We start from the raw sequence: 57,671 nt of genomic DNA on the forward strand, positions 1-57,671 counted from the left end.
GTTAACGGTGGAGGTGAACATGAACCGTGTGGACGGAGCTGACGACCGCTACGTCGTCGGTGTCGACTACGGCACCCTGTCCGGGCGAGCTCTGGTGGTCCGTGTCGGCGATGGTGCCGAGTTGGGGACCGCGGTGCACGAGTACGGCGATGGCGTGATCAGCACTGCGCTTCCGGGAGGTCGAACGCTGCCCCCGGACTGGGCCCTGCAGAACCCACAGGACTACCGCGACGTTCTGCGGTACGCCGTCCCGGCGGCGGTGTCCGCCGCGGGGGTGGACCCGGCGGCGGTGGTCGGCATCGGCATCGACTTCACCGCCTGCACCGTGCTGCCGACGCTCGCCGACGGCACCCCGCTGTGCGAGACGCCCGAGCTGCGCGACCGACCGCACGCCTGGGTCAAGCTGTGGAAGCACCACGCCGCGCAGCCGCACGCCGACCGGATCAACGCGCTGGCCCATGAGCGGGCCGAGCCGTGGATCGGCCGGTACGGCGGCAAGATCTCCGCCGAGTGGCAGTACGCCAAGGGTCTGCAGATCCTGGAGGAGGACCCGGAGGTCTACGACCGGGCCGAGCGCTTCATCGAGGCGGCCGACTGGATCGTCTGGCAGCTCTGCGGCACCGAGACCCGTAACGTCTGCACGGCCGGCTACAAGGGCATCCTGCAGGACGGTCACTACCCCTCCGAGGGCTTCCTGACCGCGCTCAACCCCAACTTCGGTGACTTCGTGGCCAAGCTGGACGGTCCGTTGCTGCCCCTCGGCGCCCGGGCCGGTTCGCTCACCGCCCAAGCCGCCGCCTGGACCGGCCTGCCGGAGGGGATCGCGGTGGCCGTCGGCAACGTCGACGCGCACGTCACCGCGGCGTCCGCGCAGGCGGTGCAGCCCGGTCGGCTGGTCGCCATCATGGGCACCTCGACCTGCCACGTCGTCAACGGCGCGGAGGTCGCCGAGGTGGCCGGCATGTGCGGTGTGGTGGACGGCGGCATCAGCCCCGGCGCGTGGGGTTACGAGGCTGGGCAGAGCGGTGTCGGCGACATCTTCGGCTGGTTCGTCGAGCACGCCGCTCCGGCCGGCGTCGACTCGCACGAACGCCTCACCGAGCTGGCTGCGAGTCAGCCCGTCGGCGGGCATGGCCTGATCGCGCTGGACTGGTGGAACGGCAACCGTTCCCTGCTGGTCAACCACGACCTCAGCGGGATGATCGTCGGCATGACCCTGGCCACCCGGCCGGCGGACATCTACCGGGCCCTGCTGGAGTCCACCGCGTACGGCACCCGGATGATCATCGAGGCGTTCGTCGACGCCGGAGTCCCGGTGAACGACCTGGTGATCGCCGGTGGTCTGACCAACAACGCGCTGCTGATGCAGATCTACGCCGACGTGACCAGGCGACCACTGAACATCATCGCCTCGGCGCAGGGGCCGGCGCTGGGCTCGGCGATCCACGCCGCCGTCGCCGCCGGCGAGTTCCCCTCGATCCACGAGGCGTCGCAGGCGATGGGTCGGGTGCACGAGGCCGTCTACCGTCCGGACCCCGAGCGGGCCCGCGCCTACGACGCCCTCTACGCCGAGTACCGGGCCCTGCACGACCACTTCGGACGTGGCGGCAACGACGTCATGCTCCGCCTGCGGGCGATCCGCAACGCGGCGGTCGAGACCGCCGCGACCACCCACGAGGCCCCGCTGGAGGTGGTGGCGTGAACGCCGAGGTGACCCGACAGATCGCCGAGCTGCGCGAGACCGTCGCCCGCCTGCACGCCGAGCTGACCCGGTACAACCTGGTCGCCTGGACGTCCGGCAACGTCTCCGCGCGGGTCCCGGGCCAGGACCTGATGGTGATCAAGCCGAGTGGGGTGAGCTACGACGACCTCACCGCAGCCACGATGGTGGTGTGCGACCTCGACGGCGTTCTCGTCGAGGGCGACTTCGCCCCGTCCAGCGACACCGCCGCCCACGCCTACGTCTACCGGGCCATGCCCGAGGTCGGTGGGGTCGTGCACACGCACAGCTCGTACGCGACCGCCTGGGCCGCGTGTGGGGAGTCGATCCCCTGCCACCTGACGGCCCAGGCCGACGAGTTCGGTGGGGAGATCCCGATCGGCCCGTTCGCGCTGATCGGCGGTGACGACATCGGCAAGGGCATCGTCGCCACGCTCGCCGGGCACCGCTCGCCCGCGGTGCTGATGCGCAACCACGGCGTGTTCACCATCGGCCGCGACGCCCGCGCGGCGGTCAAGGCGGCGGTCATGTGCGAGGACGTGGCCCGTACCGCGCACCTCGCCCACACCCTTGGGCAGCCGGTCCCGATGGCCCAGGCAGACATTGATGCTCTTTATGACCGTTACCAGAACGTCTACGGTCAACAACCAGTCGCACCGGCGGGTTCCTGACCCCTGCACCGATCATCCGAGACCCGTCGGTCTGCACCACGACGCACCAGCACGCACCACCCGCGTACGCCGCTCTTTCGCACCTCGGCGGTTGGCGCGGTTACCCACCACATCCAGCCAAGGAGATTCGATGGGAAAGATGCGAACGCAGTCCGCTCCGTGGCGCGCTGCCGCGGTCCTCGCCAGCGTGCTGCTGGTCGGCGGCGTGGCGGCCTGCGGCAATAGCGACACCGGCGGCGGCGGCACCAAGGACGACGGCAAGATCACGATGGGCTTCTCCCAGGTCGGTGCGGAGAGCGGGTGGCGTACCGCGAACACCACCTCGATCAAGGAGGCCGCAGCCGAAGCGGGCATCGAGCTGAAGTTCGACGACGCTCAGCAGAAGCAGGAAAACCAGATCAAGGCGATCCGCAACTACATCCAGCAGAAGGTCGACGTCATCGCCTTCTCGCCGGTGGTGGAGTCCGGGTGGGACACCGTGCTCAAGGAGGCCAAGGACGCCGACATCCCGGTCATCCTGACCGACCGCTCGGTGGACTCGGCCGACAAGTCGCTGTACAAGACCTTCCTCGGCTCGGACTTCGTCAAGGAGGGCAAGCTCGCCGGTGAGTGGCTGGTCGAGCAGAAGAAGACCGCCTCGGGCCCGGTGAACATCGTCGAGCTGCAGGGCAACACCGGTGCGGCGCCGGCGAACGATCGCAAGAAGGGCTTCGGTGAGGCGATCGCCGCCAACCCGAACCTGAAGATCATCGCCTCCCAGCCAGGTGACTTCACTCGCGCCGGCGGCAAGCAGGTCATGGAGCAGTTCCTCAAGGCCAACCCGAAGATCGACGTGTTGTTCGCGCACAACGACGACATGGGTCTGGGCGCGCTCGAGGCGATCACCGCCGCTGGCAAGGTGCCCGGCAAGGACATCACCATCATCACTGTCGACGCCGTCAAGGACGGCATGCAGGCTCTCGCCGACGGGAAGTTCAACTTCATCGCGGAGTGCAGCCCGCTGCTCGGCCCGCAGCTGATGGACCTGGCCAAGAAGGTCCACGCGGGCGAGGAGGTGCCGCCTCGGATCGAGACCGAGGAGACCACCTTCACGACCGAGCAGGCCAAGGAAGCTCTGCCCAACCGTAAGTACTGATCGACGACGGGGTCGCCGCGTTCGCGTGGCGGCCCCGCCGCGTCGCTTCCCTACCCGAAACGGACCGGGCTCGGCCCGCGACGACCTCCGAACCGCGCCCGCCCGAGCGGCCCCTCAGGGGACGACCGGGCGGGCGTGGCGGGAGCGTAGCGGCCCTTCCGTGTCGACAACCCAGAAGAGGTCTGATGGGATGACGGATAGCCGTCCGGTCCTGACGATGACCGGGATCAGCAAGTCCTTCCCCGGGGTGCGCGCACTCCACGACGTCAACTTCCGGCTCTTCCCCGGCGAGGTGCACGCCCTGATGGGCGAGAACGGCGCCGGCAAGTCCACCCTCATCAAGGTGCTCACCGGCGTCTACGACACCGACCAGGGCGCGATCACCCTCGACGGTGAGCCCGTGTCGTTCACCGGGCCGATGCAGGCGACCGCCGCCGGTGTGAGCACCGTTTTCCAGGAAGTCAACCTCTGCACCAACCTCTCGGTCGCGGAGAACATCTTCATCGGCCGTGAGCCTCGGCTCCTCGGCGCCGTCCGCTGGGGTGAGGTCCGCCGCCGCGCCCGGGCCCTGCTGGCCCGCCTCGACCTCGACCTCGACGTCAGCGCGCCACTCGGCTCGTACTCGCTCGCGATCCAGCAGATGGTCGCCATCGCCCGCGCCATCGACATCAAGGCCCGGGTGCTGATCCTGGACGAGCCGACGTCCAGCCTCGACGCTGGCGAGGTGGCGCAGCTGTTCCGCATCATGCGGCAACTGCGCGACGAGGGAATCGCGATCCTGTTCGTGACCCACTTCCTCGACCAGGTCTACGAGATCGCCGACCGGATCACCGTGCTGCGCAACGGCGGGCTCGTCGGTGAGTACCTCACCACCGAGCTGCCCCAGCTCTCCCTGGTCGAGAAGATGATCGGCAAGGAGCTCGACGTCCTGGAGGGCATCGAGGAGCACTCCCGGCGGGACCTGGCCGCGCTGGAGGAGGGCACCCCCCTGGTGGCGGTGTCGAACTTCGGTCGGTCGGGTGCGGTCGAGCCGTTCAGCCTCACCATCCACGCCGGCGAGGTGGTGGGCCTGGCCGGCCTGCTGGGCTCGGGGCGTACCGAGGTCGCGCGGTTGCTGTTCGGGGCGGACCGGACCGACGGCGGTCAGGTGGCGATCGACGGCACGGCGAGCAGCCTGCGCACCCCCGCGCAGGCCATCGACCACGGCGTGGGCTTCTGTTCGGAGAACCGCCGGGCCGAGGGGATCGTCGCGGACCTGTCGGTCCGCGAGAACATGATCCTCGCCATGCAGGCGGCACGCGGCTGGCTGCGGCCCATTCCGCGTCGCCGCCAGGACGAGCTGGTCGACAAGTACGTCAAGGCCCTCAACATCCGGCCCGCCGACCCGGAGGTGCCGGTACGCAACCTCTCCGGCGGCAACCAGCAGAAGGTGCTGCTGGCCCGGTGGCTGATCACCGAGCCACGGCTGCTGATCCTCGACGAGCCGACCCGGGGCATCGACATCGGCGCGAAGACCGAGATCCAGAAGCTCGTGACGCAGCTGTCCGACGGGGGCATGGCGGTGCTGTTCATCTCCGCCGAGCTGGAGGAGGTGCTGCGCCTCAGCCACAAGGTGGCCGTCATGCGGGACCGGCAGATGGTCGCGCAGCTCGCCAACGACGAGAGCCTGGACGCCGACCGCATCATGCAGACCATCGCCAGCGGATCCCACCGGGAGGAGGCAGACCGATGAACGACACCATGAGCCGCTATCGGACGATGATCGGTCACCGGCTGTTCTGGCCCGCCGCCGTGCTGTTCGTCATGCTCGCCGCGAACACGATCTACCGGCCCGGGTTCCTGTCCATCGAGCTCAAGGACGGGCACCTGTACGGCACGCCGATCGACATCCTGCGGCTGAGCGCACCGCTGATCCTCGTCGCGTTGGGCATGACCCTGGTCATCTCCACCGGCGGCATCGACCTGTCGGTGGGCTCGCTCTGTGCGATCAGCGGCGCGATCGCCTGCATGTACATCAGCAAGCAGCCCGACCAGAACAGCCTTGGCGTGGTGATGACCGCCCTCGCGATGGCGCTGGGTGTCTCGCTCGTGCTCGGCGCCTGGAACGGGGTGCTGGTGGCCGTGATCGGTATCCAACCGATCATCGCCACCCTGATCCTGATGGTGGCCGGCCGGGGTCTCGCCCAGCTGATCACCGAGGGCCAGATCATCACCATCAACTCCGAGCCGTACCGGGCGATCGGCCTGGGCCACGCGTTGACCCTGCCGCTGGCCATCTTCATCGCTCTCGCCGCGGCCCTGCTGGTCGCCGCGTTCACCCGTCGCACCGCACTCGGCATGATCATCGAGTCGGTGGGCGGCAACGCCATGGCCAGCCGGCTCGCCGGCATCCGGTCCGGCCGGGTCATCTTCCTGGTGTACGTGATCAGCGCCGCGTGCGCCGCGGTCGCCGGGTTCATGATGACCGCAAACGTCTCCAGCGCCGACGGCAACGCCGCCGGCCTGTGGGTCGAGCTGGACGCGATCCTCGCGGTCGTCATCGGCGGTACGTCGCTCGCGGGTGGCCGGTTCTTCCTCAGCGGCACGATCATCGGCGCGCTGATCATCCAGACCCTGACCACCACGGTGTACGCCATGGACATCTCACCGCAGACCTCGCTGCTGTTCAAGGCGGTCGTCGTCATCGCCGTCTGCCTCATCCAGGCGCCGGCCTTCCGGGCCCGGTTCAGCCGACGTAGGCGCAACGTCCCGCCGCCCGCCACCATCGCCGACAAGCCGAAGGAGCAGGTGCCGGCATGACCACTGGAACGCTTACCGCCGGTCGTACCCGGTTCCGGCTGCCGAGGAAGCAGATACCGGTCCTGGCGACGCTCGCCCTGCTGCTGGTGATGTACGCCATCGGCGTCTCGCAGTACACGGCGTTCTCCAACGTCCAGGTCATCTTCAACGTCTTCATCGACAACGGCTTCCTGCTCGTCGTCGCGGTGGGCATGACCTTCGTGATCCTCACCGGTGGTATCGACCTGTCGGTCGGTTCGGTGGTCGCGATGACGGCGATGGTGTCGGCGGCGCTGCTGCAGGACGGCATGCCGGCGGCGCTGGTGCTGGTCATCGCCCTGCTCATCGGCCCGACGCTCGGCCTGTTGATGGGCTGCGTCATCCACTTCTTCGAGATCCAGCCGTTCATCGTCACGCTCGCCGGGATGTTCTTCGCCCGGGGCATGTGCACCTTCATCTCCGGCGCGTCGATCCCGATCACCGACGGGTTCTGGACCTCGATGTCGCAGGAGCGGATCGGGAACCCGCGGGGCAACTTCGTGTCGATCAGCGTGCTGATCGCCTTCGTGGTGGTCGTCATCGCCGCGTACACGCTGGCCTACACCCGGCTGGGGCGCAACGTGTACGCCATCGGCGGCAACCCGCAGTCGGCGCTGCTGATGGGCCTGCCGGTGGGGCGGACCCGGATCGCCGTCTACACGATCAGTGGTCTGTGCTCGGCCATCGGCGGGATCCTGCTGTCGTTCTACACCCTCTCCGGCGCGCCGCTGATCGGCGTGGGGATGGAGCTGGACGTCATCGCCGCCGTCGTCATCGGTGGCACGGTGCTGACCGGCGGCGCGGGTTACGTCTTCGGCACGGTGCTCGGCGTGCTGGTCCTCGGCGTGATCCAGACGCTCATCACCTTCGATGGGAGCCTCAACTCCTGGTGGACCAAGATCGTGATTGGTGGTCTGCTCTTCGCGTTCATCCTCCTTCAGCGCCTCATCGGAATCCGTTACAAGTGACCGCCCCTCTCGCGGAAGGCAACTCCATGGCACCACACACCGAACCCGAGATCTGGTTCCTCACCGGCAGCCAAGGCATGTACGGCGAGGAGACGCTCCGCCAGGTGGCCGAGCAGTCTCGCCAGATCGCGGCCGCACTCGACGACTCGCCGCAGATTCCCGCCCGCGTGGTCTGGAAGCCCGTCCTGACCAACAGCGGTGAGATCCTGCAGGTCTGCCGGGACGCCGCCGCTCAGGGTGCCGTCGGGGTCATCGCCTGGATGCACACGTTCTCACCGGCCAAGATGTGGATCTCCGGTCTGGACGCGTTGCAGACACCGCTGCTGCACCTGCACACCCAGGCCAACGTTCTGCTGCCGTGGAACGACATCGACATGGACTTCATGAACCTGAACCAGGCCGCCCACGGCGACCGTGAGTTCGGGTACATCCAGACGCGTCTCGGTGTGGCACGTAAGACCGTGGCCGGGCACGTCAGCGACCCGCGGGTGACCACTCGGATCGGGGCGTGGGCCCGCGCCGCGCTGGGCTGGTCGGCGATGCGGTCGCTGCGCCTGGCCCGCTTCGGTGACAACATGCGCGACGTCGCGGTGACCGAGGGCGACAAGGTCGAGGCCGAGCTGCGGTTCGGGGTCTCGGTCAACACCTACGGCGTCAACGACCTGGTCGAGGTGGTCGGCGAGGTCACCGACGCGCAGGTGGACGACCTGGTCAAGGAGTACGAGGACACCTACCGCATCGTCGGCGAGCTGCTGCCCGGCGGCGAGCAGCACGACTCGCTTCGGTACGCCGCGCGCGTGGAGTTGGGCATGCGCGCCTTCCTGGACGCGGGCGGGTTCCGGGCCTTCACGACGAACTTCGAGGACCTCGGTGGGCTGCGTCAGCTGCCGGGCATCGCCGTACAGCGGCTGATGGCGGACGGCTACGGCTTCGGCGGTGAGGGTGACTGGAAGACCTCGGTCCTGGTCCGCACCCTCAAGGCGATGTCGGTGGGCGTGAGCGGCGGCACGTCGTTCATGGAGGACTACACCTACGACCTCACCCCGGGCAACGAGCTGGTGCTCGGCGCCCACATGCTGGAGGTCTGCCCGACGATCGCCTCCGACGTGCCCAACGTGGAGATCCATCCGCTGAGCATCGGTGGCCGGGAGGACCCGGTCCGGCTGGTGTTCGACGCCGCGCCCGGTCCGGCCGTGGTGCTCGGGCTGTCCGACATGGGGGAGCGTTTCCGGCTGGTGGCCAACGAGATCGACGTGGTGGCGCCGCCGCAGCCGCTGCGCCGGTTGCCGGTTGCCCGCGCCGTCTGGCGTCCGCGCCCCGACCTGCCGGTCTCAGCCGAGGCGTGGATCACCGCGGGCGCCCCGCACCACACCGTGCTGTCGCAGGCGGTGGGCGTGGAGGAGCTGCACGACCTGGCGGAGATGAGCCGCACCGAGCTCGTCGTCATCGACGCCGCCACGGAGCCTCGCCGCTTCGCCGACGAGCTGCGCTGGAACCAGGCCTACTACCGGCTGGCCCGCGGCTTCTGATTCGCGCGGTCTGATCGTACGAAATACGGGTGGTCCACCCCTGCCTGCGGGCGGGGGTGGGCCACCCGTTCGCGTGTGCGCCAGCGGAGGCCATGAGGCGGTTGTGTTACGCCTTGACTAACGGCATGTTATCGCTCACAGTCTATAACCAAGATGGTCGATGTCGTTGGCTGGTCCGGCCGCGCGCGCGTCCTACCCCAACGGTTTCGGCACCTCGTCACCGCGACGGTCGGGCGATCGGTGTTAGCGATCACATGGCCGGGCGTGGTCAGCTCGGTGCCCCGCCCGGCGCCGCGGACGCCGACCCAGACCGCACGGTTCGCGTCAGCAGAGGAGGATCATGCTTTCCATCGGTCGGGTTCCCCGGGGTGCGCCACGACGGCGTGGGTGGCTGTCGAGACTCGCCGTCGCCGCGATGGTGCTGGTGGTCGGTGGCGCGGCTGCTGCCGTCGCCTCGTCGCCCGCATCAGCGGCCACCGTCGACACCAGCGCCTGGTACGTGTTGGTGAACCGCAACAGTGGCAAGGCCGTGGACGTGTACAACCTGGCCACGAACGACGGTGCGCGGATCACCCAGTGGACGCGTAACAACGGCAACCAGCAGCAGTGGCAGTTCGTGGACTCCGGAGGCGGCTACTACCGACTCAAGTCGAGGTTGTCGGGCAAGGTGCTGGACGTCTCCGGCCGCTCGACCGCCAACGGCGCCAGCGTCGTGCAGTGGACCGACAACAACGGCACCAACCAGCAGTTCCGGCTGGCAGACTCGGACGGCGGGTACGTCCGGTTGATCAACCGCAACAGCAACAAGGCGATGGAGGTGCAGGGCGCCTCGACCGCCGACGGTGGCAACATCGTGCAGTACGACGACTGGAACGGCACCAACCAGCAGTGGCAGCTCGTCCGCGTCGACGGCGGGACCGACCCCACGACGCCACCCCCGTCGAACGGCACCTACTCGAACCCGGTGGTCTGGCAGGACTTCGCCGACGTCGACATCATCCGGGTGGACAACGCCTACTACATGTCGGCGTCCACCATGCACTACTCGCCTGGCGCGCCGGTCCTGCGCTCGTACGACCTGGTGAACTGGGAGTTCGCCGGTCACTCCGTGCCTCGACTCGACTTCGGCTCGAAGTACGACATGAGCGGTGGCAACGCCTACGTCGACGGCATCTGGGCGTCGACGCTGAACTACCGGCCGAGCAACCGGACGTACTACTGGGCCGGGTGCATCGACTTCGCGCAGACCCACATCTACACGGCGTCCGCCGTCGACGGCACCTGGAGCAGGCACACCACCATCCCCAACTGCTACTACGACGCGGGGATGCTGATCGACGACAACGACACCATGTACGTGGCGTACGGCAACGGCACCATCAGCGTGGCGCAGCTGTCCGCGGACGGGAAGTCCCAGGTCCGCGCCCAGCAGGTGTACCAGACGCCGTCGAGCATCGGGACGCTGGAGGGCGCCCGCTTCTACAAGCGCAACGGCGCCTACTACATCTGGCTCACCCGCCCCGCCAACGGCCAGTACGTGCTGAAGTCGACGAACGGCCCGTTCGGCCCGTACGAGCAGCGTCAGGTGCTGCTCAACCTGCCCGGCCCGATCTCCGGTGGCGGTGTGCCGCACCAGGGTGGGCTGGTGCAGACCCAGAACGGCGACTGGTACTACATGTCCTTCGTCGACGCGTACCCCGGTGGCCGGATGCCGGCCATGGCCCCGATCACCTGGACCGGCGACGGCTGGCCCGTGCTGCAGACGGTCAACGGCACGTGGGGCAGCTCGTACCCGAAGCCGAACCTGCCCGCGCCGCCCCGGGCCGTCAAGCCGCTCACCGGCACCGACACGTTCGCCGGCACCACGCTCGGCCCGCAGTGGGAGTGGAACCACAACCCGGACAACAGCAAGTGGTCGGTCAACAACGGGCTGAACCTGCAGACCGCCACCGTCACCAGCGACCTGTACAAGGCGCGCAACACGTTGACCCACCGCATCCAGGGCCCCACCTCGACCGCGACGATCGAGTTGGACTACTCCACCATGCGCGACGGTGATCGCACCGGCCTGGCGGTGCTCCGCAACTCGTCGGCCTGGATCGGAGTCCGACGGGACAACGGCTCCACCCGACTGGTCATGCAGAACGGTCTGACGATGGACGGCAGCTGGAACACCACCAGCACCGGCAGCGAGGTGGCGAGCACCGCTGTCTCCGGTGGCCGGATCTGGTTGCGCGCCAACGCCGACATCAGACCCGGCTCCGGCCGACAGGCCCGTTTCTCGTACAGCACCGACGGGGTGAACTTCACCTCGTTCGGCAACGCCCTGACACTGGCGAACAACTGGCAGTTCTTCATGGGCTACCGATTCGCCATCTTCAACCACGCGACGCAGTCGCTCGGTGGCGCGGTCACCGTGCGGCGGTTCGACCTGACCACCCCGTGACGCCGGTCACACGACGATCGCTCTGACCGGTGGCGCTGGCGACGCAGCCCTGGCGGCATGTGAAGTCCGCGCCACCGCGTCAGGTCCTCGCCGGCCTGTTCCACGCTCTGTCCAGGAGCGAGGGCAGGCCGGCGTACCACATCAGGACCGTGACCCGTACCGGTTGGTTGGTGACTCCGGACGGGCACGGCGTCGTACGGCATCGGCGCGTGGAGCGGTCCCCGCACAGCCGTGCCGTGTTCGGGGCCGTTGCTGGCGTAGACTGTCGGCGATCCAGCGCTGGTCACCTGGGATTCAGCACCGGCGTGGTGACTGAGCGAGGGGGATCGGGCCGGTCCGCTCCAGTCGACGTCGACGGGCCGCGGGCCGGAGATGTAGCGGGGGGAGTGAAATGGCCGTCCACGGTCCCGCGATGACGGACGTTGCTCGTCTCGCCGGTGTCTCCCATCAGACGGTGTCGCGGGTGCTCAACGGGCACCCCAACGTCCGTGAGCAGACCCGGCTTCGGGTACGCGCGGCGATCGCCGAACTCGGCTACCGCCCCAACGGCGCGGCACGCGCTCTGGTGACCGGTCGATCACAGGTCATCGGTGTGGTCGCGCAGAACACGACGCTCTACGGTCCGGCATCGCTGCTGGCCGCCCTGGAGCAGACCGCCGCGGAAGAGGGCTTCGCGGTCAGCGTCGGCAGCGTGCGAAACCTGGACCACCGCTCCATCTCGGCGGCCGTCGAGCGGCACCTGTCGCACCGGGTCGCCGGCATCGTGGTCATCGCCCCGGTCGAGTCGGCCGGCGAGGCGCTGGAGCGCCTGCCCAAGGATGTCCCGCTGGTCACGGTCGACGGTGACCCGAGCCGGCCGGTGCCGCTGGTGACTGTCGACCAGGTGGCGGGCGCCCGGGCGGCGACGCAACATCTGCTCGACGCTGGGCACCGCACCGTGTGGCACGTCTCCGGGCCGACCGACTGGTTCGACAGCGTGGGTCGGATCGACGGCTGGCGGCAGGCGTTGCTGGCCGCGGGGCTCGATCCGCCGCCGCCGATGCCGGGGGACTGGTCCGCGGCGTCGGGTTACCGGTGCGGGCAGATGTTGGCGCGGATGCCGGAGGTCACCGCCGTCTTCACCGCCAACGACCATCTCGCGCTGGGCGTGCTGCGGGCGCTGCACGAGTTCGGTCGACGGGTGCCGCACGAGATCAGCGTGGTCGGCTTCGACGACGTGCCGGAGGCGGCGTACTTCATTCCGCCGCTGACCACCGTCCGACCGGACTTCGACGCGGTGGCGCGAGCGAGCCTGCAGATGCTGCTGTCCCAGATCGAATCGGGCACCGGCGGGGCGCTGCGGCAGACCATCGCCCCCGCTCTGGTGGCCCGCGAGAGCGTCGCCCCACCTCGTCGCTGACGGTCGGACCAACCACCGGAGGTCGCCCCCGCGTAGTGCGGGGGAGCGGCCCCGCCGCTGCCCCCCGCCCAGCCGTGGGCGCGCGGGTTCGCGCCGGCGTGCGCCAATTTTCGGCTCCTTCGCTCGATAAGACGCGACTCGATGGGTTGCTGAGCGCGACCAATCGATGTCGAGCGATACGGCGCGGTGAAGGTATTGAACCTCGTGAAATGTCGCCGTAACATGATGGGCGTCTCTGTTAACGCTAACAAAAATTGGTGTCCAACTATCGGCGTGCCGACCAGAGATCGTAATCACGGGCGGGCGTCACCGACAAGGAGGCTCGATGAACCGCAATACCCGAGGTCGTCGCTGGGGGAGCGCACTGGCGGCCGGAATTCTGCTCGCCGGTGCCCTGGTCGGCCTTCGCGCCCCGACGGCGCAGGCACTGGACAACGGCGTGGCGCGCACTCCCCCCATGGGTTGGAATTCGTGGAACTCGTTCGGCTGCAACATCAACGAGGCGCTGATCCGGCAGACGGCGGATGCGATCGTCAGCAGCGGCATGCGGGACCTGGGCTACAACTACGTCGTCGTCGACGACTGCTGGTTCAACCCCAACCGGGACAGCTCCGGCAACATCCAGGGCGACCCCGGCCGGTTCCCCAGCGGGATGAAGGCGCTCGGCGACTACCTGCATGCCCGGAACCTGAAGTTCGGCCTCTACCAGGTGCCGGTCGACAAGACCTGCGCCCAGTACTTCGGCGCCTACCCCGGCGCGACCGGCAGCCGTGGCCACGAGGTGCAGGACGCGCGCCAGTTCGCCGCCTGGGGTGTCGACTTCCTCAAGTACGACTGGTGCTCGCCGGAGGGCAGCATCAACGACCAGGTGACCACCTTCGCCAAGATGCGTGACGCACTGGCCGCCACCGGTCGACCGATCGTCTACAGCATCAACTCCAACAGCATCCACGCCAAGACCGGCCCGCAGCGCAACTGGGGCGACGTGGCGAACATGTGGCGAACCACCGAGGACATCACCAACGCGTGGGACACCGGCCAGAGCAACGGCTACCCGATGGGCATCCAGAACATCATCAACGTGACCGTTCCGCTGGCGTCCTACGCGAGGCCGGGTGGGTTCAACGACCCCGACATGATGGAGGTCGGCCGCGGCGGCATGAACGACACGGAGATGCGCAGCCACTTCGCCATGTGGGCGATCATGGCGTCTCCGCTGATCGCCGGCAACGACGTACGGAACATGAACGCCGCGACGCAGACGATCCTCAAGAACGCGAACCTGATCGCGATCAACCAGGACTCGCTCGGGTTGCAGGGGACGCAGGTGTCGTTCGACGGCACGCGTCGGGTGCTGGCCAAGCGGCTCGCCAACGGAGACGTCGCCGTCGCCCTCTTCAACCAGGGCGGCTCGACCACGACGATCTCGACCACGGCTGCGGCCATCGGCAAGTCCGGCTCGTCGTTCACGCTGGTGGACGCGTGGACCGGTGGCACCAGTTCCAGCAGCGGGACCATCAGTGCCAGCGTTCCCGCGCACGGCACGGTGGTGTACCGGGTCAGCGGTGGCGGGACGACTCCTCCGACGACGCCGCCGCCGACCACGTCGAGCGCGTACGCCAGCGCCGCCTCCGGCCGCTGCCTCGACGTGCCGAACAGCAACACGACCAACGGCACGCAGCCGGTCATCTGGGACTGCAACGGCGCCGCCAACCAGCGCTGGACCAGCAGCGGTCAGACCCTGCAGGCTCTCGGCAAGTGCCTGGACGCGCCGCTGAACGCCACGGCCGGCGCCAAGGTGCAGCTCTGGGACTGCAACGGTGGCACCAACCAGCAATGGACGGTCAACGCCAACGGCACGATCAGCAACACGCAGTCGGGGCTCTGCCTGGACGTGAACGCCAACGCCACGGCCAACGGCACCACGGTGATCCTCTGGACCTGCACCGCGGCGGCGAACCAGCGGTGGTCGCAGCGGTAGCTGATCGGGACCCCCGACCGCCGAGGTCGCGGCGGCCCACCTGATCCGACGGTAGTGCTGGTGCCCGCGGACGACAGACGTCGTCCGCGGGCATCGGTCTGTAGAGTGCTGCGGACGACCACGCTGAGTCGCCGCGTCCTGCCCTTCCGGCGGATCGGCGACATGGCTACGCTCGCCTGGATGCTCCGTTACGAGACCGTGACACCGGTATTTCGGATCTGGTGTTGACGCAATCTATGTGAGCGCTAACACTACCCGAAAGATGACAGTTGGCCCCGGCAGTCGGCGGGGGAGTCCAGAGAGGAGAAGCCCGTGGGCAGGAAATTCCTGGTTGCTCTCGGCGGCGCCGCACTGGCGCTGAGTTTGGCGGCGTGCAGCGGCGGGGGTGCGGGCAGCGGTGAGAAGTCCGGCGACGAGAAGCCGAGCGATCTGACCATCGGTGTGTCGATGCCGACCCAGACCTCGGAGCGGTGGATCGCCGACGGCAACGCGGTGAAGTCGAAGCTGGAGGCCAAGGGCTACAAGGTCGACCTCCAGTACGCCGGCGACGACATCCCCACGCAGTCGCAGCAGGTCGACCAGATGATCACCCAGGGTGCCGATGTTCTGGTCCTCGCGGCGATCGACGGCACCGCGCTCAGCAGCCAGCTGCAGGCCGCCGCGGCCGCGAAGATCCCGGTCATCTCCTACGACCGGCTGATCCGTGGCAGCAAGGACGTCGACTTCTACGTCAGCTTCGACAACTACAAGGTTGGCGTCGCCCAGGGCACCGCGCTGCTCGTCGGTCTCGGCCTGCTGAACAAGGACGGCTCGAAGGGTACGGCCAAGGGGCCGCTGAACGTCGAGCTCTTCGCCGGGTCGCTGGATGACAACAACACCCAGTACTTCTTCGGCGGTGCGATGGACACGCTGAAGCCGTTCATCGAGAACGGCACGCTGGTCGTCAAGTCCAAGCAGACCACCCCCGAGCAGGTAGCCATCCTGCGGTGGCAGCAGGAGACCGCGCAGAAGCGGATGGAGAACCTGCTCACCTCCAGCTACAACGACGGCTCGAAGGTCGACGGGGTGCTCTCTCCGTACGACGGCATCTCCCGCGGCATCATCACCGCCCTGCAGAACGCCGGCTACGGCAAGGGCGCGAAGAAGCTCCCGGTGGTGACCGGCCAGGACGCGGAGATCGCCTCGATCAAGCTGATCAACGACGGCGTGCAGAGCTCCACGGTCTTCAAGGACACCCGGCTGCTGGCCGAGCAGGCCGTGAACGCGGCCGAGGCGTTCCTGCAGAAGAAGCAGCCGCAGGCCAACGACACCCAGACGTACAACAACGGCGTCAAGGTCGTCCCGGCGTACCTGCTGCCGATCGCGACCGTCTACAAGGACGACATCAAGGCGACGCTGATCGACTCCGGCTACTGGACGGCGGAAGAGGTCGCCGCCGGTCAGGCCAAGAAGTAAGCCACTCGTCGGGCCCGGCGGTCACCCGCCGGGCCCGACGCCTGGGCGCGTACCACGTCCAGACCTGACGGAGGACAGTGACAATGGACGACACCATCCTCGAGATGCGTCGCATCACCAAGACCTTCCCCGGCGTGACCGCGCTGGAGGACGTCACCCTCGCAGTGCGCCGCGGCGAGATCCACGCCATCTGTGGTGAGAACGGCGCCGGCAAGTCCACCCTGATGAAGGTGCTGTCCGGCGTCTACCCGTCCGGCTCGTACGACGGTGAGATCCTCTTCGACGGCAAGCCGATGCAGTTCCGCGGCATCCGCGACAGCGAGGCCAACGGCATCGTCATCATCCACCAGGAGCTCGCCCTGGTGCCGTACCTGTCGATCGCGGAGAACATCTTCCTCGGCAACGAGCGTCGCGGCCGCAGCGGGCTCATCGACTGGAACTTCGCCAACGCCGAAGCGGCGAAGCTGCTGGCGTCCGTCGGGCTGCACGAGAACCCGGTCACCCCGGTCATCCAGCTCGGCGTCGGCAAGCAGCAGCTCGTGGAGATCGCCAAGGCGCTCTCGAAGAAGGTGCGCCTGCTCATCCTGGACGAGCCGACCGCCGCCCTCAACGACATCGACTCGGCGCACCTGCTCGACCTGTTGCGGGCCCTCAAGGAGCAGGGCATCACCTGCATCATGATCTCGCACAAGCTCAACGAGATCACCGCCATCGCCGACTCGACCACCGTCATCCGCGACGGGCGCGCCGTGGAGACCCTCGACATGCGGTCCGACGAGGTGACCCAGCAGCGGATCATCCGGGGCATGGTCGGGCGCGACCTGGACAGCTTCTACCCCGACCGCGAGTCGTCCCCCGGTGAAGAGGTCCTGCGCATCGAGGACTGGACGGTGCGGCACCCGGTCCAGGACCGGATGGTCGTCGAGGGCGTCGGGCTGTCCGTACGCGCCGGCGAGGTCGTCGGCATCGCGGGCCTGATGGGGGCCGGGCGGACCGAGCTGGCCATGAGCGTGTTCGGTCGGTCCTACGGGCGCGACATCCGGGGCCGACTCTTCGTCCACGGGCGGGAGGTGCAGGCGCGCACCGTCGCCGAGGCGATCGACAACGGCATCGCCTACGTCACCGAGGACCGCAAACGCTACGGCCTCAACCTCATCGACGACGTGCGGCGCAACGTGTCCGCCGCCGCGTTGGACCGGCTGTCCCGCCTGGGCTGGGTGAACGGCAACGAGGAGATCAAGGTTGCCGAGGCCAGCCGCAAGGAGATGAACATCCGGACGCCGAGCGTCATGGCGGTGGTCGGCAAACTCTCCGGCGGCAACCAGCAGAAGGTCGTCCTGTCGAAGTGGCTGTTCACCGACCCGGACGTGCTGATCCTCGACGAGCCCACCCGCGGCATCGACGTCGGCGCCAAGTACGAGATCTACACGATCATCAACCGGCTGGTGGCCGCCGGTAAGGCGGTGATCGTCATCTCCTCCGAGCTGCCGGAGCTGCTCGGAATGTGCGACCGCATCTACACCCTCGCCGCCGGCCGGATAACCGGCGAGATGCCGGTGGCCGAGGCGACTCAGGAGAGCCTCATGGAGCTGATGACCAAGGACAAGGAGCTCGTCGGATGACCAGCATCAAGACCCCTTCGACGGAGCGCCCCACGCCCCCGGACAGCACGCCCGGCGCCGCCCTGCACAGCGGGACGAGCGACCTGCGGGCGCTGGTGTTGAACAACCTGCGGCAGAGCGGGATCTACGTCGCCCTGGTCGTCATCGTCGCGCTCTTCGCGGTCCTGACCGACGGGGTGTTGCTGAGCCCCGGCAACATCACCAACATCGTCCTCCAGTACTCGTACATCCTGGTCCTCGCGATCGGGATGGTCATCCTGATCATCGGCGGGCACATCGACCTGTCGGTCGGATCGGTCGTCGCGCTCACCGGAGCGGTCTCCGCCGTCCTGGTGATCCAGCAGGGTCACCCCTGGTGGATCGGCGTCGTGGCCGCGCTGGTCGTCGGCGTCGCGGTCGGCGCGTGGCACGGGTTCTGGGTGGCGTACGCCGGCATTCCGGCCTTCATCGTGACCCTGGCCGGCATGCTGCTGTTCCGGGGTCTGACCCTGCGGGTGCTCGACAACATCTCGCTGTCGCCGTTCCCGTCCGAGTACCAGCAGGTTGCGGCGGGCTTCCTCAACGGCCTGCTCGGTGGGCAGGGCTTCGACGCCTTCACGCTGTTGATCGGCGCCATCGCCGTGGCCGGCTACGCGGTCAGCGGCTTCCGCACCCGCGTGGCGCGGATCCGCTACCAGCAGCCCGTCGAGTCGTTCCCGCTGTTCGTCGCCCGGGTCGTGCTGGTCGGCGCGGTCCTCATGTACTTCGCCTGGCAGTTGGCGCACGCCCGAGGGCTGCCGATCGTGCTGATCATCCTGGCGGTCCTGGTGCTGGTCTACGGCCTGCTCACCCGGCGTACCGTCTTCGGTCGCCAGGTCTACGCGATCGGCGGCAACCTGTCGGCGGCGGCGCTGTCCGGGGTGAAGGTCCGCACCGTCAACTTCTGGATGTTCGTCAACATGGGCTTCCTGGCGGCGGTGGCCGGCGTCATCTACTCGTCGCGGTCGAACGGCGCCCAGCCCGCCGCCGGCAACATGTTCGAGCTGGACGCGATCGCCGCGGCCTTCATCGGCGGCGCGGCGGTCACCGGTGGTGTGGGCACCGTGGTGGGCGCGATGGTCGGTGGTCTGATCATGGCGGTGATGAGCAACGGCATGCAGCTGATGGGCATCGACCAGTCGACCCAGTCGGTGGTGAAGGGTCTCGTCCTGCTCGTCGCGGTCGCCTTCGACGTCTACAACAAGCGTCGCGCCGGCACGGCCCGCTGACGCTCGACCGGTACGCACGTGCCCCCTGCCCGCCTAGCGGACAGGGGGCACGCGTTTGTCAGTGGCAGGTGCTGGTGCCGGTGTCGGTGTAGGTCTGGCCGGCCACCGGTACGAACTGCCAGTCGTAGCTGTTGGAGTGCAGGGTGAACTTCAGTACGCCCCACGCCGAGCTGTTACGCGCCTCGCTGTTGGGCTGGATGGTGCCGAAGCCGTAGTGGCCGGCGCCGCCCATCCCGGCGACGAAGCTGCGCAGACCCCGGCTGGATTCGGCGCCACCGGCCGGGTTCATCGGGGCGAACCGCTCGTAGACGTGGTTGTGCCCCCACACCACGACGTCGGCGTTGTAGTCGTAGAGGGCCTGGTACAGCGGACGCGTCGACGTCGACGGCGCGTGGTTGGAGCTGGACGTGAACAGCGGGTGGTGCCAGTACGCGATCGTGCACGGCTTGCTGCTGGCGGCCAGGTCCGCGCGCAGCCACTGCTCCTGCGTCGAGCCGGCCGACATGCTGATGTTCGAGTTCAGCGACACGACGTGCCAGTTGCCGAGGTCGTACGAGTAGTACCCGCGACCGCTCGGGCCGGCGGACGTACCGAAGTAGTTGTAGTAGCCGCTCGCGCCCGACGTGTTGTAGTCGTGGTTGCCCGGCGACGGGCGGGTGCGGGACTTGTGCCGACCCCAGGTGGGCTCGTAGTAGCTGTTGAACTGCGACGACGTCCCGCTGTCGTAGACGTTGTCGCCGGTGGTGAAGACCGTCCCCGGGATGCTGTCGAGCAGCGTGGCGGTGGCGCTGTCGCCGGAGCCCGAGTCGGCGATGTCGCCGGCACCGACGAACACCGGGTCGCCCGACGGGGGTGGCGTGGTGGTCCCGGTGGTGACCACCAGTTGCGGAGCGTCCGCGCCACTCTCGCGGGTGTCGTAGTAGGCGCCGTCACCGCTGGTCGAGGTGGCGCCGAAGCTGTACGTGCCGTTGCCGGTGACAGCGGCCGTGACGTCGACCTCATACCAGGTGTTGCCGCTGACCGCGCCGATCGTGCCGAGCGTGGCCCCGTCGATGGTCGGCTGGTTGTTCCAGGTGGTGCCGGTCTCCGACCAGGTCGTGTTGGACATCCGGCGGAACGTGCCACCGGCGTCGCTGCCGCTGTTGCCGCTGATCGTGCGCAGTCGCAGCTTGGCGCCGGTCACCGTGCCGCTGACACCGCTCACTGTGAAGCGGAGGAACGAGCGCCGCACGGGCGAGTTGTCGACCACCACCTGCGTGGACGTGCCGTAGTTGGTGGCGGCCGCGTCGCTCTGGACGTAGGTGTCGGCGACCGGCGTGAAGGTCACGCTCGCCGCCGACGCCGCGCCAGCGCCGGTCACGACGACGGCGGCGGTCGCGGCGACGATCACCGTGACCACCCCCAGCGTCACCGACGGACGGGGGAATCGAATGTCCATCCAGGACTCCTTACCTCGTGGGAAGAGCGCAAGGAATGTAGGAAGGTCGATGAGCCGGCGGGCGACGGGCGGATGAACAGCGCGTCCCGGCAGACGAACACCTCGGTGTTGGAAGCCCGTTCACCCGACCCTCGCCCGGATGCCACCCGTGGTCCGTTGTGCCGCCTCCACTGAGTACGGACGATGGCTGCCCGTCGACCGTCGATCAGAGGAGATGCTCGTGTACCTGTCGACCGTCTCCCGACCGGTCGCCGACCAACCCGGATCGGGGCCGCGACGCCGCCGGTTCACGATGGTCAGCGGCAACGTGGTCGCACTCGGCACGGTCAGTCTGATCACCGACGTGTCGGCCGAGATGGTGGCAGCGGTCCTGCCGCTCTATCTGGTGCTGGGCCTGCACCTCAGCCCGGTGGCCTTCGGCGTGCTGGACGGCGTCCACACCGGCGCCACCGCGCTGCTGCGCGTCGTCGGTGGTTTCGCCGCCGACCGGTTCCGGCGGCGCAAGCTGATCGCCGGCGTCGGGTACGCGCTCTCGGCGGTCGCGAAGCTCGGCCTGCTGCTCGCCGGTCGGTCGATCCCCGCGATCGGCGCCGTCATCGCCGTCGACCGGATCGGCAAGGGGGTGCGCAGCGCGCCGCGCGACGCGCTGATCACGCTCTCCACGCCACCCGAGGCGCTGGGTCGGGCGTTCGGGGTGCACCGGGCGATGGACAGCGTCGGCGCGTTCCTCGGGCCACTCGCCGCGTTCGCGGTCCTGCTGGTCGTCGGGCAGTCGTACGACGCGGTCTTCGTCACCAGCTTCTGCGTCGCGACCCTGGCCGTCGTGGTGCTCGTGCTCTTCGTCCGGGAGCAGCCGGACGGCGAGGCGGCGAACGGCGAGGCGGCGAACGGCGAGACCAACGACTTGAAGGTCTCCGTCCGCGAGGCGTTCGGGCTGCTGCGCGTTGGACCGGCCCGGCGGCTGGTGCTGGCCGCCGCGATGCTCGGGCTGGCCACCATCGGCGACGGCTTCGTCTACCTGCTGCTGCAACGCCGGATGGACCTCGGCCTGCGCTGGTTCCCGCTGCTCGCGGTGGGAACCAGCCTGGCGTACCTGCTGCTCGCCGCCCCGCTCGGCGTACTCGCCGACCGGATCGGTCGCCTGCCCGTGGTGATCGGCGGCTACACCGCACTCGGTGCGACGTACCTCCTGCTGGCCGGCCCGGTCGACGGTTGGCCACTGATCGCCCTGGCGCTGACGCTGTACGGCGCCTTCTACGCGGCCACCGACGGCGTGCTCATCGCGCTCGCCGGTCCGGTGCTGCCGGCGCGTCTGCGGACCACCGGAATCGCGTTGGTGCAGACCGGGCAGGCCCTCGCGTACCTCGTCTCCTCTGTGCTGTTCGGTCTGGCCTGGCAGGCGTGGGGGCCGGAGAACGCGATCCGTGCGGCGGCCGTGGCCGTCGCCGGCGTCCTGGTCGGCACGCTGCTCCTGTTGGTCTCCCCGTCCCGACTCACCACCCGGAAGGTGCCCCGATGACCGCGATGTCGACCCGAGCGAAGCTCGGCGTGGTGGTCGCCTCGGCCGTGCTGTTGGGCACCGTGGCAGCCGGCTACGCCGCCACGGCCGCGCAGGCTCCCCGGACGCCGCCCACCGCCGGCGGCGAGCAGGCGGTCACCCTGGCACCCGGGCCGCGTCTGCTGGCGATCACCGACCGGCACGTCTCCACCGTCGCCGCGACCGACCCCGCCGGGCCGCGCACCGTCGCCGGCCTGGAATGCCTCCGGGTGTACGCGGCGGCCGGCACCGGCGTCTGCCTGAAGCCGGAGACCGCGTGGTCGTACGAGGTTGTCGTGCTCGACGCGACGCTGCGCCAGACGAGGGCGGTCAGTGTGCCGGGGCTGCCGAACCGGGCCCGGGTCTCGGCCTCCGGCCGGATGGTCTCCTGGACGACGTTCGTCGGTGGCGACTCGTACACCTCCAGTGGCTTCTCCACCCGCACCGGGATCCTCGACACCCGTACCGGCACCGCGGTGGCCTCGCTCGAAGAGTTCGCGATCACCCGGGACGGCCGGGGCTACCGCAACGCCGACGTCAACTACTGGGGCGTCACATTCACCGCCGACGACAACCGCTTCTACGCGACCATGGCGACCGGGGGTGAGAGGTACCTCGTCCGGGGGGACCTCGCCGCCCGTACGGTCGAGACGCTGAAGGAGAACGTCGAGTGCCCGTCGCTGTCACCGGACGGCACCCGGCTCGCGTTCAAGGAGGCGGTCGACGCCGACCCGGCGAAGGGCTGGCGGCTGTCGGTCCTGGACCTGTCGAGCATGCGGGTCACCGCGACCGCCGAGACCCGCAGCGTCGATGACCAGGCCGCGTGGCTGGGCAACGGAAAGCTGGCCTACACGCTGCGCCGCGACGACGGTCAGCCCGACGTCTGGAGCGTCCCGGCGGACGGGTCCGGCACACCGACGCTGGTGATCCCCGGCGCCGAGTCGCCGTCGCCGCTCACCTGACGGTCCCGGCCCCGGCGGTCCGGACACCTGAACGCCTTGGCGCGGACAGCATTCCGTCATGTCGGATTCCGCCCCGCAGCCATCGCCGTTCATCGACGTTCCCGAGGCTGTTGACCATGACAAGGCTGAGCCGTCGCATCTTCGTCCTCAGTGGACTGCTGACCGCCGGAGTCGCGGTGACACCCCGCCAGGGTGCCCGTGCCGCGGTGCCGTACCCCTTCAAACTCGGTGTGGCGTCCGGTGACCCGGCGCCCGACAGCGTGGTCCTCTGGACCCGGCTGGCACCATCCCCGCTCAACGCCGACGGGCAGGGCGGCATGGCCAACGCCGACGTGACAGTGGAGTGGCAGGTGTCCACCACCGACCGGTTCACCTCCCTGGTCGCCTCCGGCTCGGTGGTCGCCCGGTACGCCGACGCGCACTCCGTGCACGCCATCGCGGGCGGGCTCGCCGCCGACTCCGACTACTACTACCGGTTCCGCGCCCAGGGGCAGATCTCGCCGGTCGGGCGGACCCGGACCGCCCCGGCGCCCAGCGCCTTCGGCCGCGACCTGGTGATGGCCTTCGCCTCCTGCGCCCACTACGAGGCCGGCTACTACACCGCGTACCGGCGGATGGCCGAGGACAACCCCGGCCTGATCCTGCACCTCGGTGACTACATCTACGAGGGCGGCGTCGGCAGCTCCACGGTGCGGCAGCACGTCGGCGCCGAGATCGTGTCGCTGGCCGACTACCGCCGTCGGTACGCGCTGTACAAGTCCGACCCGGACCTGCAGGCGGCCCACGCGGCGGCACCCTGGCTGGTGGTGCCGGACGACCATGAGGTGGAGAACAACTACGCCAACATGGTCCGCAACGACAGCAGCCCCACGCTGACCGCAGCCCAGTGGACCGCCCGGCGCACCGCCGCGTACCGGGCCTACTACGAGAACATGCCGCTGCGACCCGCGTCCGCCGCCAACGGCAACAGCATCCCGCTGTACCGACGGGTCCGGTGGGGGCAGCTCGCCACCTTCCACATGCTCGACACCCGGCAGTTCCGCGACGACCAGGCCTGCGGGGACGGCTGGAAGGTCTGCGCCGACGCGGACCTGGCCTCCCGGTCACTGACCGGCGCCACCCAGGAGGCGTGGCTGCTCGACGGGCTGGCCCAGCGCTATGGCACCTGGGACATCCTCGGCCAGCAGGTCTTCTTCGCCCAGCAGCTCGACGCGAACGGGGCGGCGAGCATGGACGCGTGGGACGGCTACCGGGCCTCCCGCAGCCGCATCCAGACCGGCTGGCAGCAACGTGGGGTGCGCAACCCGCTGGTGCTCACCGGCGACGTGCACCGGTCGTGGGCCAACGAACTCAAGGCCGACTACGCCAAACCCTCCTCGGCCACCATCGGCATCGAGCTGGTCTGCACCTCGATCAGTTCCACCGGCAACGGCAGCGGCAGCACCACGGTCCCGAACGCGGCGGCCAACCCGCACCTGAAGTTCTACTCGGACCGTCGCGGCTACGTCCGTACCACCATCAGCCGCAGCCAGGTCCGGGCGGACTTCCGCGCGGTGAACACCGTGACCGAGCACGGCGCGGCGGCGTCCACCGTGCGCTCGTTCGTCATCCTCGACGGCCAGCCCGGCCTGCAGGCCGGGTAAGGGAGAGAGCCACCATGACCGTGATCACCGCACTGCTCACCGCGTCCCTGCTGGTCCCGAACGTGGTCCCCGGCCCGACCGCGATGACCGCCGAGGCGGTCACCTGGACCACCGCGAACAGCGTCGCCACCGGCGACCAGGACCTGCCCTCCATCGCCATGAACCGCAACGGCCACGTCGCCGTCGTCTGGGAGGACGACCGGGACGGCACCGCCCCGGAGGACGACACCCACAGCGAGATCTACCTGCGGCTGTTCCGCGACGGCACCCCGGCGTACGAACTGAAGCTCTCCACCGGAGGGACCAGCGGAGCCGCCTGGCGACACCTCAGCCCCGACGTGGGGCTCGACGACCGGGGCAACGCCGTGGTGGTCTGGGCCGCCGACGGCGACGGCAACGGCGTCTACAACATCCAGTACCGGGTGGTGTCACCCGCCGGCGCGGTGCTCGGCTCGGGTCAGGCCAACGCCAGCGACGCCGGGCAGCAGATCTGGCCGAAGGTCTCGGTCGACCCGGACGGCGCGCCCACCAACGCCGCCGCCGTCGGCTTCACAGTGGTCTGGGAGGACGTGCAGGGAACCGCTCCCGCCACCGTCAAGGCCGCCGGCTTCACAGCGGCCACCACCAAGGCGTACGAGGTGACGGCCTCACAGACGACGGGCACCCACCACCGTCCCGACGTGGCGGTGTCCGCCTCCGGCGAGGCGCTGGTGGTCTGGGACGAGGACGCCGACGCGAACGGCTCGTACAACATCGGGTTGACCCGGCTGGCCCGGTCCAACGGTGCCGTGGCGCTGTCGCGGCGGACGGCCAACGCCCAGAGCGGCGGGCAGCAGCAGCGTGCCTCGGTCGCGGCGAACTTCGCCGGTGACTTCACTGTCGGGTGGGAATCCGACCACACCGGCACCCGGGGTGTCTGGGCTCGATCGTTCACCGCGACGGGTACGGCCCGGCACGACGAGGTCCCGGTCTCCACCGGCAGCGGTGCCATCGCTCCCGGGGTCGGCATCGACGACCAGGACAACGTCGTGGTGGGTTGGACGGTGTCCGGCACCAACCCGGACGTCTGGGTGCGCGGCCTCAACCCGGACGGCACGTCCACCGGCCGGCTGGCGGCCCAGGCGCTGAGCCAGACCACGACGGGTCGCCAGGAGCACTTCGCGGTCGCCGCGTCGCCCTGGGGTGAGGTGAGCGTCTGCTACACCGACGACAACGACGGCAACTCCTTCGACCAGGTGCTCCTCGGCCTGGGGACGACGAACTCCACCTGGCTGATGTCCGCCGACGAGCTGCGCCGACTGAAGGCGCGAGGCGCCAGGGCGAGCTGAACCGGTTGCCCCGGGTCGTCTGACATCTCCCTGTCGAGGAGGGGTCAGACGACCCGGGTCAACCGCTGGTAGAGGACCACTGCGGTGAGGAAGGCCGCCAGCAGGCCGAGGGCGACAAGCGCGGGCAGGATCCGGGCCACCGGCAGCAACAGGAGGACGACGCCGATCGCGACGAGCTGCCCCGGTGAGCCGCCGATGGTCAGCCGGAGGAACAGCAGACGGCCGACGAGGTAGAGCGCGGCACCACCGTAGAGGACGACCATCGCCGGCCACCCCATCGGCTCCCCAGCAGGATCGCGAGGCTGGTCGGCCAGGCTCGCGAGGATGAGGTGGATGCCCAGGGCGAAGTAGACCACTCCGGCGACCAACGGCAGGTGCGCCAACGTGTACGCGTCCGACGCCAACTGCTGGCGACGCCGGGAGCGCGGCGAGGCCGCGGTCAGCACCTGCGCGGCGGCTGGGGCGACGCCCACGAAGTAGAGCCACCACAGGCAGACGGTCGCGACGAAGCCGAACACCGCGGCCAGCAGCACCGGCCAGGCGATCACCGCCAGACCCGCGCCCTCCCCGGCGGACAGCAGGGACTCACCGAGCACGATGATCAGCACCAGACCGTGGCGTTCGGCGAAGTGCGCCCCGCTGCGGACCTCTCCGAAGCTGGCGGCGGTGGCGATGCGGCCGCCGCCGTAGTCGACGAGGAACGCCACGGTCCACAGCACGGTCTGCCCGGTCCCGCCGAGGACGGCTCCCACCAGCAGCGGGACCCAGGCGATCGTGGTGGAAACGGCGAAGCGCAGGGTCTGCCGGCGGTACTGCGGGTTGTCGGACGAGGCGTAGGTCATCAGGCCGAGGTGCAGCCCACGGACCACGATGTAGGCGATGGCGAGGGTGAGCGGCGGGCTCAACGCACCGTCGTGGCGTTGCCACGCCTCCGGGATCACCAGCGCCGCCACGAAGATGGCGGCCATCGCCGCGAGCATCCCGGCCAGCACGGGGCCGTTGTCCGCGCGGACCTGATTGGCCAGCCAGGCATAGCAGCTCCACGCGTACCAGAACCAGAGCAGGAGCAGCAGCCCCTGGTAGAGGGTGAGCGGCCCCAGCGACTCCGCCATGAAACCGATGAGCCGCGTCAGTGCGAACACCAGGACCAGGTCGAAGAAGATCTCGAAGGTGGTGGCCCGGTGCGCCTCCTCGACCAGCACCGGCCGGGATCGAAGGGCACGGCTCATCAGTTCATCCTCGTCGGTCCATCACCCTGCCCGGTGGTCGATGCGCGAAATCGGACGATGTAGAAAACCTTCGGTTGGTGCGTTGACTTCGACGTTTTACTACATAACAATCACCATAAATATTTATGCTTGTCTCCGTTGCTACGCGATAACCCCTGGTCAACCCCGCCAGTACCCCAACCCTCAGTGGCCGCAGGCGCTCCATCGCTCCGGCCTGGACCCCCATCGAAAGTGAGGGCACGATGAGAAACGGTCGACGATTGGCCGGCGGCGTCGCCGCGGCCCTGTTGATGGTCACGAGCCTGATCGGGGCCGCCCCCAGCGCCGCCTCCGCGGCCGTGACCCCCACGCTCACCGCTGCGGTGACCGCCAAACTGCTCGGCACCGCCGAGTTGTCCGCCGCCGATGCGCAACCGGAGACCCGGATCACCGTCAGCCGCACCAGCGGCCGGTGGGCGTTCGGCACCGCCGTCGCGCTCGCGCCCCGACAGGAGAACGCCCACCCGACCGGGTCGATCTTCATCGCCCGGTCCGAGCCCGCCGGGTGGCGGATCGCCTTCGACGGCGAGGCCGCCTTCGGTGCGCTGGCCGCCGAGTCGCCCCTGATGACAAGCCAGGAGAAAGGCGTGCTCACCACCACCCCCACCCCGATGTACGCGGGCGGGGACTACCGGACCGGTATGGCCCTGCCGTTCGGTGTCGGCCAGACGTGGACGCTCACCAGCGGCCCGCACGGCTGGGGTGGAACCGAGTCGCCGTACAGCTCGGTCGACCTGGCCGGTGGTGACCAGGTGGTCCGCGCCGCCCGGGCCGGAGCGGCGTACACGATGTGTCAGGGGTGGATCCGGGTCATTCACGACCGGGGCTACTCGACCGACTACTACCACCTGTGGAACAGCATCTCCGTCAACGGCGCCAGCGTCGGCCAGGGAGCCGTCCTGGGCAACACCGGCACCGATGTCACCTGCGGCGGAGCCGCCTACGGCCGGCACGTCCACTTCGGGCTCCGGCAGAACAGCGCGTACGTGCCGATGGCCGGCCACGACATCGGCAAGTGGGTGCTGGCCAACGGCGCCGCCGCGTACCAGGGCGGGGCTCGGCACGGGTCGGCCTGGGCCGGTGCCGGCGGTGGCCTGTACAACTACGGCGCGCTCGGCTTCAACCAGGGGGTGGTCGACGCGAACGGCGGCGGAGTGCTCACCCGACGGGCCGGGCCGGGGACCGGCTACGGCTCGCTGGGCTCGGTGGCCGACGGCGCCACGGTCACCATCTCCTGCTCCGCCAACGGCACCTCCCACACCGGCCGGTACGGCACCACGGCGCTCTGGAACCGGTTGAGCGACGGCAGTTGGGTGTCCGACGCCTACCTGTCGACCGGTGTGAACGGCCCGATCAACGGCTGGTGCTGACGAGGTTCAACTCTGCGGGTTGGCGGCCCACCGGTCGCCAACCCTCAGTAACCGCAAGGAGGGCTCATGTCCGTTCGCACCTTCCACGGAGGCCGGCTCCTGCTCGCCCTGACCACCGCCCTGACCGGAGTTGTCGCGGTCGCGTCGCCGGCTGTCGCCGATCCCGGTGGGACGCCAGCGCCGGCCGCCCCGCTGGCCGTCGCGTTCGACACCGCCGCCGCGCGGTACGACGTGCCACGCGACCTGCTGGTGGCGCTGGGGTACGCCGAGTCGCGGCTGGACATGCACGCCCGCACACCAAGCGCGACAGGCGGTCACGGGCTGATGCACCTGGCGAGCGCCCCCGGCGTGCGCACTCTGGACGAGGCTGCCGCGCTCACCCGGCTCAGTCCGGCCGCGCTGCGGACCGAACCCGCGGCGAACGTGCTCGGGGCGGCGGCCGTGCTGCGCTCGTACGCCGACCAGGCCGGCCTCACCGCCGTGACGCGCGACGACGTGAACGGTTGGTACGGAGCGGTCGTCCGGTACGGCGGCGCCAGCGAGCCGTCGGTCGCGCGGCTCTACGCCGACACCGTCTACGACCTGCTGCGGACCGGGTTCGCCGGGCGCGGCGAGGCGGTGGCCGGGCGACCGGTCGCGCCCCGGCGGGGTGGCCTGGAGCGGGCCGCCGTGCTCGGCGGGATCGGCACCCTGAGCACCGACTACGGGCCGGCCGCGTGGGCGCCGGCCAGCACGAGCAACTACACGGTGGCCAGTCGACCGGGCAGCCACCCGGTCACCCGCATCGTCATCCACATGACGCAGGGCTCGTACGCCGGTGCCGTCAGCTGGTTCCAGAACCCGGCCGCGCAGGCCAGCGCGCACTACACCTTCCGCTCCTCCGACGGGGCCGTCACCCAGTCGGTGCGGGAGAAGGACATCGCCTGGCACGCCGGCAACTGGACCTACAACACCGAGTCGATCGGCATCGAGCACGAGGGGTTCGTCGACAACCCCGCCTGGTTCACCGACGCGATGTACCGCGCCTCGGCCACGCTCACCCGCAGCCTCGCCACGAAGTACGGCATACCCAGGGACCGGACGCACATCATCGCCCACCGCGAGGTGCCCGGTGCCACCCACACCGACCCGGGCCCGAACTGGAACTGGACCTACTACATGCAGTTGGTGAACGGGATCACCGGCATCGGCTCCGGCACGGTCAACACCGAGGCGTCCAGCCTCAACGTGCGCTCCGGCCCCGGTGCCAGCTATCCGGTCGTCGGCTCGGTCGCCGACGGCGCCACCGTCGCCGTCTACTGCCAGGCCGTCGGCAGCACGGTCACCGGCCCGTACGGCACGACCGCCGTCTGGAACCGGATCGGCACCAACCGCTACGTCTCGGACGCCTTCGTGCTGACCGGCTACGACGGGTACATCCCGAACGTGCCGCGCTGCTGAGTGCGCGGTACGACCACGGCCGCTCAGGCGGTCGCCGACGAGTCGAAGAGCAGGTCCAGCTGGGCGTCCAGCGCGCCCAGTGCCTGCTCGGCGGTGTACTGCCCGCCCAGCAGATAGACGCCGAGCCCCTCCATCAGCGCCAGCAGGCCGGCCGCGGCGGCGGCACCGTGGCCGTCGGGCAGGACGCTGGCGATGAACCCGGTGAACTGCGCGGTGTCCTCGTGCAGGCTGGGCGCGGCCGACGGTCGCACCGCCGTGTAAGCGAGGAACGCGAGTGCCACCCGCCCGTTGTCGCGGGTGCGTTCGTCGAGCGGCAACAGCGCGGCGAGCATCGTGCGCAGCAGCAGCCGAGGCGACGGGGTCTCGCCCAGCCCTGCCACCGCCTCGGTGACCCGGAGCTGGCTGCGCTCCCGCACCACGCTCAACGCGAACGCCATCATCTCGTCCTTGGTCCGGAAGTAGTGCTGGACCATCCCGGCGGACACGCCGGCCGCGGCAGCCACGTGTCGGAGGCTGACGGCCTCCAGGCCCTGGTCCGCGGCGACCCGCATCAGCGCGTCCGCGATGAGGGTGCGTCGCTCCTGGTGATCGACCTTCTTGGGCATGGCCTCGATCGTTTCACAGTGGGTGGCCCGGGAGACTCCGCCGGCGCGGCGGTCACCGGCTGACGGTCTGGCTCACCGGAGTGCCCCGCGCGCTGCGCAGCAGGCCGTCCGGGTCGTCGGCGTACAGTCGCAGCTCGTTGACCGGCGTGGACCCGGCCTTCGGCAGGTCGAAGGTCAGCGGCCGACGCAGCAGGACGTCGATGCTGGTCTGGCTGCCGACCGAGATGGACACCACCCGGCGGTCGCCCTCCTGCTCGACCTGCACCGATCTGCTCGACGGCAGCGAACGGTAGCGCTTGCGCAACGCCTCGACGTCCGTCCACGGGATCCAGATGTCGACGCCCCAGCTGAGCCGCACCCGCAGGCCCCGGTCGCCCACGACGTGGGGGTGGATCGTCATGCTGGCGAACAGGCCGATCATCCAGAGCAGACCCCAGATGCCGAGGCCCAGCACGATCCAGCGGGCGGGCCGCCACGGCACCACGTGGGTGACCACCACGTCGAAGATCGGGATCTCCACGACCGACAGGCCGATGAAGATGCCCAGGATCGGCTTGACCACGCCGAGGTAGCCGAACGGCTCGTCGCCGGGCCCCAGCGGCAGTGGACGACGCCGCGCCCACACGTACAGGCTGCGCCACGTCGCGGCCTCGGCCTCGGCCGCCCGACGCAGCAGCGGGCCCACCCGCGCCCTGGCCGGTGTCTTGGTGTCCGTCATGGTCGTCCTTCCTGCTCGCGGGCCGACGGTGCGTGCAGCGTGACGGTTCCGGCGCCGCCGTCCACTGTGACGAGCTGCCCGGTGGTGATGGTCCGGGTGGCGTCCGGCACGCAGATGACGGCGGGAATGCCGTACTCACGGGCCACCGTCGGGCCGTGCGCCATGATCGCGCCGGTCTCGGTGACCAGCGCCGCCGCAGTAAGGAACAGCGGGGTCCAGCCGGGGTCCGTGGTCGCGGCGACCAGGACTTCGCCGGGCTCGACGTGGGCGGTGCCCGGGTCGTGCACGACCCGGGCGGGCCCGCTCACCCGGCCCGCCGACGCACCCACTCCGGCGAGCGTCCCGTCGCCGGTCGACGCCGCCGGCAGGACGGTCTCCACATCCGTACCGTCGGAGAGCAGTGCCACCGGCACTGTCCGACGCCGTAGCTCCCGGCGGTGCACGGCCCGTCGGGCGGTGACGGTGCCGCGCAGATCGACACCCTGGTGTACGACGGTGTGCACCTCGTCGAGGGTCAGGAACATGATGTCGTCGGGCTGGTCCAGCGACCCGCGGGCGTGCAGGTCGCCGCCGATGAGCAGCAGTTGGCGACGGGTCTCGCGCAACGGGTACAGCCCGGCGAACTTGCCGGCCTCGCGCAGGCCGGCCAACGACCGCGCCCGGCGCAACAGGAAACCGGCGACCGTGCCCCGCACCGGCCGCCGACGGCGAACTCGGGTGACCAGTTCCTCCAGCGCTGCCTCGGCCGCCGAGGCGGCCCGCCGGAAGCGCTGGTCGGGGCCCTGTTGCGGATCGGTGACCCGCAGGTAGTTGGCGACCGCGGCGAAGACCGGCGTGGGGTCCTCCGCCCAGCGCGGCACCCCGAGGTCGACTTCGGCGACGCCCCGATGCCCGTAGACGTCCAGGAAGGCCGCCATGCCGATGTCGGGCAGCGTTCCGCGCAGGTGGCGTGCGGCCAACTCGGCCGGCGGGGTGTCGAGGAGGAGTTGGCGGTGCTCGCCAACGCCCTGGGCGAGCCGCCACAGGGCCAGGTCCATCTCGATGGTGACGTTGTGCGGCATGCCGCCGAGCACGGTGTGGATCTCGTCCGGGCCGGCGACGCCCTTGAGCAGCGCGGTCGGCAGGGCGGCGGCGAGCATCCCGGCGACGATCGGCCACATGATCGCGTCGGCGCTGTCGTCGGCGTCGTCCTGCGCCTGCACGAAGCGCAGCCGATCGGCGGTGGTACGCAGGTCGGCCGGGGCGGCGGAGCTTACCCTCAGCTGCTCGATCGCCTCGAACATCCGGGTCCGCGTGGCCTCGGGACGGGCCAGCGCCCGCAGGATCCCCACCACCGCGCGGCGGGCCGTCCGCAGCGACGCCGCCCCCGGTGCCCCACCGCGCCGGGCGCCGCCGCTGCTCGGGGCGAACCCGGGATCGGCCAGCACGTGCTGCATCACCGCCTGGGCGCGCGGCCCGAAGTCGACAGCCAGGAGCTTCACGAGCCGCTTGCGGGACGACCGGTCGCGCGCGAGGTCGGTCAGGTCGCCGTAGAGGCGGCCGCCGATGTCGACGATCTCGACCCGCACCCCGAGCGCGGCGAGCATCGCGGCGATCTGCGTCCGCAGGGTCGACATGCCCATCGGGGTGACCGGTTGCAGCATGCCCTGGACGTGCCCCAATTCCAGGTAGACGCGGGGGAGGGGCTTCTCGCTGAGCGGTGGGGCGGGGAACAGGCTGGTGATCGGCCGGGACTGGAGGAGCCACAGCGCGTCGTCCGCGTCGATGGCCCACTCGACATCCTGCGGGCAGCCGAAGTGGGCCTGCAACCGCTCGCCGGTGGCGCGGAGGCGGGCCAGTTGCGTGGATGTCAGGCATCCGGCCTCGGTCCGCGTGACGTCGTCGAGGATGTAGTGGTCGACGGCGGCGGCACCGTCCACCACTGTCGTGCCGAGGCCGGCAGCGGCGTCGACGGCCATCTCGTCGCGGCGCCCGGTCAGCGGGTTCGCGGTGAACAGCACTCCGGCCACCGTGGGTGCAACCATGCGCTGCACGACGACGGCCATCCGCACCGTTTGGTGATCGATGCCGCGGGCGTCGCGGTAGGCGGTCGCGCGGTCGCCGTGCAGCGAGGCCCAGCATTTCTCGATGGCGGCGATCAGCTCGGCGGTGCCGGTGACGTCGAGGACGGTGTCCTGCTGCCCGGCGAAGCTCGCGTCCGGCAGGTCCTCGGCTGTGGCGCTGGAGCGCACCGCCACCGGGCCCGCGCCGAGCCGCTGGTACGCGGCGGCGACCTCGGCCGTGGGGACGACGCCGAGCCGGTGTGCCTCGGTGGTGACGCAGAAACCGTCGGGGACCCGCTCGCCGTGCCGGATCAGCTCGCCCAGCCCGGCCGCCTTGCCGCCGACCAGGGCGGTCATCTCGGCGGTCACCTCGGACAACGCGATCACGTGCATGGCAGCCCACTCTCGTTGCAATACAACTGCATTGCATCTGACCGTACCCGCTTGGCGATGCGACTGCAATGTCACCGCTGTGGGTGCGCCACCTCGGGGTCGGAACGTTGTCGGGATCTGCCATGCTCGGGCCGGTGACGACCGGCCGCCCGACCAGAGCCCGTTCCCACCGCCGCCCTCGAAGCCGTGCCATCCGCGTCCTCCTCGCGCTCGTCGCGGCGGCGGCCGTCCTGGGCGTCGCGGTGGTCGCGGTGCCGATGCTGCGACCGGCCGGGCTGCGCCCGCTCTTCCAGATGCCGGTGACCTGCGGCGAGACGTGGCAGCTCAGCACCTATCCCGGTCACGACGACTACGACGTCGACTTCTTCCCGACCGAGGGCGAGACGTGGGGGCGGCCGGTGCTCGCCTCGTACGCCGGCACGGTCACAGTGGCCGGCATCAACGGCTCGCTGGGTGGTCGGAACCCGGAGAACCCGGACGGCCCACGGGGGCGCGGCGGCGGCTACTGGGTGAAGATCGACCACGGCGGCAAGTGGGAGACGCAGTACCTGCACATGCTCGAACCGCCACTGGTCGCTGTCGGTCAGAAGGTGGCCCAGGGTGACCAGATCGGGCGGCTCGGCAGCACCGGCAACTCCGGAGCCCCGCACCTGCACTACGAGCAGCGCCGCGGCTGGGACAAGGTCGAGACCCACTTCGACGGCACGCCGTCGGGCATTACCACCGACGAACGCGAACAGATCCTGCGGCGGGTGAGCAACAACTGCCCGGCCGTCTCCTGAGGACCGCAGTTTGCCCGGCGCGGCTCGGGGGCACTGATTCGGGGGACAGCGCAGACGCAGGGAGGAGCCGGTCATGGCCAAGGGTGACGTCGACACGTACCACGAGGACGGGCAGTGGAAGAACAAGCCGGAGGGCCAGGAGCGGGCCAGCAGCACGCACGACGTGAAGGCTGACGCACAGGCCCAGGGCCGCGAGATGGCGGCCGACCGCGGCGTCGAACACGTGATCAAGAAGCAGGACGGCACGATCGGGGAGAAGAACACCTACCCCCGCAGCCGTGACCCTCGGGACATCGAGGGCTGACAGCTTCCAGTCTCAGCGGACCGACCTCCCCGGCATGACCGAGGGGGTCGGTCCGCTTTTGTGCGGCCGGGCAGCCCGCCGGCTTTATCCCCATACGAGAAATATGGGTGTTTTTGGGGGGATATAGTCCAGCTCGGGACTGGAGTGAAAGCTGGGAGTGGGACATGTCGTTTCCGTGCCGGCGTCGTCCGAGCCGCATCGCAGCGCTGACGGTAGCCGTGACCGTGGGAGTTCTCGCGGTCGCGCCGCTCCCCGCGTGGGCGGCCGGGTCCGTGCTGTTCGACCAGCCGTTCCACAACAACACCCCGAACGGCGTCGGCGCGGTGGCGGTGCCGGGCGTGCCGGCCGCCACCGCGAGCAACGTCGCCTGCCTGAGTGCGGCGGGCAACTCGACCATCGGCCCGCTACTGAGCTGCCCGACGGCGACCGATCCGCAGGGCTCGGGCAAGCTGCGGCTCACCCCGGCTGTCGCGAACCGGCAGGGCGGGGTGTTCGGTGCGGTGAGCGTGCCCACCTCCCAGGGGTTGCACGTCACCTTCAACACCTATCAGTACGGCGGGATCAGCACCGGAGCGGACGGCCTGGCGTTCGCGCTGGCCGCTGTCGACCCCGCCAACCCGCGGTCCCCGGCGGTGATCGGCCAGTCGGGCGGATCGCTGGGCTACTCGGCGGCGTTCAACGGCGGCTCGGTGGGACTGTCCAACGGCTACCTGGGCATCGGCCTGGACGTCTTCGGCAACTTCAGCAACAGCCTCTACCAGGGCACCGGTTGCACGAATCCGCCCTACATCTCGACCAATAACACGCGGGTCCCCGGCCAGGTGGTGATCCGTGGGCCGGGCCGCAACGGGGTCGGCTACTGCGCGATCAACAGCACCGCCACCAGCACCTCGTCGCCCGCAGTGGCGTTGCGCGCCAGCACCCGGGCCGCCTCGGTGGTGCCGGTCGAGGTGGTCGCCAACACCACCGCGTCCTCGTTCACCACCGACACCGGCATCACCGTTCCGGCCGGGGAGTACCGGGTCAGGTTCACCCCGGTCGGTGGGTCGGCGCGGACCCTGGCCGGCAGCCTTCCGGTCGTGTCGCCGAACCTGTACCCGTCGCCGTCCTGGCTGAACGCCAGCGGCTACCCCCGGCAGCTCGCCTTCGGCTGGGTTGGCTCCACCGGTTCGGTCACGGACTTCCACGAGATCGACAACGTCCGGGCGGTGAGCTTCAACCCGGTACCGGACCTGAACGTGTCGCAGACCAGCGCGGTCGGGGCCACCCCCCAGCCCGGTGATCCGGTCACCTACTCGATCACCGCCGGGGTCGATGCCGGGGCCACCGAGACAGCACCGATCTCGGTCACCCAGACCGTGCCCACCGGTGTCGTGCCGCGCGGCGCGTTCGGCTCCGGCTGGGTCTGCGCCGCCCCGTCCGGGCAGACCATCACCTGCACGAACAGCAACGGCCCGTTCGCCGGAGGAACGTCCCTGCCGCCGATCACGGTCGTGGCGACCGTCACCGGCACCGGGGTGACGCCGGCGCTGATCCAGACAGCGACGGTGGCGACCTCGTCGTCGATCGACGCGAACCCGGGTTACACCAGCTTCACCACGCCCGTCGCGCCGGCCACCGCACCGAGCGGCGTCACCGTCACGCCGGCGGAGAGCTCGATCTCCGGGGGCATCGCGGTCACCGTCGGCGGCAGCAATCTCACCGGCGCGACCGCGATCACCATCGGTACGGCCGCCGAGCAGCAGGCCGGTACCTCGGTGGTGCTGTTGCCGTGCAGCTCCGGCCCGGCGGCCGGATGCTTCACAGTGAACCCGAACGGCACGCTCGGCATCTCGGCCATGCCCGCCCGGTCCAGCCCGGCGACGGTCACGGTCAGCGTCGTCACCAGAGGCTCCACGGGATCGGCGAACTACGTCTACGCGTCCGCGCCGGGCACCCCGGCCACACCCACCGCGACCGCAGGCCTCACCAGCGCCACGGTGAGCTGGACCGCGCCGGCGAACAACGGCAGCCCGATCACCAGCTACCTGATCACCCCGACCCGGGACGGCGTCACCCAACCGATCCTCACCTTCGACGCCTCCACCACCAGCCGCACCCTGACCGGGCTGACCGCCGGCGCGTCGTACACCTTCCGGGTGGCGGCGGTGAACGCGTACGGGACCGGCGTGGCCAGCCCACCCTCGGAGGCGGTGGTCCCGTACACAGTGCCGGGGGCGCCGACGAACACCTCGGCCACCGCCGGAACCAACGCCGCCACGGTGAGCTGGACGGCCCCGGCCAACGGGGGGTCGCCGATCACCGGTTACACAGTGACGCCGTACCTCGGCGGGGTGGCGCAGACACCCCGGGCCTTCAGCGGAACAGCCACGACCCAGGTCGTCACCGGGCTGACCGCCGGTGCCACCTACACCTTCCGGGTGGCCGCGACGAACGCCGGCGGGACCGGCCCACAGTCGGACCCCTCCGGGTCGGTGACGGTCAACGCCCCGCCGACGCTGACCTTCCCACCGCCTCCACCGGGCAAGGCGTACGACCCGTACCAGTACCAGCTCACCGTGACCGGCGGCACCGGCCCGTTCGCCTGGTCGGTCAGCGCCGGGAGCCTGCCCGCCGGGCTGACCCTCGACCCGGTCACCGGCCTGCTCTCCGGCACGCCCACAGTGTCCGGCACGTTCCCGTTCACCGTCCGGGTGACCGACTCGTTCGACCAGTCCGCGACCCGACCGGTCGACCTGGTCATCACCCCGCTCGGTGGGCTCTCCATCAGCGTCCCGGCGATCTCGGCGCTCGGCACCGTCACCTCGGGCACGACCGGCGTCTCGGGCCAACTCGGCCCGGTGACCGTCACCGACGACCGTGGGCCGTTCTCCGGCAACTGGGTCACCGTCGTCTCCAGTACCAGCTTCGCCACGGGCTCCGGCGCAGGTGGCGAGACCATCCCCAACAGCAACATCACGTACGCCTCCGGGCCCGCCCTTGCCAGCACCGGGGTCGGATCCTTCGTCCCGCAGCCCGGGGCGGTGCTGAACACCCCGCGCACGGCCGCGGGATGGTCCGGCCAAACGGGAGGCCCGAACTCCGCCACCTGGAACCCCACGCTGTTGGTGACCCTCCCGTCCGGAGTGGTGGTCGGCGACTACGTGGCGGTCGTGACGCACTCCGTCATCTAGACGAGTAGGTCCAACTCCGGGGCCTACGGAACTTCCAGCATGCGCGTTGGCTGCTCGGCATGCCGAGGCGCTGTTGAGCGGTATACCTCAGAGTCATATTCATACCTCTGAGGTATACCGCTCAATACTGCATCCGCCCCGACGGTGGCGACCGACGGTCACCGCCGACCGGCGACTGCGCCCGCAGCCCGGCGGACGAGATACCAGCCACCGAGGGTGACCAGCACCAGCAGCGCGATGCCGCCCAGCGTGTACACCAGCCAACTCGGCCCGCCGGACGTCGCGACAGTCATCGGCGCCGCGACGGGTAGGACGATCTTCCCGGTCGCGGTGCGCTCCACGGTGCCGCTGGCGAGTTTCGCGTGCACGTCCCAGGTCCCGGCGGGCAGGGCCTGGTCGACCTCGATCCGAACCTGACCGCTCCGGCCGGGCAGGATCGTCACGCCGTTGGTCACCTTGAACGGACCGGCCTGGACCGCCGCCTTGGTCAGCGACAGGGTGCCGGTCATGTCCAGCGCGCGTTCGCCGGTATTGGTGACCTTCGCGGTGACCACGGGGAACTCACCGGTGCCGGGCTCCGCGGCCAACCCTTCGATCCGGAAGTCCGTTGGCGGCTCACCACCTGGACCGATGTCGAGGTAGACCCGGATGCCCACCCGGTGGATCTGCGTGACGTTGCCGGTGCGCCCTGTCGCGCTGGTGACCTGAGCCCAGATCGCGCCGTACCGCTCGCCCTTCGATGCCTTCTTCGGCACGGCGAGCTCGACCTCGACAGGTCGTCGCTCGCCCGGGTCAAGCTCCATCGTGGCGGTCTTCAGCCGGATCCACCCGCTCAGTTCGTTGCCCGTACGTCCCTCGGGCACGGTGAAGGCGTTGTTCTCGACCGACGCGGCACCGGAATAGAACTCGATCTTCTGCGTCTCGGCGGAGGTGTTCTGCACCTCGACCCGGCGGTTGATCGTCGTCCCGGGCTTCAGGTGGTCCACGATGTAGACCTGGGCCCGGGGGTCCTGCACCCGACTGGCCGGGATGTCCAGCACCCGGATGCTGATCGCGGCTTCCTCGGCCGGCTCCTGTCGCTGCTCCCGCACGGCAACGGCTGGTGCCGCCGAAACCCCGAGCGCCACGAGGGCGACCGAGGCCAGCAGCACCAGCCGGCCGAGCGGCTCAGAACACCGAATGTGTCACCGTCCCCGTGTAGACACCCTGGACGGTGCCGACGGGCACGTTCACCACCAGGGTGGGGTTCCAGGTGGCGAAGTTGTTGCCGGTGCCGCCGGTGTGGCTCATCGCCGTCTGGGGAACGTTGATGATCACCTGCTGTGCGGAGGTCGGCTGACCGGGTGTGAAGGTGCCGCCACCGGCGGTCGCCGTGGCAGGACCGGACCAGTACAGGACGTTGATGTTCGGAATCGTCTCCCCGGAGCTGCCACCGCCGGTGACGAAGTCGGTGGCGACGACGTTGGCGGTCCAGTTGGGGGTGAGCGCCCCGCGCTGGTCGAGCACGGTGACCGGGCCGAGCTGGCCGGAGACCGTCGTGCCCTCCACGCCGTTCCCGATGTTCGCCGTCGCCGGCACCGTGATCGACAGGCCGCCGGCGGCGTCGACGGTGAGGGTCACGATCGTGTCGCCGGTCGTGTCTGCGGCGGCCGGTCCGGCGAGCGCGACGACGGCGGCGACACCGGCCAAGCCCGCGAGAATCTTTCTACGCATCGAGTCTCCTTTGTCTGAAACAACCCTGGGAAGCACTTAAGAGACTAACTACGCAAAACGCCCAGAACGGACGGAATGGCACGAGCGTCACCCCGGTGGTCGTGCGCGATCCCGGGTGGTCGGGACCACCGTTCGTGGCCCTCGCGGAAAGCGCGCACGACAAGGGCTCGGCGCCGTGCCGGCCGCCGAGCCCCGCGAGCGGATTCAGGCCGCGACCACGTACGGGAACGTGGCGGAACGGGCGGCCTTGGTGACCTCCGAGGTGAGGCCGGACGTGGTGCCGGTGTTGAGAACCAGGGAGAACATCACCTCGGGTACGTTGTCGGCCAGGGTGCGCCCGTTGCGGACCGCGAAGCCGAAGTTCGCGGCCGTGCCGACCTTGTACGAGAGCAGGTCGGGGTAGAGCTGCCGGGCGACGCTCCAGCCGTACGCCTGCGGGTCCGGTGCGGTGCCGTTCGCCTTGACCACCCCGGCGACCGCGTTCGCGATCTCCTCCCCGCCCTCGGTGAGGTCGTTGCTGGGGTGCCGGAAGTTGGCGGGGTCGGAGAAGTCGGTGTCGTGGGGCCAGAAGATCGGCCACATCATGGGGTGGCCGGCGCGGTTGATCTGGCGCCATCCGTCGGCGTCGGTGGCCAGCATGGTGCGACACCACACGCCGATCTCGGTGCCGTCGCGCAGCAGTGGCTCGTCGTGGGAGACCTCGAGGACGATCGACTCGACGGTGGTGCCGGCGAAGCTGTTCTTGGCCTGGTCGGCCCGCCACGCCGAGCGGTCCACAGGCGAACCGTTCTTGACCGCGCCGTTGATGGTGGCGAGTTCGTCGAGGTCGATGAAGAAGGGGTCGGTGATCCGGCCGGCCCAGATCCGGACGTTGCCGCCGGTCGTCACCTCGCCGGTCCGCCCCTCGGCGATGGGGGTGCCCATCGCGGCGTCGTCGCGGGCGTCCGCTCCGGTGAGCTCGTACAACTGGAGGGCCTGTCGGGCGTCACCGTCCAGCTCGCCGAAGGCGAACCGGTAGGTCAGGTCCTCCACCTCGGCGCCGTTGATGTGAATCTTGATCTCGTAACGCGCCTCGGCGTGGAAGCCGCGCTTGATGTCGGCCTTGGTCACCGAGCTGTTGACGTCCATGACGAACACCGTGGCGCGGTCACCGTTGAAGACGAACAGGTCGTCGATGTACAACTGGCCGCCCTGGGCGGCCAGGGGCGTATCGAGGTGGTGCGACATGAGCTCACTCCCGGAACTGCCGGATTCTGGACTAATCCGAACATAGTGGGCACGAGCCTGGCCTCCTCGCCCATCGAGTTAATCCGGTTCGAGGAGGTGGGCGGGGACTCCAACGGCGGTGGGCCGCCCGAGTTCCTCCTCGGACGGCCCACGCCTTCGTGCTCGGGTGATCAGATGCGAGACCACTTCTGGTTGGCGGCGCCGAGGCAGTCCCACAGGTGCAGCTTGCCGCCGTTGTTGGGGTTGGCCTCCCGTACGTCCACGCACTTGTTGGCGTTGAGGTTGACCAGGTCGCCGGAGGCGTTGAGGGTGAAGCGTTGCGCGGTGTTGCCGTTGCAACTGACCAGGTTGACCTCGGTGCCGTTGGCGGTGCCGGCCCAGGCCGGGTCCATGCACTTGCCCATCGCGCGGACGGTCCCGTCGGAGGCGAAGGTCCAGCTCTGGGCCGCCGTGGTGTTGCAGTCCCAGATCTGGAGTTTGGCACCCTCTACCGGGTTGGCGCCGGGGATGTCGATGCACCGACCGCTCTGCGCGCCCCGGATCCGGTTGGTGCCGGGGGTCGGGTCGCCCCCGCCACCCGAGGTGTAGCTGGACACCCGGACGTAGTCGACGAGCATCTGCTGCGGGAACTGGGTCGAGCCGTCCGGGTAACCGGGCCAGTTACCACCGACCGCCACGTTGAGGATCATGAAGAAGGGGTGGTCGAACACCCAGCGGCTGCCGCCGAGCCGAGCGGGATCGACCCGGTGGTACTGCACCCCGTCGACGTACCAGGTGATGACGTTCGGCTCCCAGTCCACCCGGTAGGTGTGGAAGGTGTCGGCGAGAGGCGCGCCAAGGGTACGGCTGCCCGTGATGCCGCCGCCGCCGGAGTAGCCGGGCCCGTGCACGGTGCCGTAGACGGTGTTGGGCTCCCGGCCGATGTTCTCCATGACGTCGATCTCGCCGGCGTCGGGCCACCCGCCGCCGGTGCCGAGCATCCAGAAGGCCGGCCAGATGCCCTGACCACGCGGGATCTTGATCCGGGCCTCGAACCGCCCGTACGTCTGGGTGAAGGTGGCCGCCGTCAGCAACCGCGCCGACGTGTACTCGCAGCGCCCGTAGTGGCACTGGTAGTTGGCGGGATTGTCCCGGCGGGCGGTGATGACCAGGTTGCCCTGGCCGTCGTGGACGGCGTTGCTGGTGCTGTTCGTGTAGTACTGCCGCTCGTTGTTGCCCCAGCCTCCGCCGCCGGTGTCGAACCGCCACTTGTTCTGGTCGACGGGCGTGCCGGCGGGGGAGTTGAACTCGTCCTGCCAACTGATGGGGCCGATGGCGGCCTCGGCCCGGTCGGGGTGCGCCGGGACGACGAGCGCCGTCGCGGTCGCGACGAGGGCGGCCGCCAGGAGTACGAGGGGGCGGAAGCGGAGGCTGGGCCGGGCTGTGAACACGGGAGGCTCCTCAGCTTGGGGTGGTGGAGGCGGTTTGCCAGGATAGAGAGCGCTCTCTAAAGCGAAGCATGTCGATATAATGTCTTTCTGTCAAGAGTGTTTCCAATATCACGACCGTCCGTTACCGCCCGATGCTGACCAGTGAGCGGCGGAGCGCCGACCCCGGTCGTCGCCGTCGCATCGCTCGATGCCTCCGAGATGGACGACGCCGACCCATCGAAAGGAGTTCGGCGCGGTCGAGCGTTACTCGATAGCGGTCGAATCGACCCTTCCTATTGCCGTGGGGCGTCCACGCGGGACAGGATGACGAGGCGTGCCGGAAACTTTCCCGTAACCTGCGCGCTGCTGGTCTCTGTCACAAGGAAGTGGGAGTCAGTCATGAGCGAGGCGTCGACGGCGCTGGGTGTGCGCCTCTACCCGGATCTGGTCGAGCAGGGTGGCCTGGCCCCCGCGCTGATCGAAACCGCTGCCCGCCACGGGCTCGACATCGGCCGGGTGACCGCGCCAGAGCAGGGGCGGGCCCGGTTCACCTGCGCCGAGCTGCACTCCGACGAGGGCGTGGTCTGCGTGGGGCTGGGGTCGCAGGCCCGGTACTTCATGATTGACCTGCGCGTCTCGGGAGAGGTTCTCGCCCGCGGTGACGTCATGGACCTGGTGCAGGTCGCCCAGGTGGCCGCTGCCTGGCGGGCCGGCCTGACGTTCGCCGAGCTGACCGCCCGGTTCCCGTTCATGGAGGAAATCAAGCACCGCCCGGCGCCGGTGGCCCAGGTCAGCTAGTCGGCGGGGTCGGGGCAGGTCAGCAGCGCAGCCGAGGTGGCAGTGGTGACTCCGTGCCGGCACTCCGGTTGAGGTAGGTCGACTGGACGAAGTCGACGAGGCGCTCCGCGTCGGTCGCAATCGAGGCCAGTCCGAACGAGATGCGGACCGCGCCGCCGGTCGGTAGCCCCAGCGCGGCGAGGTACTGGTCGATCGTGTCGACCCCCGCCAACAGCCGCTGCCGCATCGACGTCCGGCTCATCCCGAACGCGCCCTCGGCCGCGCCCGGGTTGCAGAAACAGCCGGTACGCAGGGAGAGCCCGGCCGTTGCCGCCTCCCGCGCCACGAGCCGTTCGTCGACCAGCGTGCCGTCCGGGTGACGGAGGTTGAAGGTCACCGTGCCACCGCGCCCCGCACCCGTCGTCGGCCCGTACACCTGGACCAGCGGGCCGCCGGTGTCGTGGCGCAGGGTGGCCAGCCGCTCCAGCAGCCACTCGGTGAGCAGGCCGACCCGGGCGTGGACGAGGTCCACACCGATCGAGTCGAGCCAGCGCAACCCGAACTCCACGTCCGGGATGCTCAGGAAGTTGAGGGTGCCGTCCTCGAACGCCGACTCGTCGTCCATCGGTCGGTGCCAGTCGCCCTGCACGCTCACCGCGCGGATCGTGCCGCCGGCGAACCACGGCCGACGCAACCGGGCCAGCGCCGAACGGCGAGCCAGCAGCGCGCCGACCCCGGTGGGATAGCCGAAGAGCTTGTACCAGCTCAGGCAGACGAAATCCGGCCGGACGACGCTGAGGTCCAGCCGGTTCGTCGGCGCGAAGGCGGCCGCGTCGAGCAGCACGTCGTAGCCGCACTGCTGGGCCAGCTCCACCCAGCCCAGGGGGTGCTGCACCCCGGAGAAGTTGCTCTGCGCCGGATAGGCGAACAGCCCGCGCCGACCGGGCCGACCCCACCGACGGGCCAGGCCGCCACTGCCGGCGTCCAGCGCCGCGACCAGGTCCGACTCGGCGACCCGCAGCTCCGGCCCGTTCAGCGGCAGGTAGCGTACGGACGCGCGAGCCGACCGCGCGTACTCGCGGATGCCGTTGACCGAGTTGTGGTTGTCCCAGGTGAGCACGAGCGGCGCGGTCCGGCCGAAGTCGTACGCCTCGCCGACCAGCCGGCAGGCGCCGCTGGCGTTCGGGGTGAAGATGACCGTGTACTCGTCCGGGTCAGCGCGGAAGAAGTCGAGCACCGCGCGTCGCGCCGACCCCACCAGCGAGCCCGCCGCCACGCTCGTGGGGTTCTCCGAGTGGGGGTTGCTGTACAGGCCGGCGAGCAACCGGTCGTGGTGGGCGCGAACCTGCGCCTGGGCGGCCACCCCAGCTCCGGCGTAGTCGAGGTACACCTGCCCGTCGGTGTCCAGGTGTCGGTACTCGCTGGCGCGCAGCTCGTCGATCCGGCCGGTGGCGGCGTATCCCGGCAGCGCCGTGGGGGAGGCGTGCGGCGTCGGGTCAGGACGCACGACGGGGATCCCGTCGGAGCAGGACCGCCCAGGCCGCGCCCAGGAAGAGCAGCACGAAACCGCCGAGCACCAGCCAGTCGACCCACACCGGCCGCGAGAAGCTGTCGCCGTACGTGGCCAGCAGCGGCGGGCCGAGCGGTGAGCCGCCGTCGCGCCAGAGCCGCTCCACCCCGGCGGTGTGCCCCAGACCCTCGAACGCCCACCGGTTCTGCATCGCGTAGCTGAGCCACTGACCGCCGACCGCCATGGCCGGCACCGGCAGGATCGCGCCGACGAACAGCACCTGTGGGAAGCAGAGCATCGGCAGCATGAGCGTCGCCTGGGCCGCGTCGGACACGGCCGCCGAGCAGAGCAGACCGAGGGCGAGCGCCGCCGCCGAGGAGAGCAGCAGGGTCGCGTACAGGGCGGCGAAGTCGGCGCCGCCGACCGGCGGCAGCCGGTCCATGCCGCGCAGCACCCCGAGCAGGGCCAGGTCCACCAGGGCCAGCAGCGGCAGCAGCACCGCGACCTTCGCCAACAGGTACGGCACCAGCCGGACACCGGCGAGCCGCTCCCGGCGCAGGATCGGCAGCTCGGTGCAGATCTGGAGGAGCCCGTAGGTCAGCCCGAAGAAGAAGCCGCCGAACGCGATCCAGAACAGGATCATCACGGTCACCGTCGGGCTGGGTCTGGTCGGCTCGAAGGCCCCCGGGCGGAACAGCAGCGCGAACATGCCGAGCACCATCAGCGGCGAGCCGAGCAGGATCGCCAGGGTCAGCCGGTTACGGGCGACGATCTCCGTGTTGCGCGCGGTGAGGACCGCCCACTGGCGCAGCCGGCCGACGCGCCGGGGCGGCGTCGCGGCGATGTCAGCGTCGTCGGTGGTACGGGGCGGCTGTTCGGCCGCGCGCTGCTCGGCGAAGCGATCGGGCCACTCGGCGGGTTGCGTCGCTTCGTCGAGCCGGAGGTGCACCTCGACCAGGGACCGCAGGCCGAAGAACTCCCGGGCGGCGGCCGGGGTGCCGGTGAACGCCAGCCGGCCCTGACGGGTCAGCACGACGACCTGGTCGCAATGGTCCACGTCGGTGATCTGGTGAGTGGTCAGCACGACGGTGGCACCTGTGTCGGCGAGCGCGCGGAGCACCCGGAGCAGTTCCACGGCGATCGCCGGGTCCAGTCCGGAGGTGGGCTCGTCCAGGAAGAACATGCCGGGTCGGGTGAGCAGCTCGACGGCGATGCTGGCGCGCTTGCGTTCACCGCCGCTGAGCAGGCCGACCGGCGTGGCGGCCCGGTCGGTGAGTCGCAGCTCGGCGAGCACCTCCGCGACCCGGTCACTGATCTCGGCCGGCCCGGTGGTGGAGGGCAGGCGTAGTCGGGCGGCGTACCGCAGGGTGCGGGCCAGGGGCAGCTCGCGGTGGATGATGTCGTCCTGCGGGACGACACCGATGGTGCCGGCCGCGGCGGTGCCGTCGTACGTCACGGTGCCCGCCGCCGGTCGCTGTACCCCGGCGAGGATCTCCAGCAGGGTGGTCTTACCGGCGCCGCTGGCGCCGATGATCGCGACCAGCTCACCCGGCGCGATGCTCAGCGAGATGTCGGTCAGGATCTGGCGACCGCTCCGGACGCTCTGGCCCAGCCCCTGAGCGGCGATGCCGACACCGGCACGCGGGGGAGACGTGGTCTGCTCGGTCGTCATGTCGAGTGCTCGATCCGGTCGGGTAGTGGTCCGCCTGAATATCGTGCCTCGCCGATGCTACTGAGCGGCCGAGCAGTGCGCCCAGAGTGGACGGTCAACGACCGTCGTCCGTTCAGCCGGTGGTGGTCCGCGCCTGCGCCGGCACCTGGAGGAGATCAAGGCAGTTGCGCCACAGCGTCTCCAACTGGGTTGGGTCGTTGAGCAACTTCGCGAGCAGGACCCGACCCTCGATCTGGGCGACGATCGATCGGGCGGCCTCCCGGCTGTCGACCGTCGGGCCCGCCAGGCCGCGCTCCTTCGCCTCGACGACGACCTGCTCGATGAGGCTGATCTGCTCCTCGAAGATCTCCTGGAGCCGACCGCGGATCTCCTCGGCCTGGTTGCTGAGTTCGAGGGCGAGGTTGCCGAAGAGGCAGCCCGCGACCACGCCGGCCTTCTGCTGGCCGACGCGCTGGACCTCCTCGGTGGCCTCGAACAGGTCCCGGAGCCGCTGCAGCGGGTCGCGCTCACTGCCGAGCAACTGCTCCCACTGGCGGCGCTGGGTGACCCAGTGCTCGTCGATGACGGCGCGGGCGAGCGCCTGCTTGGACTCGAAGAAGTAGTAGAAGCTGCCCTTCGGTACACCTGCCGCCGCGCAGATCTCGGCCACACCGAGCGCCGTGTAGCCGCGCTGCTCGATCAGCGTGGCTGCCGCGTCGAGGATCTTGTTCTTCGCGTCACTGGTCCGGCCCATGCCTCGACGATACACGACCGGTCGGCTAGCTTTTAGTAGACCAGTCGTCTAGTGAAGGTGGTTCCCTCATGAACAGCAGTCAGAGCCAGAAGGTCGTTGTGATCACCGGCGCCTCCCAGGGCATCGGCGCCGACCTCGTGGCCGCCTACCGCAAGCTCGGGTACGGCGTCGTGGCGACCTCGCGCTCGATCGGCGCGTCCGACGACCCGGAGATCGTCACGGTCCGGGGCGACATTGCCGAGGCCGACACCGCCGAGCGGGTGGTGCGTGCCGCACTGGACCGCTTCGGGCGGATCGACAGCCTGGTGAACAACGCTGGCGTCTTCGTCGCCAAGCCGTTCACCGACTACACCGACGAGGAGTTCGACCTGGTCACCGGGGTCAACCTCGCCGGGTTCTTCCACCTCACCCGGCGTGTCCTGCCGCACCTGCTGGCCGGGGGCTCGGGGCACATCGTCAGCATCACGACCAGCTTCGTCGACCAGCCCAGTTCGCACGTTCCGTCGGCGCTCGCGTCGTTGACCAAGGGCGGCCTCAGCTCCGCCACCAAGTCCCTGGCCATCGAGTACGCGGCCCGGGGCGTACGGGTCAACGCCGTCGCGCCCGGCATCATCAAGACCCCGATGCACCCGGTCGAGACGCACCAGACGCTGGCGGGCCTGCACCCGGTCGGCCGGATGGGTGAGACCAGCGACGTCGTCGACGCCGTCCTCTACCTCGAGTCCGCCCCGTTCGTGACCGGCGAGATCCTGCACGTCGACGGCGGCCAGAACGCCGGTCACTGATCCCGCCACACCGAGCGGGCCGGCACATCCCATCGATGTGGGGGGGCAGGATCCGCACCGCTGGTGCGGATCCTGCCCAACGGCGACCGGTGAGACACCCCGCGCGGGGGGTACGCCTGGTGCGCCGGTGGGTCACCGGTCGCCGCCATCGAGCCCGACCGGGTGCGTTCGATGGGCTGACGGCGGTCAGCTGTCTCGGCTGGGCCGCCGGTGCCTCGGCCGGCTCGGCCAATCCGCCGGTTGTGCGGTGAAGAACTGCCGCAACGCGTCGGCGACCAGGGTTGGTGCCGTCATGGTCACGAAGTGCGACTGACCCGGCCAGACGAGGTAGCGGGCCGCTGGAATCGCCCTCGCGAGGGTGTTCATCGTGGTGGGCATCGGTTCCCAGGTGTCGGCGCCGGCCAGCAGGAGAGTCGGCACGGTGATCGAGGACCACCGGGTGATGTCAGTGCTGTCCTGTGCGAGCGCCTCCAGATCGTGCAGCCAGCCGACCGCCGAGCGGCGCGCCTCGACCGGGTCGGGCACCCGATCGCCCGCGCCGGCGGCCATCGCGGCGACGATCTCGGCCGGAACCCGCGTCACGTCGTTCAGGGCCGCTGCCATCGCGGCGGCATCGTCGCGCTCGAAGGCGGCACGGTACCGGTCGAGCAGCGGCGCGACCTGCGCCCCGGCCGCGAAGAGCGGCGGCTCGAAGATCGCCAGGGAGCGTACGTCGCGCGGATCGGCCAAGGTGGTGTGCAACGCGAGCGTCGCTCCGTAGGACGCGCCGACGAGATGGACCGGTCGGCCCGAGGACCGCCGGGCCGCCTCGATGACGGCGAGCAGATCGGCGGTCTCGGTCCGGAAGGACTTGGTGCCGGCCGGGACGTCGCTGGGACCGTATCCGCGCCGGGCCGGCAGCCACACCTCGTGGTCCTGGGTCAGGTGCTCCGCGACGGTGGCCCAGGAGTGCAGCCCGCCACCCGAGCCGTGCACCAGGACGACGGGGTCTCCGACGCCCAGTCGTCGTACCACCAGATGGGTCCCGTCGGCCGACTCGACCGACTGATCGTGGCTGCTCACTGCTGCTCCTGTTTCCGGGTGGGCCAGTTGCTCAACGTGGTGTGCACCGCGTCGAGGATCGACTGCCACGACGCGTCGACAGCGCGGGGATGCCCGAAACCGTCGACCGTTTCGAGACTCACGAAGCCGTGGAAGGTGCTCCGGACGAATCGGATGGCGTCGGTCAGGGCCGGCTCGTCGAGCCCGTACCCGCGCAGCATCGCGTAACTCAGCTCGATCATGCGGAGGTGCCCGGCCGACCGGGTGCCGACCTCGGGCGGCAGTTGAAGCTGGGTCGCCGCGTACTGCCCCGGATGGGTGACCGCGAACGCGCGCCAGGCGTCGGCGAACCCGACCAGGGCCTGGCGGCCGGCCCGCCCCGCCACCGCGATCGCGAGTGCGTCGGCGAACGTGGCAGCCGCCCGGACCGCGACGTGCTCGATCAACGCGTCCCGGCTGCGGACGTGCACGTACAGGGCCGCGTCCGAGACCCCGAAGTGCCGGGCGACGGCCGCGACGGTCAATCGGGACAGGCCGACCGAATCCGCTAGCTCGGCCGCGGCGGCCGAGACTCGCGCGCTGGTCAGACCCTGCCGTGGCATACCGCACCTTTGCTTCGCTAGGAAATAACTTAGGGGCCCTAAGATAGCACCGTCGTCGGCTGCTGGGTCGGGCAGGCATGAACTGCCCAGTCGGGGGAAGACCGGCCGTTCCACCGCCGAACAGGAGAGCCGGGATGAGAGCCGTCGTCTACACCGACGTCCGGACGGTCGCGGTGCGGGAGGTGCCCGACGCGACGCTGGAGGCGGAGACCGACGCGCTCGTGCGGATAACCTCCACCGCCCTGTGCGGCACCGACCTGCACATGTACGACGGACGCACCAGCGCCGAGCCCGGCCTGGTGCTCGGTCACGAACCGCTGGGCGTGGTGCAGGAGGTGGGCGGGGCGGTGCAGACCGTCCGACCGGGCACCCGGGTGGTGATCCCCACGCACCTGTTCTGCGGGACGTGTGTGATGTGTGCCCGCGGGCTCTCGGCGGCCTGCCTGCGAGCCCGGGCCGAGGGGCCGGGCGCGGCGTACGGGTACGCCGGGATGGGTCCGTACCGGGGAGCGCAGGCCGACCTGCTGCGGGTGCCGTGGGCCGACGCCAACTGCGTACCCCTGCCCGGCGAGCCGGGGGACGCGTACGAGGACGACTTCGTGCTGCTGGCTGACGCGTTCGTCACCGGGTGGCACGCCGCCACCACCCTCGCCGAGGTCGGGCCCGGTGACACCGTGGCGGTGTTCGGCGCCGGCACAATCGGCCTGCTCGGCGCCTACTCGGCGCTGCTCCGAGGTGCCCGCGTCGTGTACTGCGTCGACGGGGTCGACGCCCGACTCGACAAGGCCGGCGAGATCGGCGCCGTGCCGATCGACTTCCGCCGGGGCGACCCGGTCGAGCAGATCCGGGCCGACCGGGCCCGGACCGGGTTGCCGCTCGGCGAGGAGAAACTGGGCGGTGTCGACAAGGTCATCGACGCGGTCGGGTTCCAGGCCCGCGACCGGGAGCACCCCGACCGGGAGCGTCCGAACCAGGTCATCGCCGACGCGGCCCGGCTGGTCAACGCCGCTGGCGCGATCGCGGTCGCCGGGGTGTACCCGGACCGGGATCCACACCCCGCGCCCGGCGCGGACGGCCACGAGAACCTGGTCGCGCCGTGGGGAGCGCTGTTCAGCAAGGGCGTCGCGGTCCGGTTCGGTCGCACCCACGACCGCCGCTACACCGTCCTGTTGCGGGACCTGGTCGTCGCGGGCCGGGCGCGGCCGAGCGTGATCGTCACCCACCACGGCACCCTGGCCGACGCCCCCGAGCTGTATCGCCACTTCGACCGGCGGGAAGACGGCGTGATCAAGGCGGTGCTGCACCCGAGCTGACCGGTCGACGCCCCCGGCCTACGGGTCGCGGCGTGCCGTCACGAACTGCGCGTAAGGGACGGCAGGGCACTGACCCGTCGTCCGGTGCAGGTCGCTCCAGGATGGTGGCCGTCGATGCGTACCGCCGGTAGAGGCGTGGGTCACATCAGCCGCCAGGGGGCTCGCGGTGCGCCTCGCGTACGGCGCTGGGCTGATGCCCGATTCCCATCATTCGATGGCATGGCGTGTGCGCTGCGTTACCGGATGCACCGTCCCAGCGGCATCTTTCCTGGTGGGAAAGCTGCGGGAACGGCCGGGGTCGATTGGCGCGTTGTCGCAGGTGGGCGTGGGTGCTGCGGTCAGGCCTGGGGTACCGGGAGGGGCTGTCGTTGCCGCTGTGGCGGGCGAACACTGTGCGACATCTATATTACCGGATTGTTACTTTTTCAACAGTCCCTCGCCTTGCGGATGGCCCTCCGGCCGCAATACGTTGCCGTCAACAACAAAACCAAGTGAAGGTTCAACCTTCCGGAGGCAACCGATGACGTTGGCGAGGTGGTACGAGCGATGAGCGACGTGCCCATCCTCCTTGAGATGCGCTCCATCACCAAGGAGTTTCCCGGAGTCAAGGCCCTCTCCGACGTCAACCTGGTGGTTCGCGCCGGCGAGATCCATGCCATCTGCGGCGAGAACGGCGCGGGCAAGTCCACCCTGATGAAGGTGCTCAGCGGGGTGTACCCGCACGGCACCTACGACGGCAAGATCATTTACCAGGGGTCGGAGAGCAAGTTCTCCGACATCCGGGCCAGTGAGAACGCCGGCATCGTGATCATCCACCAGGAGCTCGCGCTCATTCCAGGGATGTCGATCGCCGAGAACATCTTCCTCGGCAACGAACCGCGCAAGCGGGGCGCGATCGACTGGAAGGCCGCGAACCGGATGGCGCTGGACCTGATGGCCCGGGTCGGTCTGGAAGAGGACCCGGACACCCTGATCAAGGACATCGGGGTCGGCAAGCAGCAGCTCGTGGAGATCGCCAAGGCGTTCGCCAAGGACGTGAAGCTGCTGATCCTCGACGAGCCCACCGCGGCGCTGAACGAGGCCGACTCCAAGCACCTGCTGGACCTGCTGCGTGGGTTCCGCTCCCGTGGCATCACCTCGATCATGATCTCGCACAAGCTGAACGAGATCGAGGCGATCGCCGACCAGATCACCATCCTGCGCGACGGCCGGACCGTGGAGACCCTCGACGTCAAGGCGGACGGGGTCGACGAGGACCGGATCGTGCGGGGCATGGTCGGCCGCGAGCTGAGCAGCCGGTTCCCGGACCACACGCCGAAGATCGGTGACGTCTTCTTCGAGGTCCGCAACTGGAACGTCCGGCACCCGATCTCCGCTGACCGGCAGGTCTGCAAGAACGAGAGCTTCGTGGTGCGCCGCGGCGAGATCGTCGGCTTCGCCGGTCTGATGGGCGCGGGCCGCACCGAACTCGCGATGAGTGTCTTCGGCCGCTCCTACGGGGTGTACGAGTCGGGCACGATCATCAAGGACGGCAAGGAGATCGTGCTGAAGTCGGTGGCGGATGCCATCGACAACGGGCTCGCGTACGTCAGCGAGGACCGCAAGGCGATCGGCCTCAACCTGCTCGACGACATCAAGACGTCGACGGTGGCCGCCAAGCTGTCCAAGATCTCGCACCACGGCGTCCTGAACGAGGTCGAGGAGTACCAGGCGGCTGAGGCGTACCGCAAGGAGTTGCGGACCAAGGCCCCGACGGTCGACGAGAGCGTCTCCAAGCTCTCCGGCGGCAACCAGCAGAAGGTCGTCCTGGCCAAGTGGATGTTCACCGACCCGGACCTGCTGATCCTCGACGAGCCGACGCGCGGCATCGACGTGGGTGCCAAGTACGAGATCTACGGCATCATCCAGCGGCTCGCCGACCAGGGGAAGGGCGTCGTCGTCATCTCCTCGGAGCTGCCTGAGCTGATCGGGCTCTGCGACCGCATCTACACCGTGTTCGAAGGCGCCATCACGGGCGAGATCGCCCGGGCGGACGCCACCCCGGAAAACCTCATGAAGCAGATGACCTCGACGAAGAAGATGGCCACCCGATGAGCCGATTGAAGGACCTTCAGAAGAACCTGTTCGGAGGCACCACCTCCAACGCTCGCCAGTTCGGGATGATCTTCACCCTGGTGGCGATCGTCGTCCTGTTCCAGATCCTGACCGACGGCCTCACCCTTCGGTCGGACAACCTGATCGCGCTGTTCCAGCAGAACTCGTACATTCTGATTCTGGCCATCGGCATGCTCATGGTGATCGTGGCCGGGCACATCGACCTCTCGGTCGGCTCGGTCGCCGCCTTCGCCGGCATCCTGGTCGCCAAGTCGATGACCGAGTGGGACCTGCCCTGGCCCGCTGCCATCGTGTTCGGCCTCGCCATCGGCGCGGTGATCGGCGCCTGGCAGGGCTTCTGGGTGGCCTACATCGGGGTGCCGGCGTTCATCGTCACCCTGGCTGGCATGCTGCTCTTCCGGGGCGGCAACCAGTTCATCGGTAACGCGAGCACCGTCCCGGTGCCGGAGGGCTTCCGGGAGATCGGCTCCGGCTTCCTGCCCGAGTTCGGTCCGAACACCGGCTACAACAACGCCACGCTGCTGCTCGGCCTGGCCGCGGCGTTGGCGGTGGTGTGGCGCGAGATCCAGGCCCGCAAGACCCGACGGGCGATGGACGCCGACCCGGCACCCATGTGGATCTCCATCCTGCGGATGGCCATCATGGTCGGCGTGATCGCCTTCGCGGCGCTGCGCTTCGCCAGCGGTCGCGTCGGCACCAGCTTCCCGATCTCCGGCATCATCCTGCTGGTCCTGGTCATCGCGTACTCCTTCTACACCCGCAACACGGCCGGTGGCCGGCACATCTACGCGGTGGGCGGCAACTCCCGGGCGGCCGAGCTGTCCGGTGTGAAGCTCAAGCGGGTCAACTTCTTCGTCATGATGAACATGTCCGTCCTGGCCGCGCTGGCCGGCATGATCTTCGTGGCCCGTTCGGCGGCCTCCGGTCCGCAGGACGGCAACGGCTGGGAGCTGGACGCCATCGCCGCTGTCTTCATCGGTGGCGCGGCCGTCGCCGGCGGTATCGGCACCATCAGCGGTTCCATCGTCGGTGGTCTCGTCATGGCCGTGCTCAACAACGGTCTGCAGTTGATGGGCGTGGGCACCGACCGCGTCCAGATCATCAAGGGTCTGGTCCTGTTGCTGGCCGTCGCGATCGACGTCTACAACAAGAGCCAGGGGCGCTTCTCCATCATCGGGAGCCTGATGCGGCCCTTCCGCCGCGACGACTCCGCCCCACCCGCCTCACCGCCGGACGCGGAGCGCGAGCCCGCCAAGGCAGCGGTGTCCGGCTGACACGGCCACCGACCTCTCCACCCGCCTCACCATCTAGAAAGGCAAGTCCTCACCATGCGTAAATTCTTCGGCACGTCGGTGGTGGCCATCAGCGCCGCCGCCATGCTGGCCCTCGCCGGCTGCGGCTCCGGCCGCGACGGCGACAGCGGCTCCGGCGGCGAGGCCGCCAAGGGCTTCCCGGCGAACTCGCTGATCGGCGTGGCCCTCCCGGCCAAGACCTCGGAGAACTGGGTCCTCGCCGGTGACCTGTTCAGCAACGGCCTCAAGGAGGCCGGCTTCCAGGGTGACGTGCAGTACGCCGGCGCGTCGACCACTGTGGCCGACCAGCAGGCTCAGATCACCGCCATGGTCACCAAGGGCGCCAAGGTCATCGTCATCGGCGCGACCGACGCCGCGCAGCTGTCGACCCAGGTCGCGGCGGCCCACACGGCCGGCGTGAAGGTCATCGCCTACGACCGGCTCATCACGAACACCCCGGACCTCGACTACTACGTGGCGTTCGACAACTTCAAGGTCGGCCAGCTCCAGGGCCAGGCCCTGCTGGACGGCATGAAGGCCAAGAAGCCGAACGGCCCGTACAACATCGAGCTGTTCTCCGGCTCGCCGGACGACAACAACGCCGGTGTCTTCTTCAACGGCGCGATGGACGTGCTCAAGCCGGAGATCGACAAGGGCAACGTGGTCGTCGCCTCGGGTCAGAAGGACGTCAAGCAGACCGCCATCCAGGGCTGGAAGGCCGAGGGTGCGCAGGCCCGCATGGACCAGCTGCTGACCTCGACCTACGGCAACAAGGAGCTGGACGGCGTCCTCTCCCCGAACGACACGCTGGCCCGCGCCATCCTGACCTCGGTCAAGGGTGCTGGCAAGCCGACCCCGGTCGTCACCGGTCAGGACTCCGAGGTTGAGTCGGTCAAGTCGATCGTCAAGGGCGAGCAGTACATGACGATCAACAAGGACACCCGCAACCTGGTGAAGGAGACCATCAACATGGTCAAGGCTCTCCAGGCCGGCGACAAGCCGCAGGTGAACGACACCAAGTCCTACAACAACGGCAGCAAGGTCGTCGACACGTACCTGCTCCCGCCGGTCGCCGTCACCAAGGCGAACGCGGCTGAGGCGTACGCCAACGACCCGAAGCTCGCGCCGCTCACCAAGTAATCACCGCACGGTAGGTAGTAACGCCGATGGGTCCCGGGGTCTCCTCTACCGGGACCCATCGTCGTCCCTGCACCCCCGCACCAACCGGCCTCGACCCGGAAGGAGGTCTGACCGTGGCGATACCAGTACGGGCCAGGCCAGCCGGCGTCGGCCGCAACGCCGAATCCCCGCTGCCGTCGGTTCCCGGCGCCAGCCAGGAGGAGATCCGGCGGCAGAACCTCGGCGCTGTGCTGCGCTACGTCCACCTGCACGGACCGACGTCCCGCGCCGAGCTGACCAGCCGGCTCGGCCTCAACCGAAGCACCATCGGCGCCCTCGCGGCCGACCTGGTCGCCAGCGGCCTGGTCACCGAGGAGGCCCCGACCACCGCCCGCCGCGCCGGCCGCCCCTCACTGGTCGTCAGCCCCCGCTCCGACCGGGTCTACGCCCACGCGTTGAGCATCGACGCGGACCGGCTGCGTGCCGCCCGGGTCGGCCTCGGCGGGCAGATCCTCGATCTACGGGAGATCCCCCGGCCCAGCGGCATGTCGGCGACCGAAGCCGTCGGGCCCCTCGCCGACCTGGTCCGTGACATGGAACGGTCGGTGGCTGGCGACGCGCTGCTGGTCGGCGGCGCCGCCGCGGTCACCGACACCACCCGCGACCCGGACGGCAGGCTCCGGATCGCCAGCATCGACGAGACGCTCGGCGCGGCGCTGGAGGCGGAGTTCAGCTCCGGCCCCGGTTTCGTGGCCGGCGACCTGGCCGACATCGCCGGCCTGGCCGAGCATGTCCGGGGCGTCGCGGTCGGCATCGACGACGTCATCTACCTGCACGGCGACCTGGGCATCAGCGCCGGGATCATCGTCGGTGGCCGACTGGTGATCGGTCACCGGGGTCACAGCGGCAAGGTCGGCCACATGGTCGTCAACCCCAACGGCCTGCCCTGCGGCTGCGGGTCACGCGGTTGCTGGGAGACCGAGATCTCCGAAGCCGCGCTGTTGCGGCACGCCGGCCGGGACCCGAGCGACCGCGCGGCGGTGGCCGAGGTGCTGCGCGCCGCGGCGGAGGGCGACCCGACCGCCCGCGCGGCGGTCGAGCAGGTGGCGGACTGGCTCGGCTTCGGCGTGGCGAACCTGGTCAACGTGGTCAACCCGGACGCCGTGGTGTTCGGTGGCTCGCTGCGCGACATCTTCACCGCCGGTGCGGACGTGGTCCGGGACCGGCTCGACACCATGCCACTGCCCGCCTCCCGCGAGCACCTGCGGTTGCGCGCGGCGGCGCTCGGGCGCGACGCCGTCCTGATCGGCGCCGCCGAGTTGGCGTTCGACAAACTCCTGGCCGACCCGTTGAACGTCGGCGTCGCGGGCCAGGTCGGGACCGCCGAGCCCGCGTAGCCGCAACTCCCCGCCGGTGCCGCGTGGCTCCGGAAGTGACCCGACGTCGGCCGCGACCATTGCCGCTGGCCCCACCCTGCCCCACTCGATCTGGCCTTCATTGCGGCTTCTCGTACACGCTATCGTACGTCGTACGATAGTGCGGGCAGACAGTTTCGGGAGGGAGCGCTCTGATGACAAGAACCGACGCGATAGTGGCGCAAGGGCTGCGCAAGCGGTATCGGGACCGGTACGCGCTGGACGGGTTCGACCTGCGGGTGCCGCAGGGAACGGTGTGCGGCCTGCTCGGCCCGAACGGGGCCGGCAAGACCACCTCGGTACGGATCCTCTCCACCCTGCTCCGACTCGACGAGGGTCGTGCCGAGGTGGCCGGCTTCGACGTGACCCGCCAGCCCGACCAGGTGCGCTACCGCATCGGGCTGGTGGGGCAGCATCCCGCGCTCGACGAGGCGCTGAGCGGCCGGCAGAATCTGGTGCTCTTCGGCCGGCTGTTCCACCTGGGTCGCCGCCGGGCCCGCCAACGGGCGGTCGAGCTGCTGGAACGCTTCGGTCTCGCCGACGCCGCCGAGCAGCCGGTCAGCACGTACTCCGGCGGAATGCGCCGACGGCTCGACCTCGCGGCCGGCATGATCCTGGCCCCCGCGGTCCTCTTCCTCGACGAGCCCACCACCGGGCTGGACCCGCGCGGCCGCAACGAGGTGTGGGAGTCGGTCCGGGAGTTGGTACGCACCGGCACCACCGTGCTGCTCACCACCCAGCAACTGGACGAGGCCGACCAACTCGCCGACCGGATCTCGGTGGTCGAGGCCGGCCGGGTGATCGCCGAGGGAACTCCGGACGACCTGAAGACCCGGCTCGGCGGCGATCGGATCGAGGTGGTCGTCGCAGCGCCGACCGACCTCGCCGCCGCCGTCGCCCAGATACGCCGGGCGGCCGACGACGAACCGACGGTCGACGTGGACCGGCGGATGGT

General features: G+C 69.8%; 44 protein-coding genes (1 of these 44 only partly in view). 30 read left to right on the top strand and 14 right to left on the bottom strand.

The features are described 5' to 3' along the window. Nucleotides 1–19 precede the first annotated feature (19 nt). The 13 genes from araB (at nt 20) to mmsB (GA0070561_RS15765) (ending at nt 18,990) form a co-directional block, all read left to right on the top strand. Nucleotides 20–1,702, top strand: a complete 1,683-nt coding sequence (gene araB, locus GA0070561_RS15705) for a ribulokinase (protein WP_091402164.1) — start codon at nt 20–22, stop codon at nt 1,700–1,702. Further along, on the top strand, nt 1,699–2,391 hold the full coding sequence (locus GA0070561_RS15710; RefSeq protein ID WP_181518457.1) for an L-ribulose-5-phosphate 4-epimerase: 693 nt from the start codon (nt 1,699–1,701) through the stop codon (nt 2,389–2,391). Before araB ends, GA0070561_RS15710 begins: the two co-directional genes overlap by 4 nt. Before the next feature lie 130 nt (nt 2,392–2,521). Then, entirely contained in the window at nt 2,522–3,526 is a 1,005-nt protein-coding gene (locus tag GA0070561_RS15715; protein WP_373861706.1) for an ABC transporter substrate-binding protein, read from the top strand. 190 nt (nt 3,527–3,716) lie between these two features. Continuing rightward, nucleotides 3,717–5,258 (top strand): sugar ABC transporter ATP-binding protein, encoded by a 1,542-nt coding sequence (locus GA0070561_RS15720; RefSeq protein ID WP_091401153.1) that lies wholly within the window; start codon nt 3,717–3,719, stop codon nt 5,256–5,258. Beyond that, nucleotides 5,255–6,325 (top strand): ABC transporter permease, encoded by a 1,071-nt coding sequence (locus GA0070561_RS15725; RefSeq protein ID WP_091401155.1) that lies wholly within the window; start codon nt 5,255–5,257, stop codon nt 6,323–6,325. The genes GA0070561_RS15720 and GA0070561_RS15725 overlap by 4 nt, the downstream gene beginning before the upstream one ends. After that, complete coding sequence (gene yjfF / locus GA0070561_RS15730) at nt 6,322–7,311, top strand: galactofuranose ABC transporter, permease protein YjfF (RefSeq protein ID WP_091401158.1); 990 nt, start codon at nt 6,322–6,324, stop codon at nt 7,309–7,311. Before GA0070561_RS15725 ends, yjfF begins: the two co-directional genes overlap by 4 nt. A gap of 26 nt (nt 7,312–7,337) precedes the next feature. Further along, complete coding sequence (gene araA / locus GA0070561_RS15735) at nt 7,338–8,840, top strand: L-arabinose isomerase (RefSeq protein ID WP_091401160.1); 1,503 nt, start codon at nt 7,338–7,340, stop codon at nt 8,838–8,840. A gap of 340 nt (nt 8,841–9,180) precedes the next feature. Continuing rightward, nucleotides 9,181–11,286 carry a family 43 glycosylhydrolase gene (locus GA0070561_RS15740; RefSeq protein ID WP_091401162.1) on the top strand — a complete coding sequence of 702 codons (2,106 nt, stop codon included), beginning with the start codon at nt 9,181–9,183 and terminating at the stop codon, nt 11,284–11,286. A 412-nt stretch (nt 11,287–11,698) separates the two neighbouring features. Beyond that, on the top strand, nt 11,699–12,685 hold the full coding sequence (locus tag GA0070561_RS15745) for a LacI family DNA-binding transcriptional regulator (RefSeq protein WP_181539476.1): 987 nt from the start codon (nt 11,699–11,701) through the stop codon (nt 12,683–12,685). A gap of 325 nt (nt 12,686–13,010) precedes the next feature. Beyond that, entirely contained in the window at nt 13,011–14,666 is a 1,656-nt protein-coding gene (locus tag GA0070561_RS15750) for a glycoside hydrolase family 27 protein (protein WP_091401167.1), read from the top strand. Between the two features lie 312 nt (nt 14,667–14,978). Then, nucleotides 14,979–16,121: a multiple monosaccharide ABC transporter substrate-binding protein gene (chvE, locus tag GA0070561_RS15755; RefSeq protein WP_091401170.1), complete on the top strand. Its 1,143-nt coding sequence runs from the start codon at nt 14,979–14,981 to the stop codon at nt 16,119–16,121. Between the two features lie 83 nt (nt 16,122–16,204). Next, on the top strand, nt 16,205–17,743 hold the full coding sequence (gene mmsA / locus GA0070561_RS15760; RefSeq protein ID WP_091401172.1) for a multiple monosaccharide ABC transporter ATP-binding protein: 1,539 nt from the start codon (nt 16,205–16,207) through the stop codon (nt 17,741–17,743). Then, nucleotides 17,740–18,990, top strand: coding sequence for a multiple monosaccharide ABC transporter permease (mmsB, locus tag GA0070561_RS15765; protein WP_091401175.1), 1,251 nt, complete (start codon nt 17,740–17,742; stop codon nt 18,988–18,990). Before mmsA (GA0070561_RS15760) ends, mmsB (GA0070561_RS15765) begins: the two co-directional genes overlap by 4 nt. A gap of 58 nt (nt 18,991–19,048) precedes the next feature. On the opposite strand, the gene GA0070561_RS15770 is transcribed toward mmsB (GA0070561_RS15765), so the two are convergent. Next, complete coding sequence (locus tag GA0070561_RS15770; RefSeq protein WP_091401177.1) at nt 19,049–20,428, bottom strand: CBM96 family carbohydrate-binding protein; 1,380 nt, start codon at nt 20,426–20,428, stop codon at nt 19,049–19,051. A gap of 214 nt (nt 20,429–20,642) precedes the next feature. Here GA0070561_RS15770 and GA0070561_RS15775 point away from each other — a divergent pair, with 214 nt between their 5' ends. From GA0070561_RS15775 to GA0070561_RS15790, 4 genes are all read left to right on the top strand, one after another. Then, nucleotides 20,643–21,947 carry an MFS transporter gene (locus GA0070561_RS15775; protein WP_091401180.1) on the top strand — a complete coding sequence of 435 codons (1,305 nt, stop codon included), beginning with the start codon at nt 20,643–20,645 and terminating at the stop codon, nt 21,945–21,947. After that, nucleotides 21,944–22,927, top strand: a complete 984-nt coding sequence (locus tag GA0070561_RS15780) for a TolB family protein (protein ID WP_091401182.1) — start codon at nt 21,944–21,946, stop codon at nt 22,925–22,927. The genes GA0070561_RS15775 and GA0070561_RS15780 overlap by 4 nt, the downstream gene beginning before the upstream one ends. Before the next feature lie 116 nt (nt 22,928–23,043). Continuing rightward, the gene (locus tag GA0070561_RS15785) at nt 23,044–24,570 is read left to right on the top strand and encodes an alkaline phosphatase D family protein (RefSeq protein ID WP_091401185.1); all 1,527 of its coding nucleotides are present in this window, start codon (nt 23,044–23,046) and stop codon (nt 24,568–24,570) included. A 14-nt stretch (nt 24,571–24,584) separates the two neighbouring features. Continuing rightward, on the top strand, nt 24,585–25,898 hold the full coding sequence (locus tag GA0070561_RS15790) for a hypothetical protein (RefSeq protein WP_091401187.1): 1,314 nt from the start codon (nt 24,585–24,587) through the stop codon (nt 25,896–25,898). 44 nt (nt 25,899–25,942) lie between these two features. Here GA0070561_RS15790 and GA0070561_RS15795 read toward each other — a convergent pair whose 3' ends face one another. After that, entirely contained in the window at nt 25,943–27,127 is a 1,185-nt protein-coding gene (locus GA0070561_RS15795; protein WP_091401190.1) for a low temperature requirement protein A, read from the bottom strand. A 242-nt stretch (nt 27,128–27,369) separates the two neighbouring features. Here GA0070561_RS15795 and GA0070561_RS15800 point away from each other — a divergent pair, with 242 nt between their 5' ends. After that, nucleotides 27,370–28,536 (top strand): peptidoglycan DD-metalloendopeptidase family protein, encoded by a 1,167-nt coding sequence (locus tag GA0070561_RS15800; protein ID WP_244166258.1) that lies wholly within the window; start codon nt 27,370–27,372, stop codon nt 28,534–28,536. 66 nt (nt 28,537–28,602) lie between these two features. Beyond that, nucleotides 28,603–29,976, top strand: coding sequence for an N-acetylmuramoyl-L-alanine amidase (locus tag GA0070561_RS15805; protein ID WP_091401193.1), 1,374 nt, complete (start codon nt 28,603–28,605; stop codon nt 29,974–29,976). Nucleotides 29,977–29,999: 23 nt separating this feature from the next. Here GA0070561_RS15805 and GA0070561_RS15810 read toward each other — a convergent pair whose 3' ends face one another. Genes GA0070561_RS15810 through GA0070561_RS15820 form a run of 3 tightly spaced genes read right to left on the bottom strand, consistent with a single transcriptional unit; the run spans nt 30,000 to nt 33,734 of the window. Then, on the bottom strand, nt 30,000–30,581 hold the full coding sequence (locus GA0070561_RS15810) for a TetR/AcrR family transcriptional regulator (RefSeq protein WP_091401196.1): 582 nt from the start codon (nt 30,579–30,581) through the stop codon (nt 30,000–30,002). 52 nt (nt 30,582–30,633) lie between these two features. Further along, a complete protein-coding gene (locus tag GA0070561_RS15815) occupies nt 30,634–31,299 on the bottom strand; it encodes a hypothetical protein (protein WP_091401198.1) in 666 nt (221 codons plus the stop codon). Continuing rightward, nucleotides 31,296–33,734, bottom strand: a complete 2,439-nt coding sequence (locus GA0070561_RS15820) for a PEP/pyruvate-binding domain-containing protein (protein WP_091401200.1) — start codon at nt 33,732–33,734, stop codon at nt 31,296–31,298. The genes GA0070561_RS15815 and GA0070561_RS15820 overlap by 4 nt, the downstream gene beginning before the upstream one ends. Nucleotides 33,735–33,856: 122 nt before the next feature. On the opposite strand from GA0070561_RS15820, the gene GA0070561_RS15825 reads away from it, so the two are divergent. The 3 genes from GA0070561_RS15825 to GA0070561_RS15835 all read left to right on the top strand — a co-directional run bounded on the left by GA0070561_RS15825 (nt 33,857) and on the right by GA0070561_RS15835 (nt 37,993). Then, a complete protein-coding gene (locus GA0070561_RS15825; RefSeq protein WP_091401202.1) occupies nt 33,857–34,516 on the top strand; it encodes a M23 family metallopeptidase in 660 nt (219 codons plus the stop codon). A gap of 73 nt (nt 34,517–34,589) precedes the next feature. Further along, nucleotides 34,590–34,820 (top strand): DUF2188 domain-containing protein, encoded by a 231-nt coding sequence (locus tag GA0070561_RS15830; protein WP_091401205.1) that lies wholly within the window; start codon nt 34,590–34,592, stop codon nt 34,818–34,820. Nucleotides 34,821–35,038: 218 nt separating this feature from the next. After that, nucleotides 35,039–37,993 (top strand): fibronectin type III domain-containing protein, encoded by a 2,955-nt coding sequence (locus GA0070561_RS15835; protein ID WP_208603776.1) that lies wholly within the window; start codon nt 35,039–35,041, stop codon nt 37,991–37,993. A 158-nt stretch (nt 37,994–38,151) separates the two neighbouring features. Here GA0070561_RS15835 and GA0070561_RS15840 read toward each other — a convergent pair whose 3' ends face one another. The 4 genes from GA0070561_RS15840 to GA0070561_RS15855 all read right to left on the bottom strand — a co-directional run bounded on the left by GA0070561_RS15840 (nt 38,152) and on the right by GA0070561_RS15855 (nt 42,363). Beyond that, nucleotides 38,152–39,084 carry a COG1361 family protein gene (locus GA0070561_RS15840; protein ID WP_141710383.1) on the bottom strand — a complete coding sequence of 311 codons (933 nt, stop codon included), beginning with the start codon at nt 39,082–39,084 and terminating at the stop codon, nt 38,152–38,154. Nucleotides 39,085–39,160: 76 nt separating this feature from the next. Then, nucleotides 39,161–39,706 (bottom strand): hypothetical protein, encoded by a 546-nt coding sequence (locus tag GA0070561_RS15845; RefSeq protein WP_091401211.1) that lies wholly within the window; start codon nt 39,704–39,706, stop codon nt 39,161–39,163. Nucleotides 39,707–39,910: 204 nt separating this feature from the next. After that, nucleotides 39,911–40,933 (bottom strand): DUF4331 family protein, encoded by a 1,023-nt coding sequence (locus GA0070561_RS15850; protein ID WP_091401213.1) that lies wholly within the window; start codon nt 40,931–40,933, stop codon nt 39,911–39,913. Between the two features lie 170 nt (nt 40,934–41,103). Next, nucleotides 41,104–42,363 (bottom strand): glycoside hydrolase family 16 protein, encoded by a 1,260-nt coding sequence (locus GA0070561_RS15855; RefSeq protein ID WP_091401216.1) that lies wholly within the window; start codon nt 42,361–42,363, stop codon nt 41,104–41,106. A gap of 378 nt (nt 42,364–42,741) precedes the next feature. On the opposite strand from GA0070561_RS15855, the gene GA0070561_RS15860 reads away from it, so the two are divergent. Further along, nucleotides 42,742–43,140, top strand: a complete 399-nt coding sequence (locus GA0070561_RS15860) for a hypothetical protein (protein WP_091401218.1) — start codon at nt 42,742–42,744, stop codon at nt 43,138–43,140. Nucleotides 43,141–43,159: 19 nt separating this feature from the next. On the opposite strand, the gene GA0070561_RS15865 is transcribed toward GA0070561_RS15860, so the two are convergent. From GA0070561_RS15865 to GA0070561_RS15875, 3 genes are all read right to left on the bottom strand, one after another. After that, the gene (locus GA0070561_RS15865) at nt 43,160–44,626 is read right to left on the bottom strand and encodes an aminotransferase class V-fold PLP-dependent enzyme (RefSeq protein ID WP_091401220.1); all 1,467 of its coding nucleotides are present in this window, start codon (nt 44,624–44,626) and stop codon (nt 43,160–43,162) included. Then, nucleotides 44,616–46,301, bottom strand: a complete 1,686-nt coding sequence (locus GA0070561_RS15870; RefSeq protein ID WP_091401222.1) for an ABC transporter ATP-binding protein/permease — start codon at nt 46,299–46,301, stop codon at nt 44,616–44,618. Before GA0070561_RS15870 ends, GA0070561_RS15865 begins: the two co-directional genes overlap by 11 nt. A gap of 112 nt (nt 46,302–46,413) precedes the next feature. Then, on the bottom strand, nt 46,414–47,034 hold the full coding sequence (locus tag GA0070561_RS15875; RefSeq protein ID WP_091401224.1) for a TetR/AcrR family transcriptional regulator: 621 nt from the start codon (nt 47,032–47,034) through the stop codon (nt 46,414–46,416). 68 nt (nt 47,035–47,102) lie between these two features. Here GA0070561_RS15875 and GA0070561_RS15880 point away from each other — a divergent pair, with 68 nt between their 5' ends. Then, complete coding sequence (locus GA0070561_RS15880; protein WP_091401227.1) at nt 47,103–47,819, top strand: SDR family NAD(P)-dependent oxidoreductase; 717 nt, start codon at nt 47,103–47,105, stop codon at nt 47,817–47,819. Nucleotides 47,820–48,005: 186 nt separating this feature from the next. Here the strand turns inward: GA0070561_RS15880 and GA0070561_RS15885 are convergent, their stop codons facing one another. Then, nucleotides 48,006–48,881: an alpha/beta fold hydrolase gene (locus tag GA0070561_RS15885; RefSeq protein ID WP_167362415.1), complete on the bottom strand. Its 876-nt coding sequence runs from the start codon at nt 48,879–48,881 to the stop codon at nt 48,006–48,008. Then, the gene (locus tag GA0070561_RS15890) at nt 48,878–49,462 is read right to left on the bottom strand and encodes a TetR/AcrR family transcriptional regulator (RefSeq protein WP_091401231.1); all 585 of its coding nucleotides are present in this window, start codon (nt 49,460–49,462) and stop codon (nt 48,878–48,880) included. The genes GA0070561_RS15885 and GA0070561_RS15890 overlap by 4 nt, the downstream gene beginning before the upstream one ends. Before the next feature lie 134 nt (nt 49,463–49,596). Between GA0070561_RS15890 and GA0070561_RS15895 the strand changes: the two genes are divergently transcribed. From GA0070561_RS15895 to GA0070561_RS15920, 6 genes are all read left to right on the top strand, one after another. After that, nucleotides 49,597–50,775 (top strand): alcohol dehydrogenase catalytic domain-containing protein, encoded by a 1,179-nt coding sequence (locus GA0070561_RS15895; protein WP_091401233.1) that lies wholly within the window; start codon nt 49,597–49,599, stop codon nt 50,773–50,775. Between the two features lie 546 nt (nt 50,776–51,321). Then, nucleotides 51,322–52,869, top strand: coding sequence for a multiple monosaccharide ABC transporter ATP-binding protein (gene mmsA / locus GA0070561_RS15900; protein ID WP_091401236.1), 1,548 nt, complete (start codon nt 51,322–51,324; stop codon nt 52,867–52,869). Beyond that, the gene (mmsB, locus tag GA0070561_RS15905) at nt 52,866–54,164 is read left to right on the top strand and encodes a multiple monosaccharide ABC transporter permease (protein ID WP_091401239.1); all 1,299 of its coding nucleotides are present in this window, start codon (nt 52,866–52,868) and stop codon (nt 54,162–54,164) included. Before mmsA (GA0070561_RS15900) ends, mmsB (GA0070561_RS15905) begins: the two co-directional genes overlap by 4 nt. 54 nt (nt 54,165–54,218) lie before the next feature. Further along, a complete protein-coding gene (locus GA0070561_RS15910; RefSeq protein WP_091401241.1) occupies nt 54,219–55,322 on the top strand; it encodes a substrate-binding domain-containing protein in 1,104 nt (367 codons plus the stop codon). A gap of 113 nt (nt 55,323–55,435) precedes the next feature. Then, the gene (locus GA0070561_RS15915) at nt 55,436–56,698 is read left to right on the top strand and encodes an ROK family transcriptional regulator (protein WP_091401243.1); all 1,263 of its coding nucleotides are present in this window, start codon (nt 55,436–55,438) and stop codon (nt 56,696–56,698) included. 173 nt (nt 56,699–56,871) lie between these two features. Beyond that, nucleotides 56,872–57,671, top strand: partial view of an ATP-binding cassette domain-containing protein gene (locus tag GA0070561_RS15920; RefSeq protein ID WP_091401246.1) — the 5' portion only. 166 nt of this gene lie beyond the right edge of the window; 800 of the gene's 966 nt are visible here — the first part of the coding sequence; it begins with the start codon at nt 56,872–56,874; its stop codon lies beyond the right edge, outside the window.

Source organism: Micromonospora saelicesensis (genome assembly GCF_900091575.1).
Taxonomy (GTDB): Bacteria; Actinomycetota; Actinomycetes; order Mycobacteriales; family Micromonosporaceae; genus Micromonospora; species Micromonospora saelicesensis.

Bases quoted from the DNA above. Each gene is read 5' to 3' on its own strand.
- GA0070561_RS15715 (WP_373861706.1), top strand. From the start codon at position 2,522: ATGGGAAAGATGCGAACGCAGTCCGCTCCGTGGCGCGCTGCCGCGGTC.
- GA0070561_RS15845 (WP_091401211.1), bottom strand. From the start codon at position 39,706: ATGCGTAGAAAGATTCTCGCGGGCTTGGCCGGTGTCGCCGCCGTCGTC.
- GA0070561_RS15775 (WP_091401180.1), top strand. From the start codon at position 20,643: ATGCTCGTGTACCTGTCGACCGTCTCCCGACCGGTCGCCGACCAACCC.
- araB (WP_091402164.1), top strand. From the start codon at position 20: ATGAACCGTGTGGACGGAGCTGACGACCGCTACGTCGTCGGTGTCGAC.
- GA0070561_RS15780 (WP_091401182.1), top strand. From the start codon at position 21,944: ATGACCGCGATGTCGACCCGAGCGAAGCTCGGCGTGGTGGTCGCCTCG.
- GA0070561_RS15750 (WP_091401167.1), top strand. From the start codon at position 13,011: ATGAACCGCAATACCCGAGGTCGTCGCTGGGGGAGCGCACTGGCGGCC.
- GA0070561_RS15805 (WP_091401193.1), top strand. From the start codon at position 28,603: ATGTCCGTTCGCACCTTCCACGGAGGCCGGCTCCTGCTCGCCCTGACC.
- GA0070561_RS15725 (WP_091401155.1), top strand. From the start codon at position 5,255: ATGAACGACACCATGAGCCGCTATCGGACGATGATCGGTCACCGGCTG.
- GA0070561_RS15815 (WP_091401198.1), bottom strand. From the start codon at position 31,299: ATGACGGACACCAAGACACCGGCCAGGGCGCGGGTGGGCCCGCTGCTG.
- GA0070561_RS15850 (WP_091401213.1), bottom strand. From the start codon at position 40,933: ATGTCGCACCACCTCGATACGCCCCTGGCCGCCCAGGGCGGCCAGTTG.
- GA0070561_RS15790 (WP_091401187.1), top strand. From the start codon at position 24,585: ATGACCGTGATCACCGCACTGCTCACCGCGTCCCTGCTGGTCCCGAAC.
- GA0070561_RS15745 (WP_181539476.1), top strand. From the start codon at position 11,699: ATGACGGACGTTGCTCGTCTCGCCGGTGTCTCCCATCAGACGGTGTCG.
- GA0070561_RS15720 (WP_091401153.1), top strand. From the start codon at position 3,717: ATGACGGATAGCCGTCCGGTCCTGACGATGACCGGGATCAGCAAGTCC.
- GA0070561_RS15795 (WP_091401190.1), bottom strand. From the start codon at position 27,127: ATGAGCCGTGCCCTTCGATCCCGGCCGGTGCTGGTCGAGGAGGCGCAC.
- GA0070561_RS15770 (WP_091401177.1), bottom strand. From the start codon at position 20,428: ATGGACATTCGATTCCCCCGTCCGTCGGTGACGCTGGGGGTGGTCACG.
- mmsA (WP_091401172.1), top strand. From the start codon at position 16,205: ATGGACGACACCATCCTCGAGATGCGTCGCATCACCAAGACCTTCCCC.
- GA0070561_RS15880 (WP_091401227.1), top strand. From the start codon at position 47,103: ATGAACAGCAGTCAGAGCCAGAAGGTCGTTGTGATCACCGGCGCCTCC.
- GA0070561_RS15785 (WP_091401185.1), top strand. From the start codon at position 23,044: ATGACAAGGCTGAGCCGTCGCATCTTCGTCCTCAGTGGACTGCTGACC.
- GA0070561_RS15870 (WP_091401222.1), bottom strand. From the start codon at position 46,301: ATGACGACCGAGCAGACCACGTCTCCCCCGCGTGCCGGTGTCGGCATC.
- mmsB (WP_091401175.1), top strand. From the start codon at position 17,740: ATGACCAGCATCAAGACCCCTTCGACGGAGCGCCCCACGCCCCCGGAC.
- GA0070561_RS15800 (WP_244166258.1), top strand. From the start codon at position 27,370: ATGAGAAACGGTCGACGATTGGCCGGCGGCGTCGCCGCGGCCCTGTTG.
- mmsB (WP_091401239.1), top strand. From the start codon at position 52,866: ATGAGCCGATTGAAGGACCTTCAGAAGAACCTGTTCGGAGGCACCACC.
- GA0070561_RS15890 (WP_091401231.1), bottom strand. From the start codon at position 49,462: ATGCCACGGCAGGGTCTGACCAGCGCGCGAGTCTCGGCCGCCGCGGCC.
- GA0070561_RS15740 (WP_091401162.1), top strand. From the start codon at position 9,181: ATGCTTTCCATCGGTCGGGTTCCCCGGGGTGCGCCACGACGGCGTGGG.
- GA0070561_RS15810 (WP_091401196.1), bottom strand. From the start codon at position 30,581: ATGCCCAAGAAGGTCGATCACCAGGAGCGACGCACCCTCATCGCGGAC.
- GA0070561_RS15860 (WP_091401218.1), top strand. From the start codon at position 42,742: ATGAGCGAGGCGTCGACGGCGCTGGGTGTGCGCCTCTACCCGGATCTG.
- GA0070561_RS15820 (WP_091401200.1), bottom strand. From the start codon at position 33,734: ATGCACGTGATCGCGTTGTCCGAGGTGACCGCCGAGATGACCGCCCTG.
- GA0070561_RS15875 (WP_091401224.1), bottom strand. From the start codon at position 47,034: ATGGGCCGGACCAGTGACGCGAAGAACAAGATCCTCGACGCGGCAGCC.
- yjfF (WP_091401158.1), top strand. From the start codon at position 6,322: ATGACCACTGGAACGCTTACCGCCGGTCGTACCCGGTTCCGGCTGCCG.
- GA0070561_RS15910 (WP_091401241.1), top strand. From the start codon at position 54,219: ATGCGTAAATTCTTCGGCACGTCGGTGGTGGCCATCAGCGCCGCCGCC.
- mmsA (WP_091401236.1), top strand. From the start codon at position 51,322: ATGAGCGACGTGCCCATCCTCCTTGAGATGCGCTCCATCACCAAGGAG.
- GA0070561_RS15830 (WP_091401205.1), top strand. From the start codon at position 34,590: ATGGCCAAGGGTGACGTCGACACGTACCACGAGGACGGGCAGTGGAAG.
- araA (WP_091401160.1), top strand. From the start codon at position 7,338: ATGGCACCACACACCGAACCCGAGATCTGGTTCCTCACCGGCAGCCAA.
- GA0070561_RS15895 (WP_091401233.1), top strand. From the start codon at position 49,597: ATGAGAGCCGTCGTCTACACCGACGTCCGGACGGTCGCGGTGCGGGAG.
- GA0070561_RS15825 (WP_091401202.1), top strand. From the start codon at position 33,857: ATGCTCGGGCCGGTGACGACCGGCCGCCCGACCAGAGCCCGTTCCCAC.